General features: G+C 65.8%; 64 protein-coding genes (2 of these 64 only partly in view). 30 read left to right on the top strand and 34 right to left on the bottom strand.

Translation table 11 applies throughout. The features are described 5' to 3' along the window. The 3 genes from galE to ACXYN8_RS12290 all read left to right on the top strand — a co-directional run. Positions 1 to 514 carry the 3' portion of a UDP-glucose 4-epimerase GalE gene (galE, locus tag ACXYN8_RS12300; RefSeq protein ID WP_458889749.1) on the top strand. 512 nt of this gene lie to the left of the window's left edge, so the window shows 514 of its 1026 coding nt (coding positions 513-1026); its start codon lies off the left edge, out of view; it ends in the stop codon at positions 512 to 514. A gap of 90 nt (positions 515 to 604) precedes the next feature. Beyond that, a complete protein-coding gene (gene ykgO, locus ACXYN8_RS12295; protein ID WP_011415100.1) occupies positions 605 to 730 on the top strand; it encodes a type B 50S ribosomal protein L36 in 126 nt (41 codons plus the stop codon). A gap of 91 nt (positions 731 to 821) precedes the next feature. After that, entirely contained in the window at positions 822 to 1436 is a 615-nt protein-coding gene (locus tag ACXYN8_RS12290; RefSeq protein ID WP_458889748.1) for an HAD family hydrolase, read from the top strand. Positions 1437 to 1525: 89 nt separating this feature from the next. Here ACXYN8_RS12290 and ACXYN8_RS12285 read toward each other — a convergent pair whose 3' ends face one another. Beyond that, entirely contained in the window at positions 1526 to 1873 is a 348-nt protein-coding gene (locus tag ACXYN8_RS12285; protein ID WP_458889747.1) for a CC_3452 family protein, read from the bottom strand. A gap of 165 nt (positions 1874 to 2038) precedes the next feature. On the opposite strand from ACXYN8_RS12285, the gene ACXYN8_RS12280 reads away from it, so the two are divergent. Both ACXYN8_RS12280 and ACXYN8_RS12275 read left to right on the top strand, forming a co-directional pair. Next, positions 2039 to 2563, top strand: coding sequence for a winged helix-turn-helix transcriptional regulator (locus ACXYN8_RS12280; protein WP_458889746.1), 525 nt, complete (start codon positions 2039 to 2041; stop codon positions 2561 to 2563). 51 nt (positions 2564 to 2614) lie between these two features. Then, positions 2615 to 2902: a hypothetical protein gene (locus ACXYN8_RS12275; protein WP_458889745.1), complete on the top strand. Its 288-nt coding sequence runs from the start codon at positions 2615 to 2617 to the stop codon at positions 2900 to 2902. Here ACXYN8_RS12275 and ACXYN8_RS12270 read toward each other — a convergent pair. Together ACXYN8_RS12270 and ACXYN8_RS12265 are read right to left on the bottom strand one after the other, a co-directional pair. Next, positions 2893 to 3978 (bottom strand): helix-turn-helix transcriptional regulator, encoded by a 1086-nt coding sequence (locus ACXYN8_RS12270; RefSeq protein WP_458889949.1) that lies wholly within the window; start codon positions 3976 to 3978, stop codon positions 2893 to 2895. The genes ACXYN8_RS12275 and ACXYN8_RS12270 overlap by 10 nt on opposite strands. A gap of 173 nt (positions 3979 to 4151) precedes the next feature. Then, on the bottom strand, positions 4152 to 5660 hold the full coding sequence (locus tag ACXYN8_RS12265; RefSeq protein ID WP_458889744.1) for a YifB family Mg chelatase-like AAA ATPase: 1509 nt from the start codon (positions 5658 to 5660) through the stop codon (positions 4152 to 4154). Positions 5661 to 5798: 138 nt separating this feature from the next. On the opposite strand from ACXYN8_RS12265, the gene ACXYN8_RS12260 reads away from it, so the two are divergent. The 7 genes from ACXYN8_RS12260 to ACXYN8_RS12230 all read left to right on the top strand — a co-directional run bounded on the left by ACXYN8_RS12260 (position 5799) and on the right by ACXYN8_RS12230 (position 10937). After that, entirely contained in the window at positions 5799 to 6602 is an 804-nt protein-coding gene (locus ACXYN8_RS12260) for an alpha/beta hydrolase (protein WP_458889743.1), read from the top strand. A gap of 82 nt (positions 6603 to 6684) precedes the next feature. Beyond that, complete coding sequence (gene rpmH, locus ACXYN8_RS12255) at positions 6685 to 6819, top strand: 50S ribosomal protein L34 (RefSeq protein ID WP_379545404.1); 135 nt, start codon at positions 6685 to 6687, stop codon at positions 6817 to 6819. Positions 6820 to 7101: 282 nt separating this feature from the next. After that, on the top strand, positions 7102 to 7485 hold the full coding sequence (rnpA, locus tag ACXYN8_RS12250) for a ribonuclease P protein component (RefSeq protein ID WP_458889742.1): 384 nt from the start codon (positions 7102 to 7104) through the stop codon (positions 7483 to 7485). After that, a complete protein-coding gene (gene yidD / locus ACXYN8_RS12245; protein WP_458889741.1) occupies positions 7482 to 7691 on the top strand; it encodes a membrane protein insertion efficiency factor YidD in 210 nt (69 codons plus the stop codon). The genes rnpA and yidD overlap by 4 nt, the downstream gene beginning before the upstream one ends. A gap of 43 nt (positions 7692 to 7734) precedes the next feature. Next, positions 7735 to 9543 (top strand): membrane protein insertase YidC, encoded by a 1809-nt coding sequence (gene yidC, locus ACXYN8_RS12240; protein WP_458889740.1) that lies wholly within the window; start codon positions 7735 to 7737, stop codon positions 9541 to 9543. Between the two features lies 1 nt (position 9544). Next, the gene (yihA, locus tag ACXYN8_RS12235; protein WP_458889739.1) at positions 9545 to 10198 is read left to right on the top strand and encodes a ribosome biogenesis GTP-binding protein YihA/YsxC; all 654 of its coding nucleotides are present in this window, start codon (positions 9545 to 9547) and stop codon (positions 10196 to 10198) included. 76 nt (positions 10199 to 10274) lie between these two features. Further along, complete coding sequence (locus ACXYN8_RS12230; protein WP_458889738.1) at positions 10275 to 10937, top strand: glutathione S-transferase family protein; 663 nt, start codon at positions 10275 to 10277, stop codon at positions 10935 to 10937. Here ACXYN8_RS12230 and ACXYN8_RS12225 read toward each other — a convergent pair. Beyond that, entirely contained in the window at positions 10934 to 11401 is a 468-nt protein-coding gene (locus ACXYN8_RS12225; protein WP_458889737.1) for a cupin domain-containing protein, read from the bottom strand. The genes ACXYN8_RS12230 and ACXYN8_RS12225 overlap by 4 nt on opposite strands. A gap of 29 nt (positions 11402 to 11430) precedes the next feature. Here ACXYN8_RS12225 and dapE point away from each other — a divergent pair, with 29 nt between their 5' ends. Both dapE and ACXYN8_RS12215 read left to right on the top strand, forming a co-directional pair. After that, positions 11431 to 12579: a succinyl-diaminopimelate desuccinylase gene (gene dapE, locus ACXYN8_RS12220; RefSeq protein ID WP_458889736.1), complete on the top strand. Its 1149-nt coding sequence runs from the start codon at positions 11431 to 11433 to the stop codon at positions 12577 to 12579. Then, a complete protein-coding gene (locus ACXYN8_RS12215) occupies positions 12576 to 13811 on the top strand; it encodes a dicarboxylate/amino acid:cation symporter (RefSeq protein WP_458889735.1) in 1236 nt (411 codons plus the stop codon). The genes dapE and ACXYN8_RS12215 overlap by 4 nt, the downstream gene beginning before the upstream one ends. Positions 13812 to 13826: 15 nt before the next feature. Here ACXYN8_RS12215 and ACXYN8_RS12210 read toward each other — a convergent pair whose 3' ends face one another. From ACXYN8_RS12210 to dapB, 3 genes are read right to left on the bottom strand one after another with little or no spacing between them, the layout of a single operon-like run. Further along, entirely contained in the window at positions 13827 to 14090 is a 264-nt protein-coding gene (locus ACXYN8_RS12210) for a DksA/TraR family C4-type zinc finger protein (RefSeq protein WP_458889734.1), read from the bottom strand. Positions 14091 to 14149: 59 nt separating this feature from the next. Beyond that, positions 14150 to 14800: an endonuclease III gene (nth, locus tag ACXYN8_RS12205; protein ID WP_458889733.1), complete on the bottom strand. Its 651-nt coding sequence runs from the start codon at positions 14798 to 14800 to the stop codon at positions 14150 to 14152. 4 nt (positions 14801 to 14804) lie between these two features. Beyond that, the gene (gene dapB, locus ACXYN8_RS12200) at positions 14805 to 15533 is read right to left on the bottom strand and encodes a 4-hydroxy-tetrahydrodipicolinate reductase (RefSeq protein WP_458889732.1); all 729 of its coding nucleotides are present in this window, start codon (positions 15531 to 15533) and stop codon (positions 14805 to 14807) included. A 35-nt stretch (positions 15534 to 15568) separates the two neighbouring features. On the opposite strand from dapB, the gene ACXYN8_RS12195 reads away from it, so the two are divergent. After that, on the top strand, positions 15569 to 16276 hold the full coding sequence (locus ACXYN8_RS12195) for an NAD-dependent deacylase (RefSeq protein WP_458889932.1): 708 nt from the start codon (positions 15569 to 15571) through the stop codon (positions 16274 to 16276). A gap of 28 nt (positions 16277 to 16304) precedes the next feature. After that, positions 16305 to 16817 carry a hypothetical protein gene (locus ACXYN8_RS12190; RefSeq protein ID WP_458889731.1) on the top strand — a complete coding sequence of 171 codons (513 nt, stop codon included), beginning with the start codon at positions 16305 to 16307 and terminating at the stop codon, positions 16815 to 16817. Here the strand turns inward: ACXYN8_RS12190 and ACXYN8_RS12185 are convergent. From ACXYN8_RS12185 to mutM, 5 genes are all read right to left on the bottom strand, one after another. Further along, on the bottom strand, positions 16778 to 17578 hold the full coding sequence (locus ACXYN8_RS12185; RefSeq protein WP_458889730.1) for a HesA/MoeB/ThiF family protein: 801 nt from the start codon (positions 17576 to 17578) through the stop codon (positions 16778 to 16780). The genes ACXYN8_RS12190 and ACXYN8_RS12185 overlap by 40 nt on opposite strands. A gap of 144 nt (positions 17579 to 17722) precedes the next feature. Beyond that, complete coding sequence (dnaA, locus tag ACXYN8_RS12180; protein ID WP_458889931.1) at positions 17723 to 19183, bottom strand: chromosomal replication initiator protein DnaA; 1461 nt, start codon at positions 19181 to 19183, stop codon at positions 17723 to 17725. A 482-nt stretch (positions 19184 to 19665) separates the two neighbouring features. Then, a complete protein-coding gene (gene rpsT / locus ACXYN8_RS12175; RefSeq protein WP_458889729.1) occupies positions 19666 to 19926 on the bottom strand; it encodes a 30S ribosomal protein S20 in 261 nt (86 codons plus the stop codon). Positions 19927 to 20094: 168 nt separating this feature from the next. Continuing rightward, positions 20095 to 20742: a maleylacetoacetate isomerase gene (gene maiA / locus ACXYN8_RS12170; RefSeq protein WP_458889728.1), complete on the bottom strand. Its 648-nt coding sequence runs from the start codon at positions 20740 to 20742 to the stop codon at positions 20095 to 20097. Positions 20743 to 20762: 20 nt separating this feature from the next. Beyond that, on the bottom strand, positions 20763 to 21578 hold the full coding sequence (gene mutM, locus ACXYN8_RS12165; RefSeq protein WP_458889727.1) for a bifunctional DNA-formamidopyrimidine glycosylase/DNA-(apurinic or apyrimidinic site) lyase: 816 nt from the start codon (positions 21576 to 21578) through the stop codon (positions 20763 to 20765). Positions 21579 to 21703: 125 nt separating this feature from the next. Between mutM and ACXYN8_RS12160 the strand changes: the two genes are divergently transcribed. Beyond that, a complete protein-coding gene (locus ACXYN8_RS12160; RefSeq protein ID WP_458889726.1) occupies positions 21704 to 22447 on the top strand; it encodes a class I SAM-dependent methyltransferase in 744 nt (247 codons plus the stop codon). A 1-nt stretch (position 22448) separates the two neighbouring features. Beyond that, on the top strand, positions 22449 to 24005 hold the full coding sequence (gene ubiB / locus ACXYN8_RS12155; protein WP_458889725.1) for a 2-polyprenylphenol 6-hydroxylase: 1557 nt from the start codon (positions 22449 to 22451) through the stop codon (positions 24003 to 24005). A gap of 4 nt (positions 24006 to 24009) precedes the next feature. Here the strand turns inward: ubiB and ACXYN8_RS12150 are convergent, their stop codons facing one another. Then, the gene (locus ACXYN8_RS12150; protein WP_458889724.1) at positions 24010 to 24426 is read right to left on the bottom strand and encodes a hypothetical protein; all 417 of its coding nucleotides are present in this window, start codon (positions 24424 to 24426) and stop codon (positions 24010 to 24012) included. Between the two features lie 148 nt (positions 24427 to 24574). On the opposite strand from ACXYN8_RS12150, the gene ACXYN8_RS12145 reads away from it, so the two are divergent. Further along, positions 24575 to 26350 carry a bifunctional phosphopantothenoylcysteine decarboxylase/phosphopantothenate synthase gene (locus ACXYN8_RS12145; protein ID WP_458889723.1) on the top strand — a complete coding sequence of 592 codons (1776 nt, stop codon included), beginning with the start codon at positions 24575 to 24577 and terminating at the stop codon, positions 26348 to 26350. Next, entirely contained in the window at positions 26322 to 26801 is a 480-nt protein-coding gene (dut, locus tag ACXYN8_RS12140; RefSeq protein ID WP_458889722.1) for a dUTP diphosphatase, read from the top strand. The genes ACXYN8_RS12145 and dut overlap by 29 nt, the downstream gene beginning before the upstream one ends. Here dut and ACXYN8_RS12135 read toward each other — a convergent pair. Beyond that, entirely contained in the window at positions 26798 to 27340 is a 543-nt protein-coding gene (locus ACXYN8_RS12135; RefSeq protein ID WP_458889721.1) for a hypothetical protein, read from the bottom strand. The two genes, dut and ACXYN8_RS12135, sit on opposite strands and share 4 nt — an antisense overlap. Positions 27341 to 27467: 127 nt before the next feature. Here ACXYN8_RS12135 and ACXYN8_RS12130 point away from each other — a divergent pair, with 127 nt between their 5' ends. Continuing rightward, positions 27468 to 28439: a winged helix-turn-helix domain-containing protein gene (locus ACXYN8_RS12130; RefSeq protein WP_458889720.1), complete on the top strand. Its 972-nt coding sequence runs from the start codon at positions 27468 to 27470 to the stop codon at positions 28437 to 28439. Between the two features lie 75 nt (positions 28440 to 28514). On the opposite strand, the gene ACXYN8_RS12125 is transcribed toward ACXYN8_RS12130, so the two are convergent. The 4 genes from ACXYN8_RS12125 to secB form a co-directional block, all read right to left on the bottom strand. Continuing rightward, positions 28515 to 29228: a DUF4136 domain-containing protein gene (locus ACXYN8_RS12125; RefSeq protein WP_458889719.1), complete on the bottom strand. Its 714-nt coding sequence runs from the start codon at positions 29226 to 29228 to the stop codon at positions 28515 to 28517. A gap of 149 nt (positions 29229 to 29377) precedes the next feature. Then, positions 29378 to 30436, bottom strand: coding sequence for a tryptophan--tRNA ligase (gene trpS, locus ACXYN8_RS12120; RefSeq protein WP_458889718.1), 1059 nt, complete (start codon positions 30434 to 30436; stop codon positions 29378 to 29380). A 6-nt stretch (positions 30437 to 30442) separates the two neighbouring features. Further along, positions 30443 to 32014, bottom strand: coding sequence for a murein biosynthesis integral membrane protein MurJ (gene murJ / locus ACXYN8_RS12115; RefSeq protein WP_458889717.1), 1572 nt, complete (start codon positions 32012 to 32014; stop codon positions 30443 to 30445). A gap of 26 nt (positions 32015 to 32040) precedes the next feature. After that, positions 32041 to 32586: a protein-export chaperone SecB gene (gene secB, locus ACXYN8_RS12110; protein ID WP_458889716.1), complete on the bottom strand. Its 546-nt coding sequence runs from the start codon at positions 32584 to 32586 to the stop codon at positions 32041 to 32043. Between the two features lie 246 nt (positions 32587 to 32832). Here secB and ACXYN8_RS12105 point away from each other — a divergent pair, with 246 nt between their 5' ends. The 3 genes from ACXYN8_RS12105 to ACXYN8_RS12095 are packed head-to-tail and all read left to right on the top strand — an operon-like array spanning position 32833 to position 35238. Continuing rightward, positions 32833 to 33480 (top strand): Tim44/TimA family putative adaptor protein, encoded by a 648-nt coding sequence (locus ACXYN8_RS12105; RefSeq protein WP_458889930.1) that lies wholly within the window; start codon positions 32833 to 32835, stop codon positions 33478 to 33480. 4 nt (positions 33481 to 33484) lie between these two features. Continuing rightward, on the top strand, positions 33485 to 34678 hold the full coding sequence (mltA, locus tag ACXYN8_RS12100) for a murein transglycosylase A (RefSeq protein ID WP_458889715.1): 1194 nt from the start codon (positions 33485 to 33487) through the stop codon (positions 34676 to 34678). Then, on the top strand, positions 34675 to 35238 hold the full coding sequence (locus ACXYN8_RS12095; protein ID WP_458889714.1) for a Smr/MutS family protein: 564 nt from the start codon (positions 34675 to 34677) through the stop codon (positions 35236 to 35238). The genes mltA and ACXYN8_RS12095 overlap by 4 nt, the downstream gene beginning before the upstream one ends. Here the strand turns inward: ACXYN8_RS12095 and ACXYN8_RS12090 are convergent. From ACXYN8_RS12090 to aroC, 5 genes are all read right to left on the bottom strand, one after another. Continuing rightward, positions 35221 to 35688 carry a DUF2061 domain-containing protein gene (locus ACXYN8_RS12090; RefSeq protein WP_458889713.1) on the bottom strand — a complete coding sequence of 156 codons (468 nt, stop codon included), beginning with the start codon at positions 35686 to 35688 and terminating at the stop codon, positions 35221 to 35223. The two genes, ACXYN8_RS12095 and ACXYN8_RS12090, sit on opposite strands and share 18 nt — an antisense overlap. Before the next feature lie 129 nt (positions 35689 to 35817). Continuing rightward, positions 35818 to 36021 (bottom strand): hypothetical protein, encoded by a 204-nt coding sequence (locus tag ACXYN8_RS12085; protein ID WP_458889712.1) that lies wholly within the window; start codon positions 36019 to 36021, stop codon positions 35818 to 35820. 1 nt (position 36022) lies between these two features. After that, positions 36023 to 36223 carry a hypothetical protein gene (locus ACXYN8_RS12080; protein WP_458889711.1) on the bottom strand — a complete coding sequence of 67 codons (201 nt, stop codon included), beginning with the start codon at positions 36221 to 36223 and terminating at the stop codon, positions 36023 to 36025. Between the two features lie 74 nt (positions 36224 to 36297). Continuing rightward, positions 36298 to 36552, bottom strand: coding sequence for a cold-shock protein (locus ACXYN8_RS12075; protein WP_458889710.1), 255 nt, complete (start codon positions 36550 to 36552; stop codon positions 36298 to 36300). 178 nt (positions 36553 to 36730) lie between these two features. Further along, positions 36731 to 37804: a chorismate synthase gene (gene aroC / locus ACXYN8_RS12070; RefSeq protein WP_458889709.1), complete on the bottom strand. Its 1074-nt coding sequence runs from the start codon at positions 37802 to 37804 to the stop codon at positions 36731 to 36733. A gap of 236 nt (positions 37805 to 38040) precedes the next feature. Between aroC and ruvA the strand changes: the two genes are divergently transcribed. The 3 genes from ruvA to ruvB all read left to right on the top strand — a co-directional run bounded on the left by ruvA (position 38041) and on the right by ruvB (position 40188). Further along, positions 38041 to 38646 (top strand): Holliday junction branch migration protein RuvA, encoded by a 606-nt coding sequence (gene ruvA / locus ACXYN8_RS12065; protein WP_458889708.1) that lies wholly within the window; start codon positions 38041 to 38043, stop codon positions 38644 to 38646. Between the two features lie 176 nt (positions 38647 to 38822). Then, complete coding sequence (locus ACXYN8_RS12060; protein ID WP_458889707.1) at positions 38823 to 39155, top strand: hypothetical protein; 333 nt, start codon at positions 38823 to 38825, stop codon at positions 39153 to 39155. Beyond that, positions 39148 to 40188, top strand: a complete 1041-nt coding sequence (gene ruvB, locus ACXYN8_RS12055; protein ID WP_458889706.1) for a Holliday junction branch migration DNA helicase RuvB — start codon at positions 39148 to 39150, stop codon at positions 40186 to 40188. Before ACXYN8_RS12060 ends, ruvB begins: the two co-directional genes overlap by 8 nt. A 391-nt stretch (positions 40189 to 40579) precedes the next feature. Here the strand turns inward: ruvB and ACXYN8_RS12050 are convergent, their stop codons facing one another. The 4 genes from ACXYN8_RS12050 to acnA all read right to left on the bottom strand — a co-directional run bounded on the left by ACXYN8_RS12050 (position 40580) and on the right by acnA (position 44320). Next, positions 40580 to 40705 carry a hypothetical protein gene (locus ACXYN8_RS12050; protein WP_458889705.1) on the bottom strand — a complete coding sequence of 42 codons (126 nt, stop codon included), beginning with the start codon at positions 40703 to 40705 and terminating at the stop codon, positions 40580 to 40582. A gap of 27 nt (positions 40706 to 40732) precedes the next feature. Next, entirely contained in the window at positions 40733 to 40984 is a 252-nt protein-coding gene (locus tag ACXYN8_RS12045) for a hypothetical protein (protein ID WP_458889704.1), read from the bottom strand. A gap of 36 nt (positions 40985 to 41020) precedes the next feature. Then, a complete protein-coding gene (locus tag ACXYN8_RS12040; protein ID WP_458889703.1) occupies positions 41021 to 41443 on the bottom strand; it encodes a hypothetical protein in 423 nt (140 codons plus the stop codon). Positions 41444 to 41647: 204 nt separating this feature from the next. After that, positions 41648 to 44320 (bottom strand): aconitate hydratase AcnA, encoded by a 2673-nt coding sequence (gene acnA / locus ACXYN8_RS12035; RefSeq protein WP_458889702.1) that lies wholly within the window; start codon positions 44318 to 44320, stop codon positions 41648 to 41650. Between the two features lie 233 nt (positions 44321 to 44553). On the opposite strand from acnA, the gene ACXYN8_RS12030 reads away from it, so the two are divergent. Continuing rightward, positions 44554 to 44682: a hypothetical protein gene (locus ACXYN8_RS12030; protein WP_458889701.1), complete on the top strand. Its 129-nt coding sequence runs from the start codon at positions 44554 to 44556 to the stop codon at positions 44680 to 44682. On the opposite strand, the gene ACXYN8_RS12025 is transcribed toward ACXYN8_RS12030, so the two are convergent. After that, the gene (locus ACXYN8_RS12025) at positions 44679 to 45563 is read right to left on the bottom strand and encodes a DMT family transporter (protein ID WP_458889700.1); all 885 of its coding nucleotides are present in this window, start codon (positions 45561 to 45563) and stop codon (positions 44679 to 44681) included. The genes ACXYN8_RS12030 and ACXYN8_RS12025 overlap by 4 nt on opposite strands. 181 nt (positions 45564 to 45744) lie before the next feature. On the opposite strand from ACXYN8_RS12025, the gene ACXYN8_RS12020 reads away from it, so the two are divergent. Continuing rightward, positions 45745 to 47118 (top strand): L,D-transpeptidase family protein, encoded by a 1374-nt coding sequence (locus ACXYN8_RS12020; RefSeq protein ID WP_458889699.1) that lies wholly within the window; start codon positions 45745 to 45747, stop codon positions 47116 to 47118. Between the two features lie 40 nt (positions 47119 to 47158). On the opposite strand, the gene ACXYN8_RS12015 is transcribed toward ACXYN8_RS12020, so the two are convergent. The 6 genes from ACXYN8_RS12015 to ispG form a co-directional block, all read right to left on the bottom strand. Next, on the bottom strand, positions 47159 to 47812 hold the full coding sequence (locus ACXYN8_RS12015; protein WP_458889698.1) for a murein L,D-transpeptidase catalytic domain-containing protein: 654 nt from the start codon (positions 47810 to 47812) through the stop codon (positions 47159 to 47161). Between the two features lie 65 nt (positions 47813 to 47877). After that, a complete protein-coding gene (locus ACXYN8_RS12010; RefSeq protein ID WP_458889697.1) occupies positions 47878 to 48825 on the bottom strand; it encodes a hypothetical protein in 948 nt (315 codons plus the stop codon). Between the two features lie 76 nt (positions 48826 to 48901). After that, positions 48902 to 49501: a retropepsin-like aspartic protease family protein gene (locus tag ACXYN8_RS12005; RefSeq protein ID WP_458889696.1), complete on the bottom strand. Its 600-nt coding sequence runs from the start codon at positions 49499 to 49501 to the stop codon at positions 48902 to 48904. Between the two features lie 26 nt (positions 49502 to 49527). Further along, positions 49528 to 50454 carry a histone deacetylase family protein gene (locus ACXYN8_RS12000; protein ID WP_458889929.1) on the bottom strand — a complete coding sequence of 309 codons (927 nt, stop codon included), beginning with the start codon at positions 50452 to 50454 and terminating at the stop codon, positions 49528 to 49530. Between the two features lie 39 nt (positions 50455 to 50493). Then, on the bottom strand, positions 50494 to 51252 hold the full coding sequence (locus ACXYN8_RS11995; protein ID WP_458889695.1) for a hypothetical protein: 759 nt from the start codon (positions 51250 to 51252) through the stop codon (positions 50494 to 50496). Continuing rightward, a complete protein-coding gene (ispG, locus tag ACXYN8_RS11990) occupies positions 51249 to 52388 on the bottom strand; it encodes a flavodoxin-dependent (E)-4-hydroxy-3-methylbut-2-enyl-diphosphate synthase (protein ID WP_458889694.1) in 1140 nt (379 codons plus the stop codon). The genes ACXYN8_RS11995 and ispG overlap by 4 nt, the downstream gene beginning before the upstream one ends. A 70-nt stretch (positions 52389 to 52458) precedes the next feature. On the opposite strand from ispG, the gene ACXYN8_RS11985 reads away from it, so the two are divergent. Then, positions 52459 to 52558, top strand: the 5' end (the start) of a protein-coding gene (locus ACXYN8_RS11985) for a zinc transporter ZntB (RefSeq protein WP_458889693.1). The gene runs 902 nt beyond the window's last position; the window shows 100 of its 1002 coding nt (coding positions 1-100); the start codon lies at positions 52459 to 52461; its stop codon lies off the right edge, out of view.

The following is a 52558-nucleotide window of genomic DNA, read 5'->3' as shown; positions in this document are numbered from 1 at the left end:
GCTGCGCTACTTCAACGTGGCGGGGGCCGATCCGCAGGGACGCACCGGCCAGTCGACTGCCGGCGCGACGCATCTGATCAAGGTCGCGGTCGAGGCCGCGCTGGGCAAGCGCGAAGGCGTCAGCGTCTTCGGCACCGATTACGATACGCCGGATGGCACCGGCGTTCGCGATTACATCCACGTCAGCGACCTTGCCGCCGCTCATGTCCTGTTGCTGGAGCGGCTGATCGAAACTCCCGCCGAATCGCTCACCATGAACTGCGGTTACGGACGTGGCTTTTCGGTCATGGAAGTGCTCGACGCCGTGGACCGCGCGACCAATGCGCCCATCCGGCGCGCGCTGGCCCCGCGCCGAGCGGGCGATCCGGGCGCGCTGGTGTCCGACAATGCGCGCATCCTCGCGACGCTCGACTGGCGGCCGCAGCACGATGATCTCGACACGATCGTCGCCCATGCGCTTTCGTGGGAGCGGAAGCTCGCAGAATTGCGCGCCGACGGGGCGGGTTTGCCTTGACTTGGTCGGAGGCGCCGCCTAACCGCGCCGCTTGAATTTCCAGCACCGCTGACCATCTGTCACCGTGCCCGATTACTTGGAAGAGATACGATGAAAGTCCGTAACAGCCTCAAGTCGCTGAAGAACCGCCACCGCGATTGCCGCGTCATTCGCCGCCGTGGTCGTACTTACGTGATCAACAAGACCAACCGTCGTTTCAAGGCGCGTCAGGGCTGATGATCCACCTTTCCGCGATTCGTCGCGGAGACCGGACGAAGCGAAGCCTCCGCCAGTGCGGGGGCTTTTTGCTTGTCTGGAGAAGACAGCGATGAACTCCGTCAAGGCGATCGTGTTCGACATCGGCCGGGTGCTGATCGAATGGGACCTGCGGCTGCTTTTCGCCAAGCTGATCGACGATCCTGCGGAACTGGACTGGTTCCTCGCCAACGTGGTGACGCCCGAATGGCATTTCCGCCACGACGCGGGCGTTCCGCTGGACATCATGGTGCCCGAACGTCAGCGCGAATTTCCAGAACACGCGGCCCTGATCGAGGCCTATCGCCAGCGCTTCCTCGAGACGATTCCCGGCCCGGTGCCCGGCACTGCGGCGCTGGTCGAACGGTTGAAGTCCTGCGGGCACGAACTGTTCGCTCTCACGAATTTCGGCAGCGAGTTCTGGCGGCAATTCCGCCCCACCGCGCCGGTGCTCGACCACTTCCTCGACATCGTCGTTTCCGGAGACGAACAGCTCGCCAAGCCGGACCCCGAAATCTACGCGCTCGCGGAACGGCGCTTCGGATTTGTCGGGCAGGATGTGCTCTTCATCGACGACAACGACGCCAACATCGCGTCGGCCCGCGGATACGGCTGGCAGGTGCATCACTTCCGCGATGCCGCCACGCTGGAAGCGGATCTCGACGCACGCGGCCTGCTCTCCGCATAGCAAAGACCCCCTGCCGCTCGGCGCGGCAGAGGGTCTCCGGCAAAGGTCATGCGGCGTGAAGAGGGACGCCGCCTGACGAAACTGTCAACTCAGCGGGCGGCGGCGTTGCACTTTGCCAGTGCCTTGTCGTCCAGCGCTTCACCCTGCACGGCAAAGCTTTCCACCGCGCCGTGTCGCTTGGCGAGCCGCGCGCAGGTCTTCACAGCGCTGGAGCTGCCCTTCAGCCCTGAGCAATCGGTGCCCTTGCATTGCCAGTACGTGTCCGCCAGCGCGCCGCTGTAACCATCGGTGACGGGCTGCTGCAGCCGGGCGCTGTAATGTGCGCCGGCTGCCTGGGCTTCGACAGGGGCGGTGAGCGCGCCGAAACCGGCGACGGTGTAAAGGGCAGCGCCGACGAACAAGGCGAGCTTGCCGGAGGTGGGGAGAGGGAGAATCATCACACGATACCTTTCGCAGTCGAGGGTAAGGGTTTTCAATCGAAACCAGTTGCAATTCCGCACCTATATAATTAGGTTTTGAGTTGCAACCAAAAACTGGAAATTTTTTGAGATTGCCGCGTTTTAAGGTAATCAGGTCCGCGATGGGTCGGAGAAGGATAGCGAATGGGTGAGATCAGAGAGCCTCTGCGAGACCTGGCCTGTGGTCTGCCGGGTGCCCTCGAGGTCATGGGCGAACGCTGGAGCTTCATGATTCTGCGTGCGAGCTTCAACGGCCTGCATCACTTCGAGGAATTTCTGAGCGAGCTTGGCATAGCGCGCAACATCCTCGCCAACCGGCTCGCCAAGCTGGTCGAGCATGGCATTCTCGAACGCCAGCCCTGCCCGGAAGACCGTCGCAAGGTGGAATATCGCCTTACCGAGAAGGGCTTCGACCTGCTGCCCGCGATGATTGCACTGCGCCAATGGGGTCAGAAATACGGTGCCGAGGTGATCGAGAACCCTGTGCTCGTGGACGAGCAGGACCGATTGCCGATCGGCCCGGTTTCAATCCTCTCGCACGATGGCCGTATCCTCAATCACCACGACCTCAACCTCGTCGATCGCAACACTGTCGGCCAACGTCCCGACGGTACGCAATGCTGTGCCGCGGACAGCGCTCCATTGCAGCGCGTCGTCGGTCTGGACTGATCGCTGAGCAAAACAGAAGCTCCGCTCCACACGCCGGACGGACGCTATATCGTGGTGCGCGGCCGGTTGTGGCGCGCGAGCAACCCCGACCTCACCGAGAGCGAGCGCCAGACCCACGTGAGCCGCCTCATGGACGCGCGCCGCGCGGTGCGCGATGCGAAGCGTTCCGGGGATGCCGCTGCCATGCGCGAGGCGCGGGCAGGCGTTCAGTCCGCAAAGGAAGCCTTGGGCGAACGCGGCCCCGTCTGGTGGCGTGACGGCGCGCCCGACGAAAACCGCAAGCTGGCGAAAAACTCGACGTATGCAGCGTGGTGGAGTGCGATGACGCCTCAGGAATAGCTGTGCAACAGACGCATCAGCGCAAGGCGCGACGATACTGCCGTCTTTGCGAAAACCGCGCGCGCATGGCTGCGGACCGTTTCGTAGCCCACGCCCAATCGTTCGGCGATGACGGGCAAATCATCCGCGGTCCCCGCCAGTAGCACCGCCACCTCCGCCTCGCGCGGAGTGAGGCCGAACAGCGGGGCGAGCATATTCGCTTGCGGCAGGGCCGTGACGCTTGCCCCCGCGATGGTGACGACACAGGCGAACGCACCGCTGTCTTCGTTCAGCGCGATCAGCGGCAACGGCTCCAGCCGCAGAAGCAGCGGCGCGCCCGATTCGCGCGGAATGGCCAGCCACGATCCGGCACGACTGCTGGCCTGCGGATGGCACGCGCGACGAACCTGGCGGGCCAATTCCTGTTGCAGCGTTGCATTACCGACGCGCAGCCGGTTGCCCACGGCCCTAAGGCTGTCACCTGCCGCAACCACCGCTTCCGCCGCCGGGCTCATTTCCCGTATGCGGCACTTCGCGTCGACGACCAGCACGGGCTGATGCGCACCGGCAATGCGCGGGCGGTCGTGCGCGATGCGTGCTGCCCGTTCGAGATGGCTGTAGACGGTGGAAAGCATTTCCGACTGCGTATCGTCGAGTGCGCCTTGCTCGGCCGTGGAATGAAGCGCGAGTGCCAGTGAAAGGCTGCCGCCCGTTTCCTGTTGCAGACTGTGGTAATCGCCGCTGCCGAAATCATGGCGGATAAAGTCGCGCCACAACTGCGGCTCGTTGGTGAAAGCCGTATCGGTGTCGGCAAATCGGAACCGGCCGTCAGCCGATCGGGCGCCAGCCCAGCCCGGATCGAACGGCACCAGCTCGTTGCGATAGAGTTCCAGAGCATCGTCCATGCGCGAGGTTTCCGGCCCCGCCACCGAGCTGGCGACGAGGCTGTGCGAACTCTTGTCCGTAATGGCGAGGAAGATCGCATGGCCGCCGGAAAGATCGCGAAACCCGCGCATCGCCGATTCCCAGCGCGCAGGCTCCAGCACGCCTTCGTAGATATCGCCGATGATCTGGGCCAGCGGGTCGCCGGTCGTCATGATTTACCCCCGAAACGGATCAGCTTGATCCGGAAAACCCTCAAAATGCTCCAGACATCCCCTGATCGGGGGATGCGTTCGATCCCGCCTTCATTCTATCGAGACCCCGCGACCCGAGGGGAACCCAAGTTCCTTTCAACTTTGCGGGGGGCGGCTTCGGCTGCCCCCTTTTTTCATGCCCGCGGTGCCTGCCGCCGATAGCTGAGCGCTTCGGCCACGTGGATGCGGCCGACCTGATTCGCCCCGCCAAGGTCGGCGATGGTGCGGGCCACTCTCAGAACCCGCGTATAGCCGCGCGCGGAGAGGCGCATCGCCTCAGCCGCCTGCATCAGCAGCTTGCGACCGGGCTCGTCCGGCCCGGCGAATGTCTCCAGCGCCTCGCCGTCGAGGTCGGCATTGGTCCGCGCGCCGGTCTCCTCGCGGCGGGAGGATTGCACTTCGCGCGCGGCGGCGACTCGCGCGGCCACTTCGGCGCTGCCTTCGGCAGGCGGCGGCATGGTCAGGTCCATCGCGCTGACCGGATCCACCTCGACGTGGAGGTCGATACGGTCGAGCAGCGGGCCGGAAACCTTGCTCTGGTAATCGGCCGCGCATTTGGGCGCGCGGCTGCACGCGAGCGCCGGATCGCCGAGATGCCCGCAGCGGCACGGGTTCATCGCCGCGACCAGCTGGACATTGGCGGGATAGGTCACGTGGGCATTGGCGCGCGCGACATCGACCGTCCCGGCCTCCAGTGGCTGGCGCAGCGAATCGAGCACGGCGCGCTGGAATTCCGGCAATTCGTCGAGGAACAGCACGCCGAGATGCGCCATGCTGACTTCGCCCGGCTTGACCTTCAGCCCGCCGCCCGTCAGCGCTGCCATGCTGGCGGAATGGTGCGGCGCGCGGAACGGGCGCGCGCGGCTGATCCGCCCGCCCTCCAGCGTCCCGGCGACCGACTGCACCATGCTGACTTCCAGCGCCTCGCCGCTCGACAGCGGCGGGAGGATGCCCGGCAGGCAGCTCGCCAGCAGGGATTTGCCCGCGCCGGGCGGTCCGACCATAAGAAGATTGTGCCCGCCTGCCGCCGCGATCTCGAGCGCTCGCTTGGCGGTTTCCTGCCCCTTGACCTGCTTCAGGTCCGGGCCGTGGCTCCTGTGCTCCACTTCCCCGCGCGATGGCTCGGGCAGGACGGCGCTGCCTTTCAGGTGATTGAGCAGACTGACGAGATCCGGAGCGGCCAGCACGGGCACTTCGCTTGCCCAGCGCGCCTCGGCGCCCTGGCTGACGGGGCAGACAAGGCCCTTCTCCTGCTCGCTTGCGTGGATCGCGGCCAGCAACACGCCCGGCGAAGCGACGATCCGCCCGTCCAGCGCCAGTTCGCCCACGGCGAAGAAGTCGGAGAGTTGCTCGGCATCGGTCACGCCCATGCTGGCGAGCAGCGAGAGCGCGATCGGTAGGTCGTAATGGCTGCCTTCCTTGGGCAGGTCGGCAGGCGAGAGGTTGATGGTGATGCGCTTGGGCGGCAAGGCGAGGCCCATGGCGGAAAGCGCGGCGCGCACGCGTTCCTTGCTCTCGCCCACGGCCTTGTCCGCCAGCCCGACGATATTGAATTTTGGCAGGCCCGGTGCCAGCGAGCATTGCACTTCGACGCTGCGCGCCTCCAGCCCCAGATAGGCGACCGTCTGCACCAGCGCGACCAAGCCCTTTTCCCCTTGCGATCCCCGAACCTGCCTATTGATAGCGGCTAGCTCGCCGCTGTCGAGGCGCGAGGCGATTAACCTGCTGGTAAGCCATTCCTTTCGTCATTCGATCAGGTGCTGGCGGGCAAAGGGGAAGGCATGGTGCTCCGCCTCGCCGCTCCTCTGCTCTGCGCACTTGCGCTGATTGCCGCGCCATCATCGGCGCGTGAACTGTCGCGTTCCGTGACGAGCGAACTGCGCGCCGACGGCAGCCGCGTCACCACCACGACGATCGTCAGCGAAGTGATCGAGGAGTGGGACGTGGCGAGCGGTGGCGGCGAGCGGGCCGTCGATCTCGCCCGGCCGCACAACACAACTGGCCTCGCCCAATTCGGACCCTTTACCGTCATCGACGAACGCCGCGCGGCATTCTCCGGCATCACCGATTCGGCCAGTCCGGCAGCGTTTCGGCGGATGCTCGCGGCATATCCTGCGCTCGACACCCTGGAGTTCGGCGACTGTGCAGGCACGTTCGACGACCGCGCCAATCTGCAGGTCGCGCGGATGATTCGCGATGCCCGCCTGACGACGCATGTGCCGGCCAGCGGATCGGTGCGTTCCGGTGCGGTCGAGCTGTTTCTGGGCGGCGCCGAGCGGCGGATCGACGATGGCGCGGAATTCGCGGTGCATGCGTGGGAAGACGAGGATGGGTTGCAGGCGAGCGACTATGCGCTGGGCCATGAACAGAACGCCAAGTACCTCGCCTTCTACCGCGCCATGGGGATGAGCGAATCGGATGCACTGGCGTTCTACGCCATGACCAATTCGGTGCGGCACGAGGACGCGTTGTGGCTGGATGCGGCCGATATGCGCGGATGGCTGCACATGAGCGCGCCCGAACCCGCTCTGCCTGCGGCCGCACCTGCGATCGCCTATCTTGACTTGGGCGAGTTGCTCAACTAGGCGCGCGCTTCGTATCCCCCAGTGAATCAGGCGGTCGCCTTTCGCGGGCGGCCCTTTTTGTTTGTTATCGAGGTAATTCGCCATGAAGCGCACTTTTCAGCCGAGCAATCTCGTGCGCGCTCGTCGTCACGGTTTCTTCGCCCGCAAGGCGACTGTCGGTGGCCGCAAGGTGCTCCGTGCCCGCCGTCGTCGCGGTCGCAAGAAGCTCAGCGCGTAATTTGATTTGCGCTGGCCCATTCGGGCCAGCCTTCTCGCCTGGCGGCCAGCAGCGCTGGCCCCGCTGCGGGCGGCCGGTTGGCCTTGCGGGCCTCCGGCCCGTTTTTTTGCCTAGCCATCTGACGAAGGCCTCGGTTTGCGACTAGCAAACCGCAAGCGCAAGCGCGCGCCCGCAGCCGCCCGTACCGTAGCGTAGGGATCGGCGCCGGGGACGAACCCGCTGATGCAGGTTCTTGAAACAAATACTCTCCCCACGCACCTCGGCTTTCCCTATCTTCCTTCTATGCAACCCTCCGTCCTCACCCGTCGCGCGGATTTCCTCGCCGCCAACCGGGGGCTGCGCAATGCGCGCAAGGGGTTCGTCCTGCTGACCCGCGCGAACGATGGGCAGGGCAAGCGCTTCGGCATCACCGTGACCAAGAAGATCGGCAACGCTGTGGTCCGCAACCGCATGAAGCGCCGGTTCCGCGAGCTCCTGCGCGATGCGCTCCCCGCGGAAGGCCTGCCCGACACCGACCACGTGCTGATCGGGCGCGAAGGCGGGGTGGAGCGGGACTTCGCCGCCCTGCGCCAGGAACTCGGCGAAGCGCTCGCCCGCGCGGCGCAAGGGAAGGGCGATCCGCGCCGCCCGCCCCATCGCCAGCGCAATCGCAGCCATCGCGCATGAAGCAGATCTTCATATGGATCGCACGCGGCTGGCAGCTCGGCCCAAGCCGCATCATCCCGCCCACCTGCCGCTACGCTCCCTCATGCTCCGAATACGCCATTCAGGCGCTGGAGAAATATGGCGCGATGAAGGGTGGATGGATTGCGGCGAAGCGGCTAATGCGCTGCCACCCCTGGGGGGGTCACGGCCACGACCCGGTGCCTTGAGGCGCCGCCAGCCGACATTTTTGATGACTGACTAGGATCGCGAGTGGACAACCAGCGCAACCTCCTGATCGCCGTCGTGCTCAGCCTCGGGCTGATTCTCGGTTGGGATCTCATGATGAACCGTTTCTACCCGCAGCCGGAAGAGCCGGTGGTGGCAGAGGCCCCGGCCGCCACGGTTGACGGCGCGCCGTTGACCGCGGCCGAGCGCGAAGCTGCGGCCCGCCCGCGCCGTTCGCGCGAAAGTGGACTGTTCGATCCGGAAGACATCGCCGCGGAAGAACGCGATCTGGCTACCAACCTCGCCGCGCCGGACCGCGTGGCGCTGGAAAGCCCGAAGCTGGCCGGTTCGATCAATCCGGTCGGCGCGCGCATCGACGACGTCACGCTGACCGATCACCGCCAGTCGATCGACAAGGATTCCGGCCCCGTCCGGCTATTCTCCCCCAGCGGGACGCCCGCGCAGTATTTCGCCCAGTTCGGCTGGGTAGGGGACGGAGTCCGCACGCCGCCGATGGACGCGGCCTGGCAGGTATCCGGTGAGCGGCTGACGCCTTCCACCCCGGTGACGCTGAGCTGGAACAATGGTGCAGGCCAGCTCTTCCAGACCGTCTTCACCATGGACGAAAACTATATCGTCACGGCGGAGCAGAGCGTGTCGAACACCTCCGCCAACGCCATTGCCCTGCAGCCCTTCGCCAGCCTCAATCGCACCTCGATCACTGCCAGCCCGAGCACCTGGAACATGCACTCCGGCCCGATCGGCGCTTTCGACGGGGCGGTCGATTTCGACTATGACTACGATGATGTGGCCGAAGCGCGGGAGGTCTCGCCCGAAGGGACCGCCGACTGGCTAGGCTTCACCGACACCTACTGGCTGTCGGCGTTGATCCCGCAGGACGGCTCGCGCGCGCAGGCCGACTTCCGCAGCCTCGGCAACGACATCTACCGGGCCGACCTGATCTACGACACCGTGACGGTGCCCGCGGGAAAGAAGTTCACCCGCACCACCAGTCTGTTTACCGGCGCCAAGGAAAGCAGCGTCCTGAGCGCATACGAGGACAGCGGGCTCGCCAATTTCAGCCGCACGATCGACTGGGGCTGGTTCGAAATCATCGAGAAGCCGATCCTGTGGCTTCTCAAGCAGCTGTTCGCACTGGTCGGCAATTTCGGCGTCGCGATCATGCTGCTGACGCTGATCATTCGCACGATCCTGTTCCCCATCGCGCAGAAGCAATTCAAGAGCTTCGCCGGCATGCGGGCCGTCCAGCCCAAGGTGAAGGCGCTGCAGGAACGCTACAAGGATGACAAGCCGAAGCTGCAGCAGAAGATGATGGAGCTGTACAAGACGGAAAAGGTCAATCCGCTCGCGGGCTGCCTGCCGACGCTTTTGCAGATCCCGATCTTCTTCGCGCTCTACAAGGTGCTGATGCTCTCGATCGAGATGCGTCATCAGCCCTTCGTGCTGTGGATCAAGGACCTGTCCGCGCCCGATCCGGCGACCGTGCTCAACCTGTTCGGCCTGCTGCCGTTCCAGCCGCCCAGCTTCCTTGCTGTCGGCGTACTGGCGGTGATTCTCGGCTTCACCATGTGGCTGCAGTTCCGCCTCAACCCGACGCCGATGGACCCGGTGCAGAAGCAGGTCTTCGCGCTCATGCCGTGGATGCTGATGTTCGTGATGGCGCCCTTTGCCGCGGGCCTGCTGGTCTACTGGATCACCAACAACGTGCTGACCATGGCGCAGCAGAAGTATCTCTATTCGAAGGACCCGGCCCTGCGCGCCGCGGCCGAGAAGGAGAAGGCGGACAAGGCCAAGGCCAAGGCCCGCGAAGCTTCCCGCACGGTCGAGGGCTGACGTGGTGGAGCCGGACGCCGCAGAACAGGCCGCGCTGGAAAAGCGTGCGGCCAAGCTGTTTTCGGGGCGGGTCGAATTCCTGCTGTCGGCGCCGGACCTCAAGTTCCTGCCGCAACCGGGCGTGCCGGAAATCGCCTTTTGCGGACGCTCCAACGTCGGCAAGTCTTCGCTGCTCAACGCGCTGACTGGGCGCAAGGCGATTGCGCGCACGTCCGTGACGCCGGGTCGCACGCAGGAGCTCAACTTCTTCGAAGTGGGCGAACCGACGCAGTTCCGGCTGGTCGACATGCCCGGCTACGGCTTTGCCAAGGCTCCGGTGAAAGTGGTCGAGCGGTGGAAGTCGCTCGTGAAGACCTATCTGCGCGGACGCGCCGTGCTCAACCGCACGCTGGTGCTGGTCGATTCGCGCCACGGACTGAAGGCGGTGGACCGCGACATGCTGACCATGCTGGACGAAGCGGCGGTCGGATACCGGATCGTGCTGACCAAGGCGGACAAGATCAAGGCGAGCGCGCTTGAAGACGTCCGCGCCGCCGTGGCGGAAGAAGCGAAGAAGCACCCCGCGGCCTATCCCGTGCTGCACGTGACCAGCAGCGAGAAGGGCATGGGCATTGCCGAATTGCGCGCCGCGGTTCTGGCCGACGCCGAGTTGTAGGCGCTTCGCTCCCGTTAATTCTCGACAGCTTCTGCATGAACGCCTAGGCGCATGGCGTCTAACTGCGGGACATCACATGAAGCTGATCATCGGCAACAAGAATTATTCCAGCTGGTCGCTGCGCGGCTGGCTGGCGGCGAAGCAATCGGGCCTGTCGTTCGAGGAATTGACGGTCAATATCTCGGGCGAGGAATGGGAACAGGCCAAGGCGCAGGAAGGTGATTTCCAGCCCTCTGCCGGCAAGGTCCCCGTGCTGTGGGATGACGATGTCGTCGTGTGGGACAGCCTGGCCATTCTCGAATATCTTTCCGACAAGGTCGGGCGCGACCGTTTCTGGCCCAAGCAGGACGCCCCTCGCGCCATGGCCCGCGCCATGGTCGCCGAGATGCACTCCAGCTACCTCGCGCTGCGCCGCGAATGCCCGATGAACATTCGGCGGCAGGTCGACGGCCACGAAATCACCGAACAGTGCCGCAAGGACATCGTGCGCATCCTCGGCCTGTGGGCGGAGGCCCGCGCGCGCCACGGACAGGGCGGCCCGTTCCTGTTCGGCACCTTCAGCGCGGCGGATATCTTCTACGCCCCCATCGTCAGCCGCTTCCTGACGTATCGCGTCGGCGTGCCCGGCTTCGCGCAGGCCTACATGGAAGCGGTATGGGAGCATGACTGGATGCAGACATGGATCGCTGCATCCGAGGAAGAGCAGTGGACCATCGCCCAGTTCGAGGTGGCTGCCTAGGCGGGCCGCTGCGTATCGTAGCGTGACCCGTCACGGCGGAAGTAGCCGCCGTGCGCGAAGGTCATGTCGATATCGGGATATGTGCCCGAATCCTCAGATGCCGCGCCGCCGCTGACGGCCACGAACACGCAGTCCGTCTCGCCGCGGTTCTGCAAGTGGTGGCCGTTCTTCACGCCCGCCGGCCATGCGAGCACGTCACCGGGGCGCACCACGCATTCGCCGCTATCCTCGACCAGCACGGCTTCGCCCGACAGCATCACCAGCAATTCGTCTTGCCCGGAGTGCCAATGCCGCTGGCTGGACCATGCTCCGGGCTTCAGAACCACGTGGCTCGCGCCCAGCTTCGTCAGCCCCGCGACCGGCGCGAGGCGGCGGTACCAGCGGCCCTGCACCGGCTCGTCATGGGGCGGCGGGTAGCCTGTCGCATTGGTCTGCGGGATCGAATCGAGATCGAGCTTGGGCATCGGCGCACTCTCCTGCTAGCGCTGCGCTGATGAGCGATGTTCTGGATTATGCCAAGCGGCTGATGGAGTGCGAAAGCGTGACGCCCGCGACCGGCGCGGTGTTCGATGCGCTGGAGGAAATGCTGGCGCCGCTGGGCTTCGCAGTCACGCGGTTCAAACGCGGACAGGGCGCTGCGGGTACGGACGAAGCGCCGGTCGAAAACCTGCTCGCCGTCCGTCATGGCCCGCCGGGTTCGCGCCACTTCGCCTTTGCCGGTCACCTCGACGTCGTGCCGCCGGGCGAAGGCTGGACCAGCGCCGCCTTCGCGCCGCAAGAGCGTGGCGAACTGCTCTACGGACGCGGCGCGGTGGACATGAAGGGCGCGATCGCCTGCATGGTCAACGCGGTGCGCGATGTTCCGGCAGAGGCGGGGACGATCAGTTTCCTCATCACCGGGGACGAAGAAGGCCCGGCGCTGCATGGCACGCGCGCGTTGATCGACCGGATGCGGGATGACGGCATCGCGCCCGACCTGTGCCTCGTGGGTGAGCCCACCAGCGTCAACCGGCTCGGCGACATGATGAAGATCGGGCGGCGCGGCTCGGTCAATATCTGGCTGGAGGTCGAAGGCAGCCAGGGACACGTTGCCTACCCGCATCTGGCCGACAATCCGATCCCGAAGCTGGTCGCGATGCTGGCCGAACTCGACGCGCTGGTGCTGGACGAAGGGACCGACTGGTTTCAGCCGAGCAATCTCGAAATCACCGATATCGAAGTTGGCAATGCGGCGCACAATGTCATTCCCGGCAAGGCGAAGGCGCGGATCTCGATCCGCTTCAACGATTGCCATTCGGGTGCCTCGTTGTCGGAGATGGTCGCGGGCATCGCCGGGAAGCACGGCGGCACCGCACTCCCGATCATCAGCGGCGAACCGTTCCTGACCCCGCCCGGCGATTTCTCGCAGATCATTGCCGACGCGGTGGAGGCGGAGACGGGCTTCCTGCCCGAGGCATCGACCACCGGCGGCACATCCGATGCGCGCTTCCTGCGTGCCGTGTGCCCGGTGATCGAATTCGGCCTCTGCAACGCGACCATGCACAAGACCGACGAGGCTGTGGCCATTGCCGACCTTTCCACGCTAAGCCGCATCTACACGCGCGTCGCCAAGGCCGCGCTGGGAGGGGACGCACGAGCATGAAGACCTGGTTCGCCATTCCGCTGTGGCAGCGCGTGATCGCCGCGCTGGTGCTGGGCATCGTCGTCGGCCTCGTGTGGGGTCCGGGGGCGGAAAGCATCAAGATCATCGGCGACGTCTTCATCGCCTTCATCAAGATGCTGGTGGTGCCGCTGATCTTCTTCAGCCTCGTCTCCGGCGTGGCGGCGATCGGCGACTTGCGAAAGCTGGGCGCAGTCGGCGGGCGGGCGTTGCTGCTGTTCGTGGTGACCGGGCAGATCGCTGTCTGGCTCGGCCTGTTGCTCGGTACGCTGATCAAGCCCGGCCTGCTGGTCGATCGGGGCTCGATCGAGCTTGGCGCGGTCCCCGAACCCAACGAGACGACCTGGCGCGAAATGGTGCTCGGCGTCGTGCCGCAAAGCCCGGTGCAGGTCATGGCCGACGTCAACGTGCTGCCGCTAATCGTCTTCGCCCTGCTGATCGGCGTGGGCATCCTGATGGCTGGCAAGGAAAGCGAGCCGCTGGGCAGGATCTTCGACGCCGGGTCGGTGGTGATGCAGAAGGTCACCATGATCGTGATGGAGCTGACCCCCTTCGGCGTCTTCGCGCTGATGGCATGGGTGGCGGGCACGCTTGGCTTGTCGGCCCTGCAGGCGCTGGGGGCGCTGGTCGCGCTCAACTACCTCGGCTGCCTGCTGATCATCGGGGTGATGTATTCGGCGATGATCAAGTTTCTCGCCAAGCTGCCGGTGATGGATTTCTTCCGCGGTATCGTGGACGCAATCGCGGTCAGCTATTCCACCGCCAGCTCCAATGCGACGCTGCCGGTGACCCTGCGCTGTGCGGAGCGGAACCTCGGCGTCAGCAATTCGGTTGCCAGCTTCGTGATCGCGCTGGGCGCGACGATCAACATGAACGGCACGGCGATGTATCTGGGCCTCGCAACGCTGTTCGGCGCGCAGATCTTCGGCGTCGATCTCAGCTGGGTGGACTACGGCATGATTGCCATCACCGCGACGCTGGGCGCGATCGGCGCAGCAGGCATTCCGGGCGCGGGCCTGATCATGATGGCGCTGGTCTTCGGCACGGTCGGCGTGCCGCTCGAAACCATCGCCTTCGTCGCCGGCGTCGACCGGATCATGGACATGATGCGCACCACCACCAACGTCACGGGCGATGCCGCGGTGGCGACGACGGTGGCGGTGATGACGGGCGAAATCAATCGCGAGGAAATGATCTCGGCGGACGACGTATAGGGTCGCGCCTTCGCGTCAGCGCAGCTGGCTGTCCTTGCTGCCGCGTCGGTTGATCGCGGAATGCCGCGTGCCGGCATCGCGAACGGCCTGGCAGCTTACGCAGGTCCGGGTGGACGGCAGGGCCAGCCTCCGCCGTTCCGGAATGGGCTCACCGCAGTCGTCGCAATGGGTCGCGCCCGCACCGCCGTGCATCCGCTGGCGCGCTGCCTTTACGGCGTCGGCCACCGTGTCGTCGATCTGATCCTGAACTGCGCCGTCGCGGGTCCATCCGCCTGCCATGTCTATGCTCCTTTCCGGATCAACGCATGACGGGGATCATATTTCCTCGCGCCAGCGGATTAGCGCCCCTTGGGCTGTTCCAGCACTTTCTTCCGGTAACTGCACAGGTCCACCACCTTGCAGCGCCAGCACTCCGGCGTCCGCGCCTTGCAGACATAGCGGCCGTGCAGGATCAGCCAGTGATGTGCGCCCAGGCGGAAGGGCTGGGGAACGCGTTTCTCCAGCTTGGCCTCGACATGGTCCGGCGTCTTTCCCTTCGCCAGGCCCGTGCGGTTGCCGACCCGGAAGATATGCGTGTCGACGGCGAACGTCTCTTGCCCGAACCAGCAATTGAGCACGACATTGGCGGTCTTGCGCCCCACGCCGGGCAGGCGGACGAGATCGTCGCGCGTGTCGGGAACCTCGCCGCCGTATTCGTCGACCAGCAGCCGGCTCAATGCGATGACGTTCTTCGCCTTGGAATTGAACAGGCCGATCGTCTTGATGTGCTCGATCAGACCAGCCTCGCCCAGCGCGAGCATTTGCTGCGGCGTCTCGACCTCGGCGAAGAGCGCGCGTGTCGCCTTGTTGACGCCCACATCGGTCGCCTGTGCCGACAATGCCACCGCGACGACGAGCTGGTAGCAATTGCCATATTGCAGCTCGGTCTCCGGCTCCGGATTGTCCTCCGCGAGGCGGCGGAAGAACTCGAAAATCTGGTCCTTGGTCATCGCGTCAAAGGCCGAGCACGTCCTGCATCCCGTATCGACCTGGCTCCCGGCCGACGAGCCATTCGGCCGCACGCACGGCCCCGCGCGCGAAGATGCGGCGGTTCTCGGCGCTGTGGGAGAGGGTGATGCGCTCTTCCTCTCCGGCGAAGATCACGCTGTGTTCGCCCGCCACCGTGCCGCCGCGCAGAGCCGCGAAGCCGATGTCGCCGGGTTTGCGCGCCCCGGTCTGGCCGTCGCGGTCTGAATCGCGATGGTCGTCGAGCGAGACTTTGCGCCCGTCTGCCGCCGCTTCGCCCAGCAGGATGGCCGTGCCGCTGGGCGCGTCGACCTTCATGCGGTGGTGCATCTCGACGATCTCGATGTCCCAGTCATCGCCCAGTCGCGCCGCTGCATCGCGCACCAGGGCGGCCAGCAAGGTGACCCCGAGCGAGGTGTTGCCGGTCTGCAATACGGCGATCTCCGCCGCCGCGGCGTCGATGGCGTCGTGATGTGCGCGCTTCAGCCCCGTGGTCCCGATCAGCAGCGGAACACCGGCCCCGCGCGCGGCAACGAGACTATCGTCGAGACCGCTGGGATGGGAAAAGTCGATCAGCACATCGCTCAGATGCGCGAGCGCGGCGACATCTCCGCCCCGGTCGATCCCGCCCGCCAGTGTATGTTCCGACCCGTCGATCAGCGCGGCAATCGCTTGCCCCATGCGCCCTTCGCTGCCGATGATGCCGATGCGTGCCATTGATACTCCCTCGCAAGACGTGCTTCATGGGCGGTATGAAAGCCATTCGCAACATCGTCGTCCTGACCGGGGCGGGTATCAGTGCCGAGAGCGGGATCGACACGTTTCGTGCCGCTGCCGGGCTTTGGGAAGAACACCGGGTGGAGGACGTTGCCACGCCCGAAGGCTTCGCGCGCGACCCCGACCTCGTGCTGCGCTTCTACGACATGCGGCGCGCTGCGCTGTCGCGGGCAGAGCCCAATCCCGCACACCATGCGCTCGCCCGGCTGGAGCGCGAGTTCGATGGCGAACTGCTGATCGTCACGCAGAATGTCGACGACCTTCACGAGCGCGGTGGCGCGCGCAATGTCCTGCATATGCACGGCGAGTTGAAGAGTGCCCTCTGCACGGCGTGCGCGGCGCGAAGTGCGTGGGACACGCCCATGCTGGGCCGCCCGGCCTGCCCTGCCTGCGCGGCGACCGCCCTGCGCCCCGACGTCGTCTGGTTCGGCGAGATGCCCTATCAGATGGATCGGATCTACTCTGCATTGAGGCAGGCGGACCTGTTCGTTTCCATCGGCACCAGCGGCGCGGTCTATCCCGCGGCAGGATTCGTCCGCGATGCCAGCGAGCTTGGCGCCGCTACGCTGGAACTCAACCTGGAGCGCAGCGAAGGCTCGCACTGGTTCGACGAATCAAGGCAGGGGCCGGCAGGCGAACTGGTCCCCGCATGGGTCGAAGAGGTGCTGTCAGCCGGAACGTGAGACACCGGGCGGGCGTTTTGACTGCCTGATGAAGACGCCTGTCATTCCTTATCTCGCGGCCACCATTGCACTGGCGCTTGCCGGATGCGGAAGCGACCCCGACGCGGCTGGCCCGGCGATGACGGATGGGGAGGCGACACAGGCCACGGCTTCGCCCGCGCCAGCCACGCCGCCCGCTGCCGCCGAAGCGCGCGGGGAAACTGGGGGACCGACAATTGCGGACCTCGGGCTCAAGCCCGGCGTGTACACCCGCGGGTCGGCGGCGGGGTGCGACAGCCTCGCCAATGCCTCGGTCGCGACGTTCGACGGGTTGGGTTTCGGCGGACGCAACTCGGTGGATTGCCGCTTCGATCCCGCATCGCGCGACGGCGCTACATTCGTTGGCACGCAGACGTGCATCGATACCTACAGCCGTGAAGAACGCGCCGAGCCGCTGACCATCCGCGTCGACGGTCCGCGCGCCTTCACGCGCACCGACGCTTACGGCACGGCAAGCTACGCCTATTGCGAGGGCGAGGCGCTGTCCGACTGGGGCGGCTGAGCGCAACCGCGACATTCCGGGTCCTTGGCGATGGCGAGCGTGCGCATCGCCGGTTTCATGCCATCGAGTATGTGCAGTTTCCCGAACTGCGGATCGCCCAGCGCCGCCCTGCCGCTCAGCAGCACGCGCAGTCCCTGCATGGCGGCGAAGGTCCCGACCCAGCCCGCCATGGCGCCGAGCATCCCGTCCTCGGCACAAGTGTCGCAATCCTCCGCATCGAAAGCGTCGCCCACGAAGCAGCGGTAGCAGGGCTGGTCGGCATGGTGGCCGGCAAAGGCGCCGACCTGCCCCTGGAAACGTCCCACCGCTGCGCTGAGCAAAGGGACACCAAGCGCCACGCAGGCGTCCGACACGGCGAGGCGCGTGGCAAAATTGTCCGTGCCGTCGAGTACCAGCTGCGAACCTTCGAGCAGACCCGCGACGTTGTCACCGCTCACCCGGTCGTCGCGCACATCCACTGCAATCGCGCTGTCGAAGTTCGCCAGCCAGCGCCGCGCGGCAACGGCCTTGGCGTGCCCGATGTCGCGCTGGGTATAGATGGTCTGGCGCTGGAGATTGGAAAGTTCGACATCGCCATCGTCGATCAGCCGGATTTGCCCGACGCCCGCACCGGCAAGATATTGCAGCACCGGCGCGCCAATGCCGCCAAGGCCCACCAGCGTTACCTGCGCCTCCGCCAGCGCCACCTGCCCCGCTCCGCCGATCTCGGGCAGCACGATGTGGCGCGCGAAGCGGTCAAGGCGGTCGGGGGGTAAAGCCATGGACAGGCTGTTTAGAAGCTGTGGGTGTCTTGTCGAGAAGTGATCGCAAGCCGTGTCCCCGCGCAGGCGGGAGCCTCATGCAAGTCAGGTCGAAACTGCGGGAGACTCAGGGCTGCGCCGGGAATCGGTTCGGTCAGGAACCTCTCAGCTCTCCAGCTGACGCAGCAGGCTCCGCACGTCGCCGTCCATGTCGGCGTCGCGCTTGCGCAGGTCCTCGATCAGCCGCACCGCGTGGATCACGGTGGAGTGATCGCGTCCGCCGAACTTGCGGCCGATTTCCGGGTAGCTGCGCGGGGTCAGCACCTTGGAAAGGTACATCGCCACCTGCCGCGGACGAACCACAGCGCGCGCGCGGCGCTTGGAGCTCATCTCGCTGCGGTCGACGCGGTAGAACTGGCACACGGTGCGCTGGATCTCGTCGATGGTGATGCGCTTGCGATTGGCCGAGAGGATGTCGGTCAGCTGTTCCTCGGCCAACTGGAGCGAGACTTCCTGCCCCGTCAGCTGGGCATAGGCGATCAGCTTGTTGAGGCCGCCGACCAGCTCCCGCACGTTGCGGGTGATGGTCCGGGCGAGGAAATCGATCACGTCTTCCGGCACGTCCAGCGGAGCGAAGCGGGTAAGCTTCGATTCGAGGATCGACTTGCGCAGCTCGATATCGGCGGAGGTGATATCGGCGACGAGGCCCATCGACAGGCGGCTGAGCAGGCGCGGCTCGACCCCGTCGAGCGCCTGCGGCGCGCGGTCGGCGGCGAAGACCAGCCGCTTGCCCTCGGCCAGCAGCGCGTCGATCGTGTAGAGCAGTTCTTCCTGCGCGCTGGCCTTGCCGATGATGAACTGGATGTCGTCCACCAGCAGCAGGTCGAAACCGCGCAGCCGCGCCTTGAATTCGATCATCTCGTTCTGGCGCAGCGCCTGGACGAATTCGACCATGAAGCGCTCGGCCGAACAGTAGAAGATGCGCGCCCGCGGATGGGCGGCGAGGAAGGCGTGGCCGATCGCGTGCAGCAGGTGCGTCTTTCCCTGGCCGGTGCCGGCCTTGAGGTACAGCGGGCTGAACTGCGGCGGCTCGGGCGCGGCCATACGCTGCGCGGCATTGCAGGCGAGGATATTGGTGCTGCCGGTGACGAAGGCGGCGAAGGTCAGCGAGGCGTCGAGCCCGACGGAGCTGGTGAAGCCCTGCGCACCCATGCTGCCGCCACCAAGCGCGATGACGCCGCTCTCGCCCACGTCGTTGGCGGCGATACCGTCGCCGCCCAGCTTGATGTCGGCCATCTGCCGGCGACCGGGATGAACGGAGATCCGCACGTGGCGAATCTCGCTGCGGGCGATCTTCCACGCCAGGCTCAGCCGGTCGTGGAAACGATCGTTGACCCAGTTGGCGGAGAATTCGGTCGGCAGGTAGAGATCGAGCGTGCCGGTATCCTTGGCGACGCTCCCGACGCGGATCGGCTTGATCCACTGGCTGTGGAGCTGGTGCCCCAGATCCTTTCGCAAGCCCAGGCTGATGTCGGCCCAGTCTGCTGCCAGGTCTACGGCTTCCTGCTCTTCCAAGATCTTCTCCTCCTGCGCCACACCGGCGCGCACAGTCTTGTGACCGTGCATTCCCGAATTCGTCATTCTGGTCCCGCCCCAATCCTGAGCAACGGCCTGAGGCAGGGTTGGCCGGGCGCAGGCAAAGCTGCGCCGCTGGCGCGGCACCCCCCGGAACCGCTACCCCTAATTCAGGCTATCGATTTTTCAGACACCCATTCCGGAAGACCCGGCGGGCAGGAGCTTTGTGAAAGTCTGGGGGGTCGCAGGCAAGTGGCCGGATGCAAAAAAACTGAAATAATCCGGCTTGACACTCCGCAGTCCCGCAGGCCTCCGTTCAAGTGGCTGTTAGCTAATGGAAAACCACTGTTTCACGGTGCGAATCGTGGATTTCCCTAGCTTTGTGCAATGCGTCATCGCTCACACGTTACGGGCCACCGGCGGACATCATGCGGACACGAAAAAGGCCGGCGCTGAAAGCACCGGCCCGATAGTTCGATGTTCGAAATTCGTTCCGCATCGGCACCATCAAGATGCCGAATCGAAGCGCCGAATCAGAGAGCGGCGATTCGCTTCGACAAGCGCGACATGCGGCGAGCGACGGTGTTCTTGTGCATCACGCCGCGAGCGACGCCACGGGCCATTTCCGGCTGAGCGGCACGAAGCGCGTCCTGCGCAGCCTTCTGGTCGCCGGTTTCGATCGCCTGCTCGACCTTCTTCACGAAGCCGCGAATACGGCTCTTGCGCGCGGTGTTGATGTCTTCGCGGCGCTGGTTGCGGCGAATGCGCTTCTTGGCTTGCGGCGTGTTGGCCATAAGATAACTGTCCTGTCGTCCTGTCCGTCGGGCCGCACACGTCGGTGGGCGGCGAAAAGCTTTGTGTTGCGTGTACGGGAGGCGGGCCGAACCCGCCGGAAAGCGCGCCACATAAGGGCGGGCTGCCGAATCGTCAAGGCAAATGCCATGTGCGCGCGGGTGCGCGCTTCAGGCTGGCGGGGCGTCGGGCTGACGGTCGGGATGCGCGGCAACGAAGGCAGGGTGCTGCTGGCAGTCAGCGATGACCTTCGCAAGCTGCGGAAACGCGCCCATGTCGACGCCGAAGCGCACGGCGTTGGCTTCCTGCGGAACCAGAAAGCACTCGGCATAACCGGGCGCGTCGCCGAACAGGTACGTGCTGGTCCGCTGCCCCGCGATGTCTTCCAGCGCTGTAAAGCCGAGCGCGATCCAGTGCCGCGCCCAGGCGTTCACGCCATCCTGGTCCTGCCCGTAATTGGCGCGCACGTATTTGAGCACGCGCAGGTTCTGGATCGGGTGAATATCCGCCGCGATGGATAGGGCGAAAGCGCGTGCCTGCGCGGCGCGAATCGGGTCATCGGGCAGCAACGGCACCTGCGCGCGCGTCGCTTCGAGATAATCGATGATCGCCATCGACTGGTGCAGCCGGGCGCCGTCGATCTCCAGCACGGGGACTTGCGCCTGCGGATTGACCGCGCGAAACGCATCGCCCAGCTGCTCCGCGTCGAGCAGGTTTACCGGCACGTAATCGTAGTCGATGCCTTTCAACCGCAGTGCGATGCGCACGCGATAGGAGGCGGTGGAGCGCCAGTAGCTGTAGAGTCGCGGCAGTCCCATGGGCTCGGTTTCCTCTCCGGTCATTTCTGGCAGCGGGGGCAGAACCACGTGCTGCGCCCGCCCTGCACGATGCGGCGGATCGTGCCGCCATCGTCGCGATGGCAATCGGCACCCTCCCGCCCGTAGACATCGAAACGCGTCGCGAAATAGCCCAGTTCCCCGTCAGGTCGAGCATAGTCGCGCAGGGACGAGCCGCCGTCGGCGATGGACTGCTCCAGCACCTCGCGGATCGCGGGCACCAGCGCGCGCAGTTGCGGGCCTGTCACGCGTCCACCCGCGCGGCGCGGCGAAATCTGCGCCCGATAAAGCGCCTCGCACACGTAGATATTGCCCAGCCCGGCAACGATCCGCTGGTCGAGCAGGCATAGCTTGATCGCCTGTTTGCGCCCCTTGAGCGCGGCGCGCAGATACTCGGGCGAAAGCAGCGCGCCAAGCGGCTCCGGACCCATGGCGGCAAACTGCGGCCAGGCTTCCAGCGCTTCGGTATCGACGAGGTCGACGGAGCCGAAGCGCCGCGGATCGTTGAGCGCGAGGCGGGCCGCGGCCGTTTCCAGCACCAGATGGTCGTGCGCGCCCAGTTCCTCCGGATCGATCCGCCAGCGACCGCTCATGCCGAGATGAAAGACCAGCGTATGCCCGCGATCGGTGTGGATGAGGCCGTATTTCGCCCGGCGCGAGAGGCCGGTGATGACCGCCCCCGTCATCGCCTGGACCAGATCGGGCGGGAAGGGACGCCTGAGGTCCGGGCGCGCCAGCGTGATCCTTTCCACCCGTGCACCATCGAGCACGCGGGCCAGCCCGCGCACGGTGGTTTCGACTTCGGGAAGTTCGGGCATTCTCGTATTCCGGCGGGTGACAGGGTGTCGCGCGCGGCAAATGGCAGATCGCCGGAAGCGGCGCCAGCCCCGACCCCACTTCAACACCCTTTGCCGACAGGGCAATTCACTCTAAGGCGCTGGCCATGACTGATGCCACCAACGACACGGTTTCCTTCGGCTACGAAGACGTCGATCCGGAAGAGAAGACCCGCCGCGTGGGCGCGGTGTTCTCCAGCGTCGCAGCCAAGTACGACGTCATGAACGATGCGATGTCGGGCGGAATGCACCGCCTGTGGAAGGACCGCTTCGTCAAGCGCGTGAAGCCGCAGCCGGGCGAAGCGGTGCTCGACATGGCGGGCGGCACCGGCGACATCGCCTTCCGCATGGCCGCACGCGGCGCCGAAGTGACGGTCGCGGACATCAACCAGGACATGCTCGACGTGGGGATTGAGCGCGCGATGGAGCGCGGCATCACCGGCCTTTCCTGGTCGTGCCAGAATGCGGAGGCGCTGACCTATCCGAGCCGCCAGTTCGATGCCTACACCATCGTCTTCGGTATCCGGAACGTCACGCACATCGACAAGGCGCTGGCGGAGGCGCACCGTGTGCTGAAGCGCGGCGGCCGGTTCTACTGCATGGAATTCAACAGCACCCAGTGGCCCGGCTTTCGCGAGATCTACGACATCTATTCGCACAGGATCATGCCGCAGATGGGCAAGATGATCGCGGGCGACGAGGACAGCTATCGCTACCTCGCGGAATCGATCCGCCGCTTCCCGAAGATGGAAGTCTTCGAAGGCATGATTCGCGACGCGGGCTTCGCCAACACGAGGGTCGAACCGATCCTGGGCGGGGCGGTCGCCATCCATTCCGGGTGGAAAATATAGGGTGACTCGCCCGGCGACGCATATCCTGCGGCTCCTGAAATGGGGCCGGACCCTCGCACGGCACGGCGCGCTGCGGGGGATCGAACGTGATCCGAACACGCCGGCTCCGGTGAAGCGGCTGGCGCGGATCGCGCGCTTCGGCACGGTGCAGCCGCGCGAGCCGGACTATGCCGCCGCCTTCCGCGCCATCGGTCCGGCGGCGATCAAGCTGGGCCAGACGCTCGCGACAAGGCCCGACCTCGTCGGAGAGGACGCCGCACAGAACCTGCTCAGTCTGCAGGACGACCTGCCGCCGGTGCCCTTTGCCGCCATCCGCGCGCAGATCGAGGCGACTTTCGACCAGCCGCTCGAGGCGCTCTATTCCTCGGTCGACGAACATCCGGTCGGTGCGGCCAGCATCGCGCAGGTCCACCGTGCTGTCACCACCGATGGCCGCGACGTCGCGATCAAGGTGCTGCGCCCCGGCATCCGCGAACGCTTTGCGCAGGATCTTTCGACCTACGAGTGGGCCGCCGCGCATCTGGAGGCGATGGGCGGGGAAGCCGCGCGCCTGCGCCCCGCGCTGACCATCGCCAATTTCAAGCGCTGGACCAATCGCGAGCTCGACCTGCGGCGCGAAGCCGCGTCGGCCAGCGAACTTGCCGAGGCCATGCACGGCTTCGAGGGCTATTGCGTCCCGTCCATCGACTGGGACCGGACCAATGGCCGCGTGATGACCGTCGAATGGATCGACGGGATCAAGATCAGCAAGGTCGACGAACTGCGCGCCGCCGGTCACGACCTTCCCGATCTCGCCAACCGGCTGGTGCTCGCTTTCCTGACGCAGGCGATCAGCGCGGGTTTCTTCCATGCGGACATGCACCAGGGCAATCTGTTCGTGCGTTCCGACGGAACGATCGCCGCGATCGATTTCGGCATCATGGGCCGCATCGACCGCCGTGCCCGGCAATGGCTGGCGGAAATCCTCTACGGCCTCACCACCGGCAATTACCGCCGCGTCGCGGAAATCCATTTCGAGGCGCAATATGTGCCCAGCTATCATTCGGTCGACGAATTCGCGACTGCGCTGCGCGCCGTGGGAGAGCCCATGCGCGGCAAGCCGGTGAGCGAGCTCTCGGTCGGGCAGATGCTCGACGGCCTGTTCGCCATCACCCGCGATTTCGACATGCAGACCCAGCCGCACCTGCTGCTGCTGCAAAAGACCATGGTGATGGTGGAAGGCGTGGCGACCCAGCTGAATCCGCAGATCAACATGTGGGATACCAGCGCGCCATTCGTGCGCGGCTGGATTCGCGACGAACTGGGGCCGGAAGCCGCGCTCGCCGATCGTATCCGCACCGATACCGAGACGCTGCTGCGGATACCCGAACTGGTCCGCCGAATAGAAGACAGCTTCCCGGCGAAGGGTGGCGCGCCCGAGCCGCCGCCGCTGCCGGAAGTCGAACTTCTGTGGGAACGTCGCGCTCACCCGGAACGGCGCTGGCCGGGCTATGTCGCGGCCGCGCTGGCGGGCGGGGCTGCGGTATTTGCCGGAACGCTGCTCGGCTGGATCGCCTGACGGCCTAGCTCAGGGTGGAGCCTGCCTCCGCCTCCGCCAGCGAATGATGGTGCGGAAGGAACTTCGCGCCCAGCAGCATCAGCACAACCGAGAGCGCCTCCACCGCCATCGGCTGCCAGAAGTCAGCGCCCGTCCCGTCGCCGAAGATGCTCACCAGCCGTCCGAAGAACGCAACGCCGAACAGTGCGGCCGGGACGAGCAGGATGTCGCCATTATATCGCCAGGCACCCGTTATCGCGGCCACTGCGCTGACCAGGAAGAAGGCTGTCATGTCCGCGCGCAAGGTGGCGAGGCCGGTTGAACCGTCTGCCATCAGGCCGAAACCCGCCGCCGCGCTGCCCGGATTGACCAGGAAATTCAGCCCGAGCAGCCCGAAGAACAGCCCCCAGACGAACAGACTTGCCCGCAGAAACAGTCGCATAGCGGTGGCTCCCCTCTTTCGTTATCGCGAAATTTACCACGCCTTGCGCGGCTTTGCTTAACCAAACCGCTGCAAGACTGGCATAAGGGGAACAGCAAGGCTAGGCTGGAAAATGCACCAAATGGCCGCGGAGGGCTTCGGCAAAAGCATGTCTCACCCACGGATCCTGCTCGTCGTGGGCGGCGGAATCGCGGCTTACAAGTCGTGCGAACTCGTGCGCCTGATCCGCAAGGCTGGCGGCGAGGTGACCTGCGTGCTGACCGATGGCGGGCAGCAGTTCGTCACCCCGATGACGCTGGCCGCGCTGAGCGAGAACCCGGTCTATACGACGCTGTGGGATCTCAAGAACGAGGCCGAGATGGGCCACATCCAGCTCAGCCGCGAGGCCGATCTGGTGGTCGTCTGCCCGGCGACCGCAGATCTGATGGCGAAGATGGCGGCGGGCGTGGCGGACGATCTTGCCACCACGCTGCTGCTCGCGACCGACAAGCCGGTGATGTGCGTGCCGGCCATGAACGTGAAGATGTGGCAGCACGAAACCACGCAGCGCAATGTCGACTTCCTGCGGCGCGCGGGCGTGCGGGTGATGGAGCCGGACGAAGGCCCGATGGCCTGCGGCGAATTCGGACCGGGCCGCCTGCCCGAACCCGAAATGGCGTGGCTGGAAATAGCCGACGCGCTGCAGCTCGATCCGGGCGATGCCGGGGCGGGCGAGATCGAAGCCTATCTCGAAGCGCTCGAGCCGGAGGATGCGGACGAATCCGACGCCCTGCTACCCGATGTCGAAGAGGAGGCTTACGAGCAAGCGGAGGAGCCTGCACCGCGTCAGGGTGGTCTCTCCGGCCTGCTGGCCTCGATCATCCCGCGCAGCACCAGGCGCCGCAATCAGGAAGAAATCGAAGAGGCCTATTACGCCGAACCCGAAATCGACGATGCACCGCAGGTCGAGGAAGATGTCTCCGGGGAACTTTCCGGCGAACCCGAACCCGAATCCGCGCCGCTGACCGGCCTGCTCGCCTCCAAGGGCGGGGCCGCGCGCACCGATCTGCGCGGCGAAGTGGCCGCCGCCGGAGCCTCGCTACTGGCTGGCAAGGGTGCCGCGCGCGCCGCGCCGCCGACCGATGCGCAGGCGATCAATCACACGGTATCCCTGCACGGCGATGCCGCCGCACCGCAATCCGCTGCTGTGCTCGGCGGTTACTCGCTCGACGATCCGCTGGAAGGTCAGCCCGCCTTCGACATCGATCCGGAACACCGACCGCTGTTCGGCAAGCACGTGCTCGTCACCGCAGGGCCGACGCATGAGCGGATCGATCCGGTGCGCTACATCGCCAACCGCTCCAGCGGGAAGCAGGGTTTTGCCATCGCCGCCGCCGCCGCAACGCTGGGCGCCCGCGTGACGCTGGTGGCAGGGCCGGTGCATCTTGCCACGCCGCCGGGGGTCGACCGCGTCGACGTGGAAACGGCGCTCGAAATGGCGCAGGCGGTCAAGTCAGCGCTGCCCGCCGATGCCGCGGTGATGGTCGCCGCGGTGGCCGACTGGCGCCTGCGCGACACGGCGGAGGAGAAAATCAAGAAGCGCGGCTCCGCCCCGCCCGCGCTCATCCTCGAGGAAAATCCCGACATTCTCGCCACGGTCGCCAGCGGCACGATGCGCCCGCGCCTGCTGGTGGGCTTCGCCGCGGAGACCAACGACGTTCTCGAAAACGCGCGCAAGAAGCGCCGCAGCAAGGGTGCCGACTGGATCGTCGCCAACGACGTCAGCTTCGGCGAACGCGGCAGCGTGATGGGTGGCGCGTCCAACACTGTCCACATCGTTCAGAGCGGCGATGTTGAAACATGGGACGAGATGCCGAAAGAAGTCGTGGCGATGAAGCTGGTGGAGAAGATCGCCGATGCCCTCAACAACCCGGCCGACGACTGAGCGGATCGCTATCCAGGTCAAGCGCCTGCCGCATGGGCAGGGACTGGACCTGCCCGCCTATGCCACCCAGGGCGCTGCCGGAATGGACGTGGTTTCCGCCGAAGACGTATCGATCCCGCCGGGGGAGCGGCACGCGGTCGCCACCGGGCTATCGGTCGCAATTCCCGCAGGCTACGAAATTCAGGTGCGACCGCGCAGCGGCCTCGCGCTGAAGCACGGCATCACCGTGCCTAACACCCCCGGTACGATCGACAGCGATTATCGCGGCGAATTGAAGGTCATCCTGATCAACCACTCCCGCGACGACTTCAACGTCATGCGCGGCGACCGCGTGGCCCAGCTGGTCGTGGCGCCGGTGACGCAAGGATCATGGGACGAGGTCGATGAGCTGGACGCCACAGCGCGCGGCACCGGCGGCTTCGGTTCGACCGGCGGGCACGAGAAGCTCTAGTTCGCTTGAGATTGGCCGGGGCGCGCTAACAGCGCCGCTGATATTACCCACAGCGCGGCAAAGAAGGCGAGGAGCCCCCACTCGACCGCGTGTCCGGGCATCAGGCGGGTCGCCGCGATGCCGATTGCAAATTGCAGCACCGACAGCGCGGCTGAAATCACGGCCATCGGCCTCGCCCGAAAGCGCAGCATCGCGCCAAGCGACACGGCACCGATGACGGCGAGAAAGAACGCGGGGTTTACCGGCGAGTCCTCGTCACCGATGATGCCCACGGCGGCGTTGCTCCAGACAGTGAAGAAGCTCGCGAGCCCGAACAGCGCCAGCCCCGCCTTTCTGCTTAAGACTCGCTGCCGCGCGGCGAATTCGATCATCGCGCCGAGCAGGCCCAGCATGATGGCTGCGAACAGGAAATCGCCCGCGCTCCAGTCGACGTCTGCACCCAGCGTCATGGCTATCGCAGGCAATGCAAGGAGCGCAGCGGCAGAACCCCAACCGGCGATACGCCAGCCGCTGAAATGCCGGAGAGTGGTGATCGTCATGGTCATGGCCTTTCGTTTCGTCCGGAACGCCGTGCCTTCGCACCGCACCCGTCTGAGCGGCATGAGGAATATCTGAGCAATCGCTGAAAAGCTTCCGCCCGGTCGCCTGCTCGCCTAGGCCGGAGAGGTGGAAACGGCACCCGGCCCCTACCGCTTCGGCAGCTTCACGCTCGATACGACGCAGCGCGAATTGCGGCGCGATGGCGCGCCGGTCGAACTCGGCAGTCGGTATTTCGACGCGCTCGTGTTGCTGGTGGCAAACGCCGGGGAGCTGGTGGGCAAGGACCGCTTCATGGACGATGTCTGGCGCGGCGTGCCGGTAACCGACGAGGCGCTGACCCAAGCCATCCGTACCTTGCGCCGCGCACTGGGCGACGATGCCGTCGCGCCGCAATTCATCGCGACCGTTCCCAAGCACGGCTACCGCTTCGTCGCGACGGTCACTTGCGGCGCGTCGCCCGTCGTGACGCGCGTCCGGGGCGGGCGCATCGCCGGGGCTGCGACTTTGGGCGGTGTTGTGTCGGGTGCGTTGGCCGGACTGGCCTATGGCCTGACCGGGACAAGCGGCGGTGCCAGTGCGGTGCTGGTGCTTATCGCGCTTGCCGCTGCGCTCGGTCTGCTGGCGGGTGCGGGCGTGGGGCTTGGCATGGCGCTGGGAATGGAACGGGGCGGTGGCTGGCGATTGCCGCTCGGCGGCGCGATGGGCGGGTTGGCGGTCGGTGCGCTCGGGCACGTACTCGGACGCGACGGGATCGCGGCGCTGACCGGCGCGGTGCTCGGCCCGACGACGGGCGTGTTCGAGGGGCTGATCCTGGGATTGGCGAGCGGGCTGGCCGGCGGCCATGCGCTCTCTGCCGGCCGCTGGAGATCCGCCTTTGCCGGAGCTGTTTCGGGTTCGCTTGCCGGGGCGCTGATTGCCTTGTCGGGTGGTCGGTTGTTGGGAACCAGCCTGCGCGAGCTGGAAGCGCGCTTTCCCGGCTCGAACCTCGATGTGGACCGCGCCATTCACGCCATCGGCCATGTGCCCGCGACCATGCTGGAAGGCGCGGCTTTCGTCGCGGCGCTTGCCCTGTCGATAAGCATCGCCCGTCGCACCTGACAAAAAGGGCAGGCCTTGCGACCTGCCCCTTGTGTGTTCTGGATGCGGGCGCCGGAGTGGCGCTGCAGGTTGCGGTCAGCGCGCGGTACGCCGGGCCGCCATGTCTTCCGGCTTGATCGAGATACGCATCGTTTCGCCCGAATTGCCGGGGAAATCGGTGAACATCGCCTCGACGAGATTGGGCACGAGATACTGCAGGCGGTTGCTGGTCGACATGGCCTGCGCCTTGCCTTCGAACAAACGCTGCCCGTCCGAAGCGCGGTCGATCTTCATGTCGATGCCGCTCGTATAGACGGTGTAGCTGCTGACTTCCGGGCCGCCGAACCACGGGTCGTAGAAGCCGTAGCCCCAGGCGCTGGTCGGACGATAACGGTAGTAGCCGTTGCGGGTGCGATAGTAGCGCGACGGACCGTAGAAGGAACGGTAACGGAACCACGGATCGTAGAACGGGTCGTTGTAGAACCCGGTGCTGCGGACCCGTTCCCGCCCGCTGTCTACGCCGTAGTCGAAGCGGACCAGCAGAGTTGCATTCTCCGGCGCGGCCTCGGTGTATCCGAGCCGAGCCATCTGCGCTTCGACGTGATCGGCGTATTGCGAGAATTCCAGCCCGCCTGCCAGCGCCGGATCGTCCGCCACAACGGCGAAGGTCTGGCCCGAAGGCGCGGGAAGCTGGGTTGCGAAACGCGATACGTCGGCATTGAAACCGGATGCGCAGGCCGAAAGGCTGGCCAGTACCAGGGGCACCGATGCCAGCTTCAGCGCGCGGGCGAGCTTGTTGGGATTTGGCATGTGACGAACTCCGAAGGTCATGCGAAGGCGACGCACCGGCCCGGGCGGATAGTTGGAGGCCGGACGCGCGACTTCGCGCATCGTTGAACCGTGCTCTACCGAGGATACGCTGAACAGGTTTTGAATGCGCGACTTAACGCATGTTGAGTTCAGCGCCGCCCGTGGACCAGCCCAAGCGCGCTGTACGCCGCGTTCAGCGTGGGCCGCGCCATGTCCCGCGCGACCGATGCGCCCTTGGCGAGAATCGCGTCGAGTTCCTCGCGATCGTGCACCAGTTCGCGGAAACGCTGCGAAATGGGGTTGAGCGTTTCGACCAGCGCCTCGCCCAGCACCGGCTTGAATGCGCCGAAGCCCTGTCCGCCGTATTCGGCCAGCGCCCCCTCCACCGTGCCGCCGGTCAGCGCGGCGTATATGGTGACGAGGTTCAGCGCCTCGGGCCGGTCGGCAAGGCCCGCTTCCTCGCTTGGCAGGGGTTCTGGGTCGGTCTTGGCCTTCTTGATCTTCTTCATCACCGTATCGGCATCGTCGACCAGTTCGATCCGACTCATGTCCGAAGGGTCCGACTTGCTCATTTTCCTGGACCCGTCACGCAGCGACATGATGCGCGCCGCGGCGGGCGGGATGTAAGGGTCGGGCAGGGTGAAGACCGGCGCATCCTCGGCACCGAAATCATTGTTGAACTTCTGCGCGATGTCGCGCGCCAGTTCCAGATGCTGCTTCTGGTCTTCGCCCACCGGCACGTGGGTCGCCTGATACAGCAGCACGTCGGCCGCCTGAAGCACGGGATAGGTGAACAGCGCGACGCTGGCGCCTTCGCGGTTCTTGCCCGCCTTGTCCTTCCACTGCGTCATGCGGTTCAGCCAGCCCATCCGCGCGGTGCCGTTGAGCAGCCATTGCAGCTCTGCGTGTTGCGGGACCTGTGCCTGGTTGAACAGAACCGAGCGATTGGGGTCGATCCCGCAGGCCACCAGCGCCGCTGTCATCTCCAGCGTGGCGGAGGCGAGTTGCCGCGGATCGTGCGGCATGGATATCGCGTGGAGATCGGCCAGGAAGAACAGGCACTGCGCGTTTTCTTCTGCGCTACCGCTGGTCGCTGCTTGAGCGCGGGCGTCCATCTCGTCCTGCATCCGCACCCAGTTGCGGATCGCGCCGAGATAATTGCCGAGATGCAGGTTGCCCGTGGGCTGGATTCCGGAAACGACGCGCATGGGGACTTAAGGCTCTCTCTTCTTGGTCAGGGTGGCGATCCGCTGCCGGTCGATCGCCCCGATGGCGAAAGCGATACCGAAGTAGACGGCGGCCGAACAGGCCACCAGCGCCAGCAGGGCGCCTGCACGGGCGAACATGCCGGCGGCATACCAGCCGGTAAGCAGGTCGCGCGCGAACCACAAGGCCAGGCCCATGACCGCCGCCGCGACCAGCTGGCGCGCGATCCGACCCACCAGCGCCAGCGGCGCGCGGTAATATCCGCGCTTCACCAGCACGACGTAGAGATAAGCCACGTTGATCCACGCGCCGATGACGCTGGCGAAGGCGATTCCGACGACGCCGTAGTCGCGCACCACGGCAAAGTTCAGCACGGTGAATACCGCCAGCGAGATGAAGGCGGCCCACACCGGCGTGCGCGTGTCCGACCGGGCGTAGAAATTCGGCACCAGCACCTTGACCAGCACATAGGCGGGCAGGCCCATCACCAGCGCGGCGAGCACGTTGCCTGTCATCACGGCCTGCTCGATCGAAAAGCGCCCGCCCTGGAAGATCATGGTGATGAACGGCACCGCGCAGACGGCCAGCGCCACGGCAGCCGGGATCGTCAGCAGCATCGACAGCTCGATCGCGTCGGATTGCACGCGGTCCGTGCCTTCCTTGTTCTTCGCCCCGACGAAGCGCGACAGGGTCGGCAGGATCGCGGTGGACAGCGCGATCCCGATGATACCGAGCGGCAGCTGGTTCAGCCGGTCGGCGTAGTTCATGTAGCTGATCGAACCGCTGTCGAGCTGGTTGAGGAAATAGAGCTGCACCAGCGTGTTGAGCTGATACGCCCCGCCGCCGATCGCCGCGGGTAGGGCGATGATCGATAGGCGCTTCACCTCAGGCGTGATGCGCGGCCACAGCAGGCGGGGGCGGAACCCCTCTACCCGCAGCCAGTAATAGACCCACACCAGCTGCACTAGGCCGCCAACGGTCACCGCCCACGCCTGGTTGTAGCCGACATCCTCGACCGTCCAGCCGAGGTGGCCAATGGCGTAGTCGCCGAACAGCAGCGCGCCGATCAGCACGAGGTTGAGGAGTATGGGGAAGCTGGCCCCCGGCGCGAACCGGCTGACCGAATTGAGCATCCCGGTGAACAGCGTCACCATGCTTACCAGCAGGATATAGGGGAACATGATCCGTGCGAAATCGACTTCCATGGGGAAGTTCGCCGGATCACGCTCTGCATCGCCCAGCAGGGTGATGATCAGCGGCATCGCCAGCATCATCAGGGCGCAGACCACGATCAGCACGGGCAAGAAGACGCTCAGCACGTCGTCGGAGAAGCTGCGCGCGTCCTCCAGCCCGCCCTCGCCGTGCAACCGTTTCGAAAACATCGGCACGAAGGCGGCGGAAAACGCGCCTTCCGCGAACAGGCGGCGGAAGACGTTGGGCAGGATGAAGGCCTGGAACCACGCGTCGGTCACCGCATTGGCGCCGAGTACGCGGCTGAAGATCATTTCGCGCGCAAGACCGGCGACGCGGCTGACAAGCGTCAGCCCGCCGATGGTCCCGACATTCTTGAGCAGGCTCACGCGGCTGTTCCGCGCTCAGGCAAGGCTCAGGCGTTGCCTTCTGGGTTGCCTTCGAAGCCGGTCGGTACCCCGCCCCCCTGCGGCTGGCGCTGGGCGAGCTGCTGCATGTAGAGGCCCTGGAAGTCGATCGGGTCGAGCATCAGCGGCGGGTAGCCTGCGTCACGCACGGCATCGCATACGACGCGGCGGGCGAACGGGAATGCGAGGCGCGGGGCTTCGGCATAAAGGAAGGCGTGGGCCTGATCTTCGGGCAGGTTGCGCATCCCGATCAGCGCACAATAGGCCAGTTCGACGATGTAGGCGGTGCCGCCTTCGCATTTGCTGGTCACGCCGATCTTCAGTTCGACTTCGTGGATCTCGTCGCTGATCTTCTGCGCGCCGATGTTGAACTGCACGTCCAGCTTCGGCGAATCTGCCCATTGCAGGCTCTGCGGCGCATTGGGGTTCTCGACCGAGAGATCCTTCACATATTGCGAGATCAGACCGGCGCTCGGCTGATTGTCGGCGCCATTCGCGCCCGCATTGCCCTGAGCGTTGTCGAGATCGACCAGGATGTCGCCTTCTTCGGCCATGGTATTTCTTTCCGTGTGATAGCTGTGGCTTGGTTGGCCGCGCGCCTAGCACCGCGCGAGCCCCTCCGCAACGCATGACGCCCGAAGGTGCGGCGTTTGCGCCAATCGCGGTCCACAGACGTTGTTCATTTGTAAATCGTCACTATTTCGGGCACGATTGTTAATCGCGCCGCGTTATCGCCTTCGCCGCGCACAAATTGCTCAAGGACCGGGACCGAACACGTGACCGAAATCGTCATCCTCGCCATGATCGCAGCCTTCCTCGGCCTGCGCCTCTACTCGGTGCTGGGGAAGCGTGCGGAACACGATGAACAGCCGATCCCGACCCGCTTCGAACAGCCCAAGCGTGCCGAGCTGGAGGACGAACAGCGCCCCGCTTCGCAGCAGCAGGGGCAAGCGCAGACGGGCGCGCTGGCCGAACGCCAGTATCCCGGCTTCCCGCCGCAGATCGACCGAGGCCTGCGAGAAATCGCCGCGGCCGACCGCGGCTTCGAACTGCTGACCTTCCTGGAAGGGGCACGAAGCGCTTACGAGATGGTGCTGGAAGCCTTCTGGAAGGGCGACCGCGAAGAACTGCGCGAACTGTGCGACGACGATGTCTACGAAGGCTTCGTCAGCGCGATCGACGCGCGCGAAGCGGCAGGCGAAACGCTTGAGAACCGCCTCATCCGGATCGAGGAAACCAAGGTCGAAGGCGCGGAAATGGACGGCCGCACCGCGCGCATCACCCTGCGCTTCGTGTCGGACATTGCCGCGGTGACGCGCGATGCCGAAGGACAGGTTGTTGCCGGATCGCTCGACGATGCGGTCGAAAGCCGCGACATCTGGACCTTCTCGCGCGATACCCGCTCGGCCAGCCCGGCCTGGGTGCTCGACGAAACCGACGAAGGCTGATTCCATGCCGCTGACGCTGCGCGGTGCCGCATCGCTCGCCGCGCTGGCGATGGTCGCCGGTTGCACCGTGATTCCCAAGGGAACCGGCGGGGCACCCGGGCTTCCGCCGGAACCCGTCACCCCGACCAGTGCCGTAACCGCCAGTCTTGCCGCCGGGCCGCGCGTCACCGCGCTGGGCATCGGTCAGGCGGATGCTGCCGCCGCACTGCGATCCTTCATCGAGAGCTGCCCCCGTGTGATGGCGCGCGATGATGCCAGCGGGCTGACCACCGGTTCCATGTGGGAAGCGTCGTGCCGCGCCGCAGGCACATGGTCCGCCGCCGATCCGGTCGCCTTCTTCGATACCTATTTCGAGACGGTCCGCGTCGGCCAGGGAGAGGCTTTCGCCACCGGCTATTTCGAGCCGGAGATAGAAGGCAGCCGCACTTATCGCCCCGGCTACGCGCCGGTCTATGCCATGCCGAAGGATCTCGTGCGCGACTGGCCTGCAGAAACGCCGCAGTCCGAACGCACCGGTCGCGCGCCGCTGGGGCGCTATGACGAGAACCTGCAATTTGTCCCCTATTACACCCGCGCAGAGATAGAGGACGGCGCACTCAATGGGCGCGGGCTGGAGCTGGCCTGGGCGAAAGATCCGGTGGAGCTGTTCTTCTTGCAGATCCAGGGATCGGGCCGCCTGAGGCTGGACGACGGCAGCGTCCTGCGGATCGGCTATGCCGGGCAGAACGGGCACGGCTACACCGGCATCGGCGGAGTGATGCGCGAACGCGGCCTGCTCGGCGACGGTCCGGGGCAATATGCCGGATCGATGCAGGGCATCATGCAATATATCCGCGAAAACCCGGCGGAGGGGCGCGAATTGATGCGTCTCAACGAAAGCTGGGTCTTCTTTCAGGAACTGACCGGCGATGGCCCGCTTGGTGCGCTGAACGTTCCGGTGCGGCGCGAAAGCTCGGTTGCGGCGGACCCGGCCTTCACCCCGCTCGGCGCGCCGGTGTGGCTCGACCTCGACCGCAACGAGGCGGACGGGCTGTGGATCGCACAGGACACCGGCGGCGCGATCAAGGGTGCCAACCGCTTCGACACGTTCTGGGGCGCGGGTGAGAATGCGCGCGTCATCGCCGGCGGCATGAGCGGGCGCGGGCGTGCCTATCTGCTGCTGCCCAAGGGCACGCTGGCGCGCCACGGCGGGCAATGACCGCCCGCGCCGGGATACCGCGCGGCCTCAGCGAAGAAGAACAGGCGGCCTGGGCCCGGCTGGCCCATACGGTAACGCCAATGGCTGGCCGCAAAGCGCCCGTTCTCCCGCGCGAGAAAGCCGAGGAGGCGACGCAGCTCGCGGCCCCGCCGAAACCGGCAAAATCCGCATCGCCCGTCCGCCGTCCTGTTCCATCGCCAGCGCCGCAAGCTGCCAGCACGCTCGATTCGCACTGGGACAGGCGGCTGAAGAAGGGTGAGATCGCGCCAGACTTCACGCTCGACCTGCACGGCCATTCCCTCGATGCGGCATATCAGCGGCTGATGCGTGGGCTGGCGCAGGCGAAGGCAATGCAGGCGCGGCTGGTGCTGGTCGTCACTGGGAAGCCCCGCCCGGTCGATGCCGCTGACCGCGGGCACGCGCGCGGCGCGATCCGTGCCAAGATCCTCGACTGGCTGGCCGCCAGCGACCATCACGCCGACATCGCCGCCATCAGAGGGGCCCACCGCAGGCATGGCGAGGCAGGCGCGCTGTATATCGTGCTAAAGCGGCGGCGCTGACGAAGTCTCGGCCAGCTGCGGGCGATCTTCCAGGCCGAAACGCAGTCGCGCCCAGATCCGTTCGTGAAAGAAGTAGAGCGCCAGCTTGGTGAACGCTTCCAGCCCGCCGATCGAAACCGCCGTCGCGACGCTGCCGGTAAAGAACCATGCGAGCGCGAAGGTATCGACCGAAGCGATGAAGCGCCACAGGCCGGTCTTCACCGTCGTCCGCCGCAAGGTCTCTCGGTGGCGGGCATCGCGGAACACGATGCCCCACCCGGTCAGCGACCAGGCGCGTTCGTGGATGAAATACAGGACGAACTTGGTCGCGACTTCGGTGATCGCGATGTAGCTCGCCGTTTCCAGAGCGTCTTCCTGCGCCACCGGGGCACCGAACATGGGGCCCAGATAGGTGATCAGCAGGTAGGACAGGATCAGCGTGTCGATGGTCCCGACAGTGCGCCATGACACGGCCTTGGCGATGGAGCGCCAAGGCTTGATATTGGGCCGTTCTGGCGGATCGAGCCGCGGCAGCTCCGGCCCGAAGATCGGCTTTTGGGGGGGTCCTTCATCGCGGCAAGAACGGCAGGCGGCGCGGCCTCATGGACCGTGCTGGCGCCGATATTCGGCCATGGCGTCATCGAGCCGCGAATAGACATACGGGCCCACGCGGTACTGTGTTGCGGTCTCCGCGATTATGCCGTCCGGCAAGGGGGTGGCAGGAATGACGGAGCCGCCTTCGCTTTCCCAGGCAGCAGTGCCCGGCTGGCCGGATGTGGGGGTTGCGGGCTGTTCGGCGCTCATTTCAGGCCTCCTCGTCTTCGTCGCTACGCTCGTCGCGGGGCCAGCCTTCTTCGGACAGGCCGTTGACCTTGCGCCACTCAGCGATGCGCTTCGCCCGGCCGCCCAATTGCTCGGCGGCTTCCTTGCGTTCTTCCGATGTGCCGGAGCGGTCGGCCTTCATCGCGGCAAGCTGGTGGTCGAACAGGAACTGGTTCATCGGCATCGCGAGGCATCTTTCGTTAGATGGGGGCAAGCGCGGGCCGCAGGCATTCCGCCCGCGGCCCGGCCTATGGGAAATCAGCCCTGCTGGTTGCGGGCCTGTTCCTTCTGCCTGTCGCCGTCGCCCTGCTGCAGGTTTACGGCGCGTTTCTTGCCGCCGTCGACTTCGCTGGTTTCGAAACCATAACGCTGGTCGACTTCGGGTTCCTGCGCCTGCTGCTGCAGGTCTTTCTTGCGGAAGGGCAGGGCATCGCCGCCCTTTTCAGGGCTGATCGTGCCTGCGCCCTTGTGGAATCGTAGCTCTTGATGGTGCCGAAATGCGTCATCTTTCATTCCTTCGAACGAGTGTGCAGCGCGCCAGAATAGACCCGGCTGCGACTAAGAGGCGGAATGGAAGGAAAGGGCTTCCCGTCGTGGGGAGCGGTGACCGTCGATCGCGACTGGTAGCTGATACTTAGATGGGTAGGCCGCCCTGCGAATACAACCGCTTGGCAGCAGACCGCAGCGAGAGTTAGCGCGGGCCCACTTGTGCCCGGTGCAGCAGCTTGTGGTCCGCCAGCACCAGCGCCATCATTGCTTCGACCACGGGGGTGCCGCGGATGCCGACGCAGGGGTCGTGGCGGCCCTTGGTGACGATCTGGGTATCCGCTCCCTCCCGCGTCACCGTGTCGACGGGGGTGAGGATGGAGCTGGTCGGCTTGAAGGCCACGCGGCACACGATCGGCTGGCCGGTGCTGATCCCGCCCGCGATGCCGCCCGCATGGTTCGCCTCGAAGCGCGGGCCGTCATTGCCCCCCCGCATCGGGTCGGCGTTCTGCTCTCCGGTCAGGCGCGCGGCGCCGAAGCCGTCGCCGATCTCCACGCCCTTGGTCGCGTTGATGCCCATCATCGCGGCGGCGAGGTCGGCGTCGAGCTTGGCATAGACCGGCGCGCCCCAGCCTGCCGGGACGCCTTGTGCCACGCATTGTACCACCGCGCCGAGCGAGGAGCCTGCCTTTCGCGCATCATCTACCAAAGTCTCCCACCGCTTCGCCGCCGCCGCATCGGGGCAGAAGAAGGGATTGTTGCCGATCTCGCCCGCGTCGAAGCTGGCTAGGTCGATGGCATCGCCGCCGATCTCCGCCACATAGGCCGTCAGTGTCACTTCGGGGATCACCAGCCGCGCCACTGCGCCCGCCGCGACCCGCGCTGCCGTTTCGCGCGCGCTGCTTCGCCCACCGCCGCGATAGTCGCGGAAACCGTATTTTGCGTCGTAGGCGTAGTCGGCGTGGCCGGGGCGATAGGCCTTGGCGACCTCCGAATAATCCTTCGATCGCTGGTCGGTGTTCTCGATCATCAGGCTGATCGGCGTGCCCGTCGTCTTGCCTTCGAACACGCCGGAGAGGATGCGCACCGCATCGGGCTCCCGCCGTTGGGTGGTGAACTTGTTCTGCCCCGGCTTGCGCGCATCGAGGAAGGGCTGGATCCCGGCTTCGGTCAGGGCAAGGCCCGGCGGGCACCCGTCGACCACGGCGCCCAGCGCCAGGCCATGGCTCTCGCCCCAGGTGGTGAAGCGCAGCACGCGTCCGAATGTGTTCCAGCTCATGCGCCCAAGTCCTAGCCGCTGGCGCCTGCCTGTCGAGAGCGTTTCCTACTTGGCGCGGGCATGGCGCAGCTTTGCTCGGCGATCAGGCAGCGAGGCAAACCGCCTCCGCGCGCGGGCAGACAACGCCGACATTCTCCCGAAGACGATAATCCGGTTTGCAGTCTGGCAATTGCGGGCGAGAACGGGCAGGAACAAAACGCGCTCAAGGTGCGCGTAGGGAGCGCGGAAACAGTTCGATGATTGCGAAGTTGACGGGGACGCTGGACGATTTCGGGGCCGACTGGGCGGTGATCGACGTCGCGGGCGTGGGCTATCTCGTTCACTGTTCGGCCAAGACGCTGGCGGCCATGGGTGCGCGGGGCGATGGCGTGACCATCTTCACCGACCTCCAGGTGAGCGAGAACGACATGCGCCTGCTGGGCTTCGCCGACGGGGCGGAACGCGACTGGTTCCGTTTGCTGACGCAGGTTCAGGGCGTGGGCAGCAAGGTCGCGCTGGCGATCCTCTCCGCGCTTTCGACGGCGGAATTGCAGGCCGCCTGCGCCGCGGGCGACGCTGCCACCGTGGCCCGCGCGCAAGGCGTCGGCCCGAAACTGGCGGGACGCATCGTCAACGAATTGAAGGATAAGGCGGGCGGCCTGGCCGTATCCGGCGGGCTCGGCGCAGCGGCGCTTGTCACTCATGCCGGCAGTGCCAGCGCCGATGCGGTCAGCGCGCTGGAAAACCTCGGCTTCAAACCGGCGGTCGCCGCGCAGGCGGTGGCGAAGGCGCAGGCCGAACTGGGCGAAGATGCCGCGGAGGGCGATCTCATCCGCGTGGCGCTGAAGCGGGCCGCGGGCTGATGGGGGGCATTCCCGACACACGCAATTCACGCGGCACGCTGGAACGGGCACCGACGGGGCGGGCCGATACGCGGTTCGAGCGTGGGAAGCCGCCCCGTCCGCCTCGGCCCGAGAGCGGCTGGCGGCGGAATCTGCGTTCACCGCATGGGTTCTGGACCTTTGCGCTGGCGGTTGCGGTGCTGGCAGGCCTCGGCCTGGTCTTTTTCGTGGTATCAATCGTCGGATTTCTCCCGGTGATCTTTCTCGCGATAAGCCTCACATGGGTGCTGATCGGGCATGCCACCGAGCTTGAGGATGAGCTGCCGACCGAAAAAATCAAAGCCCAGCTGGCCGACATCGTCCAGCATCTTGGCGAGCGCTTCGTGAAACCCGAGTGCCCCAATTGCGGCACCTCTGTTTTCGCGGTCGAGCACGCCGAATACGGCGCAGGGAAATTCGGAGAAGGTATCATCCCCGCGAAGGAATGCACGCAATGCGGTGCCGATCTGACGGAGCCGGTCGATGACTGATCCCGTGCCACTCCATTCGCCCGAGCGTCAGCCGGAAGACCCGGACGCGGCGCTGCGGCCCAAGTCGCTGGCGGAATTCGTCGGACAGGAAGCGGCGCGCGAGAACCTGCGCGTTTTCATCCAGTCTGCCAAAGCGCGCGGGGAGGCGATGGATCACACGCTGTTCTTCGGCCCGCCCGGCCTCGGCAAGACCACGCTGGCGCAGATCGTTGCCAGGGAACTCGGGGTGGGATTTCGCGCGACGAGCGGCCCGGTCATCGCGAAGGCAGGCGACCTCGCCGCTCTGCTGACCAATCTCGAAAGCGGCGACGTGCTGTTCATCGACGAGATCCACCGGCTGAATCCCGTGGTGGAGGAAATCCTCTACCCCGCGATGGAGGATCGCGCGCTCGACATCATCATCGGCGAAGGACCGTCGGCGCGCAGCGTGCGGATCGACCTGCCGCCCTTCACGCTGGTCGGCGCGACCACGCGGCAGGGGCTGCTGACCACGCCGCTGCGCGATCGCTTCGGCATTCCGGTGCGGCTCAATTTCTACACGGTGGACGAGCTGGAGAAGGTGGTCACGCGCGGGGCGAACCTGCTCGGCATGGCAATCGATTCCGCCGGCGCGCGCGAGGTGGCTCGCCGTTCGCGTGGCACGCCGCGCGTCGCCGGGCGGCTGCTGCGGCGGGTGCGGGACTTCGCGCAGGTCGCGGGCGATACGACGATCACCGCAAGGGTCGCGGACAACGCGCTCACCCGGCTGGAAGTCGATGCTCTAGGCCTCGACGCGATGGACCGCCGCTACCTCACCATGATAGCCGACATCTACAAGGGCGGGCCGGTGGGCGTGGAAACGCTGGCCGCCGGCTTGTCGGAGCCGCGCGACACGGTGGAAGAGGTGATCGAACCCTATCTCATCCAGCTCGGCCTGGTGGCGCGCACCGCGCGCGGACGATGCCTCAATGATGCAGGCTGGCAGCATCTCGGTATCGTGCCCCCCGTGAGTCGACCCGATTCGCCGCAGGGCCGCCTGTTCGGCGAGAAATGACGGTCTGGAGCCGACCGCCGACGAAGCTTTTTGCGCCAAACGGTTCCACATTGGGACAATGCGGCTCGTCGGGGCACGAAACCCTGTAAAAATGCGACTTTTACGCGGCTTTTGTTAGTTAACCGGGCTGTCGGAATCCCCGGTTCGCGTGTTTCCTGCCTACTGAGCCAATCGCCATAGCGCCAACTTCGCGGCGCAGGGGCGACGGTTCGCAACAGGAAAAGCGAGAACTGCCCATGTCCGTCCGTATGGCCCTAGCCAAGCTTTCCGCAATCGCTGCGGGGGGTGCGCTTGTCGGAGGGGGCGCCGTCCACGTCGCGGAAGCGCCCGTGACAGGCAGCCCGACCTACAAGTCTGCGAAGGGCGAAACCTACGTGAAGGGGCAGCCGCGCTACGTGAAGAGCCAGCCCAAGCGGGTGGCCGATCGCTCGATCCCGAAGAAGACCAAGCGCATTCGCCGCGTCATCACCAAGGAAGAGACGATCTGCGAAACGCCGCCGCAGATGGCGATGGCCATGCCGCTCCCGGCCCTGCCGCCCTTGCCTCAGCAGCCGATTTCCGGCGGCGGCGGTGGCGGCGTGACGGTGGTCGGCGGCGGACCGGGCTTCGGTGGCGGTTTCGGCGGAGGTTTCTTCGGCGGCTTCTTCGGCGGTGGCGGTGGCGGCGGCAGCGTTGTCATCAGCTCGACCACGGGCGAGGGTGTGCGCGACATCATCATCGACAACAACAACCAGAACAGCACGACGACCAGTTCGGGCGGAAGTTCTTCCTCGACCTCGTCGGGCGGCAGCTCCACATCGACAAGTTCGGGCGAGATCAGCTCGTCGACCGGTCAGGTGTCGACCAGCACCGGCGGCGTCAGCACCACCACCTCGACCACTTCGGGCAACGTCTCGACGAGTTCGGGGAATGTCTCGACCAGCTCGGGCAACGTCTCGACCAGTTCTGGCAACGTGACGTCGAGCTCGGGCAACAACGCTTCCAGTTCGACTTCGACCAGTTCCGGCACGATCACCAGCACGACCAGTTCGGGCACGGTGACCAGCACGTCGTCCACGTCGACGTCGGGTGATGTGACATCCAGCACCTCGACTTCGAGTTCGACATCGTCCTCGACGTCGAGTTCCACGTCGTCGTCGACGTCATCATCGACCTCATCCTCGACTTCGTCGTCCAGTTCGACGTCGACGTCGAGCGGCGGCACGACCACGAGCAGCGGCACCACCGGGACGCAGGTGCCCGCGCCGCCGATCACCTTGCTGTTCGGGGCCGCGGCGGTCGCGATGTTCGGCCGGCGTCGTTTCGCCCGATCGAACGGCGCAGAGGCCGCACAGATTGGCTGATCCGTCAGCGCCGCCGGGGGGGGGCTGTCGCAGGGAAAAAGAGGGCGGCCGCGAGCCGCCCTTTTTCATGGTGCGCAGCGACCTCACCAGCTCAGCTGCGCATCACGAAACCAAGATCAGGCTGCGAGCTTGCGCAACACGTACTGGAGGATGCCGCCGTTGCGGTAGTATTCCATTTCGTTGGCGGTATCGATCCGGCACAGCGCGGTGAATGCGAAGGTCGAACCGTCTTCGCGGGTCACCTCGACCTCGATATCCTGTCCCGGCGTCAGGTCGGCCAGACCCTTCACCGTGAAGCTGTCGGTCGCCGCGAGGCCGAGCGTTTCGCGCGTGGCGCCATCCTTGAACTGCAGGGGCAGCACGCCCATGCCCACGAGGTTGGAGCGGTGGATACGCTCGAAGCTTTCGACGATCACGGCGCGGACGCCGAGCAGGATGGTCCCCTTCGCCGCCCAGTCGCGGCTGGAGCCGGTGCCGTATTCCTTGCCGCCCACGACGACCAGCGGCGTTCCGTCCGCCTTGTGCTTCATCGCGGCGTCGTAGATCGCCATCTGCTCGCCCTTGTAGGTGGTGTAGCCACCTTCCACACCGGGGACCATTTCGTTCTTGATGCGAATGTTGGCGAAGGTGCCGCGCATCATGACGTCGTGGTTGCCGCGGCGGCTGCCGTAGGAATTGAAGTCCGGCTTCGCGACCTGGTTTTCCATCAGGTATTTGCCCGCGGGCGAATCTTCCTTGATCGATCCGGCGGGGCTGATGTGGTCGGTCGTCACGCTGTCGCCGAGGATGGCGAGCGGCTTGGCCTCAATGATGTCCGTGACCGGCGCCGGGGTCATTTCCATACCCTCAAAATAGGGCGGGTTGGCGACGTAGGTGGAGCCGGGACGCCACTGGTACGTGTCGGAACCCACGACATTGATCGCCTGCCAATGCTCGTCGCCCTTGTAGACGTCGGCATAGCGGGTGAGGAACATGTCGCGGTCGATATTGGCCGCGCGGTGATCGGCGATTTCCTGATTGCTGGGCCACAGGTCGGCGAGCATCACGTCCTTGCCGTCCTGGTCCTGCCCGATCGGGGTCTCGGTTATATCCTCGGTCACCGTGCCCTTGAGCGCGAAGGCGACGACGAGCGGCGGGCTGGCGAGGAAGTTGGCGCGCACATCGGGCGAAACGCGGCCTTCGAAGTTGCGGTTGCCGGAAAGCACGGAGGCGGCGACGATGTCATTGCCGTTGATCGCCTTGCTGATCGGCGGGGCGAGCGGGCCGGAATTGCCGATGCAGGTCGTGCAGCCATAGCCGACGAGGTCGAAGCCGATGGCATCGAGATCGTCCTGCAAGCCCGATTTCACGAGGTAGTCGGTGACCACCTGCGATCCCGGTGCGAGGCTGGTCTTCACCCACGGCTTGGGCTTCATGCCCCTGGCGTTCGCGTTGCGCGCGACCAGTCCGGCGGCAATGAGTACGTCCGGGTTGGACGTGTTGGTGCAGCTCGTGATCGCGGCAATCACGACGTCGCCGTCGCCGATATCGTGATCCTTGCCTTCCACCGCGACGCGGGCCGGGCCATCCTTCTTGTAGGTCGTCTTGAGGTCCGTATTGAACAGCTCGTCGAGGTCGGGCAGCGCGACCTTGTCCTGCGGACGCTTCGGCCCGGCGAGGCTGGGGACGACCTTGCTCATGTCGAGCGAGAGCGTGTTGGTGAACACCGGTTCGTTGTCCGGATCGAACCACATGCCCTGTTCACGGCAGTAAGCCTCCACCAGCGCAATGCGGTCCTCGCTGCGTCCGGTCAGTCGCATGTAGTCGAGCGTCTTGTCGTCGATGCCGAAGAAGCCGCAGGTCGCGCCGTATTCGGGCGCCATGTTCGCGATGGTCGCGCGGTCTGCGAGGCTCAGCGTCGCGACGCCCGGCCCGTAGAATTCCACGAAGCGACCGACGACGCCGACTTCGCGCAGCATCTGCACGCAAGTCAGCACGAGATCGGTGGCGGTGATGCCTTCTGCCATCGCGCCGGTCAGCTTGAAGCCGACCACTTCGGGGATCAGCATCGAGACCGGCTGGCCGAGCATGGCCGCTTCCGCCTCGATCCCGCCGACGCCCCAGCCCAGCACGCCGAGGCCGTTGATCATCGTGGTGTGGCTGTCGGTGCCCACGCAGGTGTCGGGGTAGGCGATCGCCGCACCGCTTTCATCGTCGCTCGACCAAACGCCCTGCGCGATGTGTTCGAGGTTGACCTGGTGGCAGATGCCGGTGCCCGGAGGAACGGCGGAGAAGTTCTCGAAGCTCTTGGAGCCCCACTTGAGGAAGTCGTAGCGTTCGGCGTTGCGGGCATATTCCAGCTCCACGTTCTTCTCGAACGCCTTGGGGTGGCCGAACTCGTCGACCATGACCGAGTGGTCGATGACCAGATTGACCGGCACCTGCGGATTGATCTTCGCCGTGTCGCCGCCAAGCTTGGCGATGGCATCGCGCATGGCGGCAAGGTCGACCACGCAGGGGACGCCGGTGAAGTCCTGCAACAGCACGCGCGCGGGGCGGTACTGGATTTCCTTGCCGGTCTTGGGATTGTTCTGCCAGTCCGCGATCGCCTTCGCATCGTCGACCGAGACGGTGAAGCCGTCATCCTCGAACCGCAGCATATTTTCCAGCAGCACCTTCAGGCTGAACGGCAGGCGCGACACGTCACCGATTTTCTCCGCGGCCTTCTTGAAGGAATAATAGGCGTATTCCTTGCCATTGACCGAGAGGGTTGAGCGGGTTCCGAGCGTGTCCTTGCCGACCTGGGTCATGCGTGCTGTGTCCTTTCGTGAATGCCGATGCGCCGCGCCGAGTGAGAACGCGGGTTTCCGGCGCAGAATTTGCCCGTGCACTGGTCAATGGAAGGCGTCAGGTCAAGGGGGACCAAGGGCGAACACCGCTCTGGCAGCGGCCTTCAGGCGCAGCTATGCGGGGCAGCGATGAAAGCAGGACACCTTTGATGGCGGCGCAAGGCGGCTCACGGCAGCGGATCGGCGTGGCAATAATGGCATTGGCGCTCGTCGTCGCGGCGTTCCTCGGCGCGATGCTCGGCTTCGTCGTCGATTTCGGGACGGGCGAGGACAAGGATACAGAGGCCGCCGCGGCGGAGGGCGCTGCAGCCGGCGAAGGCTAGAGCGCGGTCTGCTCGGTCCGCCGGGGGCGGGTGACGATCAGGCACCCGGTCACGATCAGGGCGGTTCCCGCCAGCGTGGTTCCGGTAACGCCCTCGGCAAAGAACAGCCAGCCGAACAGGACAGCCCAGAGAAATCCCGAATATTCGAGCGGGATCAGCACCTGCGTCTCCTCGCGGGCATAGGCCCATGCGATGGTCATCGCGCCCCCCACCGTAAGCAGGCTGGCAATGGCGACCTGGCCCAGCACCGGGCCGCTTGGCATAACGAGCAGCCACGGCGCCGCGACGCAGAATATCAGCGCTGCAACGCCGCTGTGGAAGGTCGCGATCTCCAGCGGTCCGGCGAGTTGCGACTGCTTGCGCATCACGATGAAATTGTAGGCATACAGCATTGCGCTGACGAGGATGGAACCGATGCCGAGCGCGGCATCGGGGTCCAGCGTGTCGCGCCCGATTCGCCCGCCCACGATCACCAGCGTGCCTATAAATCCCAGTACGGACGCGACGATTGCGCGGCGGTGGATCTTCTCGCCCAGCAGCACGCGCGCCAGATACAACGCGACCAGCGGCGCGACGAAGCTGATCGCGATGGTCTCCGCGATCGGCAGCTTGGTCAGCGCATAGAAGAATGTCAGCGCCATGAAGGCGGAAACGAAGCCGCGTTCGATATGCAGCTTCATCGCCCGGTGTGCCGGCCAGTGCTTGCGCCGCGCCAGCCAGACCGGCGCGACCATCAACGTCGCCAGGGTGGAGCGCAACAGAGCCGCGCTATAAGCTCCGACGGCCAGCGAAGCGCCTTTCATGTACGCGTCCATCAGCGACAGGAAGGCAACGCCGATCAGCGTGGACAGGATCGGCAGGAAGGCGACGTGGCGCTGCATGGTTTGCGCCCATACCCGCACTGCTTCGCCGCGGCATCTGCAAACGCACGATTCAGCGTGGGTAAACTTCGCGGGTCACACAGTTGACCAGACCGGGGGCTTGGGCGAAAATATCCAGCACAATCCCGGCCATGTCGCGGCAATCTCGCCGTGCAGACCGAACAACTGCAAACGGAACATCATGCGCCTCTCGATCCGAAATTCGCTTGCCCTTCGCACCGTTGGCCTCGTCGCGGCAGCCGTAGCCATGACCGGAACGGCCGCCGCTCAGCAGGTCACCGCCGAGCCTGTCGATCCCGATCCGGGCTACGAATCGGTCGAGGAAGCTTTTGCCGCAGAGGCCCAGTCCGCACCGATGGTGCAGCCGATTCCGGAAAAGATCCTCGTTCGGGACTGGTCGATCGCCAATGCCCAGGCACTGCTCGGCATCGTCGAATCGATCGGCACCGAGGGATTGATCCCCGCCGATTACAAGCCTGCCGAACTGCGCTCCGCGATCGCTGCCGGCACCAGTCCGCAGCTGAACGACATCGCCAGCCGCACCTTCATCTGGCTGGTCGAGGACTTGCGCGACGGGCGCACACCGATGGATGCGCGCAAGCAGTGGTTCGTCTTCGACCCCGATGCCGACCGTATGCCGAGCGAGGATCTGCTCAGGCAGGCGACGGCGAACGGCGACGTTGCCGGCGTGCTCGCATCGCTCGCGCCGCAGGTGCCCGAATATGAGGCGCTGAAGGCCGAACTGGCAAAGACGCCGGCCGCGCAGACGAAGAAGCGCGCGCTGATCCAGGCCAATATGGACCGCTGGCGCTGGCTCGCCCGTGACCTGGGGCGGCAGTACCTCATCACCAACGTCCCGGAATATCAGCTGCGCCTGACGGTCAATGACAAGATCATCCGCACCTACAAGACCATCGTCGGCAAGCCGGGCAGCACCGCAACGCCGCAGCTGGCCGAAAATGTCGAAGGCGTGATCTTCAACCCGACGTGGACCGTGCCGCAGTCGATCGTGAAGGGCGAAGGTCTGGGCGCGAAGGTGCTGGGCAATCCTGCCTGGGCTCAGCGCGCCGGCTATAAGGCGACAAAGGGCGCCAACGGCTTTGTCACCGTGGTGCAGCAGCCCGGACCGACCAATTCGCTCGGCATGATGAAGCTCGATATGCCGAATGCCCATGCCATCTTCCTCCACGACACGCCGAGCCGCGGCCTGTTCGGGCAGGACAGCCGGGCTCTGAGCCACGGCTGCATTCGCACGGAACGCGCGGTGGAACTGGCGATGACGCTGGCGATCCTGCAAGCAAAGATGCCCGCCGCCGAAGCGGTCGAAATCTCCAAGAGCGGTGAATACACCCGCGTGGGATTCGAGCGGAAGATGCCCGTCTATATCACCTATTTCACCATGGGCAGCGACATCGACGGCACCATGCGCAGCTTCGCCGATATCTACGGACGCGATGCGCCGGTGCTCGAATCCTTCCAGGCTCCGCGCAAGCCGAACCGCTCGCGCGTGACGGACGAGGAAGTGGTCGAGATCATCGACGACCTGCGCACCTGACGAATGAATGGGTGGCTGGGGGCGTGACGCCTCCGGCCATTCAGAAGTCGACGATCACCGCGTCGAGATCGAGCCTGTCCGCATAGAGCAGGCGCCCGCCGGAAAGCTGCGTAAGCGCCAGCTTGAAATTGTCCGGCCCCATGGCAAAGCAGCCGTTCGAGCGGCCAAGCCGCCCCCAGCGATCGACATGATCCTGCGTTGCGTAGCCTGCCGAATGCATCACGATATAGCGGCTGAGAGCATTGTTGTTGGTCGGGTCGAGCCCGCCCAGCCGGATCGATGTGCCGTAGCGCCCGGTGTACCATTCCCACGTCACATAGGCCCCGCGACTGGTCGCGTTGGAGCCTTCGATGTTGGAGAAATTGTTGAGCCAGCCGTCATGTTCCGGATCGGAACCGGTGCCATGGCTGACGAGGTAGCTGTTCACCTCGCCCCGGTCGAGATTGACGAAATGAAAGCGCGGGCGGGAGGAATGGGCGGCGAAATCCGCAATCCCCACGATGTCGCGCCGCCAGATCGCCGCGCCGGCCTTGTCCAGTTCGCGGCGGGCGATGGCGAACAATTTCTGGTCGCGGGCCGACAGCGTGCTTGCCTGCGCGGGCCGCGTCAGCGGCGACACGCCTGCAGCGGCGGCAAGGCCGCTGGCGATACTGCCTGCCAGAACGCTTCTGCGCGAAAGGTGGATCATGCTCATGTCTTAGCGCGACCTATATGGCAGCGCGCTGAATGGCGGCAAGCGGTCTTGAAGCCGGCGGGCGTTCACGCCGCCCGTTCCGCCTCTTCGCGCAGCATGGCAATGGCCTGGCGGCTGGCGTCGACATAGGCCGTGCCCTCGTGCCGCTTGGTGCCGATGAAGTGCAGGAAGGCGGTGTCGGCGGGCCAGGGCTCCCCGAAGTGATTGATGTAACGCGCGCTCGGCAGGAGCACTGGTTCCGGCTCGTTGGCGAGCTGGAAATTGGATGCGACCTGCTCGGTCCCCCATTCGTGCGTGGCGTCCTTGCCGATCATCCGCTCCATCTCGACCAGGAAGGCGGCGGCCAGCGGGCGACCCTGGCCCATCGCGGCAAAGCCTGCAAAGCCGGAGCAGCCACGCAGATATTTCCACTCGCGTTCCGCCGGGATCGTGTCGAGGCGCGATTCGATGCGTGCCTGCACGTGATCGTCGCGTCGGCCATCGGGATAGAGTTCGCGCGCGATCTGCCCTGCCGGCAACGCCCCGATCTCGCCCTCCGGCCCTCCGAGCAGGGCGAAGCTGCGGTTGCGCGCGATGGCACTTTCGACCTCCGGTACGGGGCCGAGCGTCACCGTGTCGCTGTCGAGCTGGATCCAGTATTCGCTGCTGCGCCGGTCGAGGATCGTCAGCAGCCGTTCCCATGTCCCGCCCTTCGGAAAGGGGCCGCGTTCCACGCTGGCGATGTCGATGATTTCCGGGTCGCCGCAATGCCGCGCCAGTTGTGCGCGATCTTCCGCCGTCAGCGTGCCGTCGTCCAGCAAGGCGATGCGCCCGCGCCCCAGCTGGTGCCATAGCGATTTCACCGCGACGAGATAGGGCGCGACCACCTTAGTCCCGATCATGGAGAACAGCACCAGCCCATCGTTGCGCGGCACGATCGGCGCGGTGTCGAAGATGTCATCGACCGCCCGCGCGTGAATCGCCGCCTCGATGCGGTTGCGCAGCCGGTAGGGGAGGTAACGCTGGATCATCATGCGACGGCCGTCTTTTCCTTTGCCGACCGCATTAGCCGAACAGCGTTAACGATCCGTTGGTTGCGAGCGCGTCCGGTCAGTCGTGCAGCACCATGGAATCGCCCGCGATTTCGACCCGTTCGACCTGCGAGAGGAAGCTCTGGCCAAGCAGCGTCACGTCCAACCCTTCCGGGATGATCACGGCGGAAACGTTGCTGGCGCGAATGCCATCGAGTTCCACGCTGTCGAGCGTTACCGGAACGCCGTAGACGTCGCCGCTCGCGCCGCGTCCGATCGGCGCGATCTCGCTCGAACTCCAATCCAGGCCGAGGCTGCGCGCATCGTCCCCGGTCAGTGCGACGATGCTTGCGCCGGTGTCCACGAGGACGTTCAAGTCCTGCGAATCGACCGTGATGCTGGCGTAGAAGTGGCCATCCGACTGACGGCTCAGCTTCACGATGCCGCCACTCGCCGGGTCTGACCCAGAGGCAGGGCGGCTGGTTCCGGGGCGCGGGAAACCGGATGTGCCGACCGCGACCTTGTTGCCGCTGGGCGTGCCGGGCGCATCGATGCTCCACGGGCTGGGGCGCGAATTGCCGACCGCTTCGCCAGCGGCAATTTCGCCGGGCTGCTCCGGCGCGCCGCCACAGGCGCAAAGCGTCAGGGCGAGCAGGATCGAGGCGCGGGTGCGGATCATCGCCGTGCGGCATACGACGGTGCCGCTTAAGGGGTGGTAAAACCTGCCAGCGCTTCATGGCTTGGAGCGGGAAAGCAGGCATTCTCCTGCGCCATGGCGATCATCGATGCGGCGTGCCGTTCCGCCACCGCACGGTCGTCGGTGCCGTATCCCCCGCCAAGCGCGCTTGCGACCGGAAGCCGGCGCCGCCGCGCCTCGCCAACCACGTAGCGATCGCGCGCCGCCAGCCCCGCGTCGCTCAGGGCCAGCCGCCCCAGGCGGTCGTCGCGATGGGGATCGACGCCCGCCTGATAGAGCACGATGTCCGGCGCGAAACCGTCAATCACGCCGGGAAGATGGGTGGTGAGGACATCCATGTAACCGTCGTCGTCCAGCCCGTCTGGCAGGGCAAGATCGAGGCTGGATCGGGCCTTGCGCGTCGGGAAGTTCTTCTCCGCGTGCAGCGACAGCGTGAAGACATCGTCGCGCCCTGCCATCAGGCTGGCCGTGCCGTCGCCCTGATGGACGTCGCAGTCCACGATCAGAACGCGGCGCGCATCGCCTTCCCCGATCAGGCGCGTCGAAACCACCGCAAGGTCGTTGAATACGCAATAGCCAGCGCCGGTGTCGTGCAGGGCGTGGTGGCTCCCCGCCGCGCTGTTGGCGGCATAGCCATGCTCCATCGCCAGCCGCGCGGCGAGCCATGTGCCGCCATTGGTATGTCGCACGCGCGACGCGATGCGCGGGGTGACGGGAAAGCCGATGCGCCTTTCCTTGGCGCGCGGGACGGACGCGGTGAAGACCTGCTCGACATATTCGGGATCGTGCACCGCCTCCAGCCAGCGGCGCGGGATCGGCGCGGGTGCGTGTTCGACCAGCGCGAACCCCTCGCGCGCAGCCCGTACGCGCAGCGCGACCATGACCAGCATGTACTTGTCGAACCGGAACGTCCCGCGTTCCGGCGGGGGAGCCATGTAGTCGACGTGGTGAACGACGTGGAGCACGCGCCGCGCCTATGCGGCAAAGGCAGCGTTCGGGCTTTCGCGCTGTTCGCCCGACTTAGGCGGCCGTCCCAGCCAGTAGCCTGCCGCCAGCGCTGCGCCCATCCAGCATGCCATCACCCCGACCAGCAAGGTGTCCCAGACCATCAGCGCCCAGACGATGGGGTAGGGTCGTCCCATGGCAAGCGTGTGGTTCGTACCGTGCACCCACTGCGCCGGCGCAAAGGCGAGCATCACCAGCAGCCCGATCAGCAAGGCTGCCAGCCAGCCGACCGTGTAACTCCGCCGCAGCGTCATGGTGCGGTCGCCGAACAGCGGTCCGAGCAGGTACACAAGCAGCGGCAGAAGCACGATCTGGACGACGAAGGTGATCGCCAGCGGCAAGTCCTGGGCGGACGATCCCGCGAGGACTTCGAACAGCATCGTAGCCGCCACGTTCACGGCGAGCGCGATCAGGAACGGCCTCCACGCGATCGTGCGCAGGTCCCACCAGCGTGTCCCAGCTCCGCCGATAAAACGCGCTGCGGCGAAGATGGCGAGGACTAAGCCAGCGATCTTGGCATAGCCGAACAGCCAGCGCGTGTCCGACATCGCCTCGGCGTTGAAAGCCGCCTTGCTGACGAACATCCCGGACTGGATCTCGTAAACGTGCTGGACGAACTCGGGCACCATGACGAGCAGCGGGATGATGGGTGCGAGCCTGAAGATCGACAGCCCGCCGAGGAACGTGACCTTCAGGGCATCCCCGATGCGGGCGAAGGCTTCCCTCATTCAGCCGCCACCGCGTGCGGATCGAAGGCCGCGGTCTCGCCGGCGTCGATCTTGGCCGCCTTTTCCTCGACCAGTCGCACGATGTGATCGAGCATCGCTTCGTTCTCGATGTGGTGGTCCTTCACCCCGGAAAGATAGACCATGTGCTTGCCGTTGCCACCGCCGGTCAGGCCGATGTCGGTTTCGCGGGCCTCGCCCGGCCCGTTGACCACGCATCCGAGGACCGAAAGGCTCATCGGCGTCTTGATGTGCTCCAGCCGCTTCTCCAGCGCCTCGACCGTGCGGATGACGTCGAAGCCCTGCCGCGAACAGCTGGGGCAGGACACGACGCGGACGCCGCGCGTCCTCAGACCCAGCGCCTTGAGCATTTCGAAGCCGACCTTCACTTCCTGCTCCGGCTCGGCGGACAGGCTGACGCGGATGGTGTCGCCGATGCCCGCCCACAGCAGGCTGCCGATGCCGATGGACGACTTGACCGTTCCGCCGATCAGGCCGCCAGCCTCGGTGATGCCGAGGTGGAGCGGGCAGTCCACCGTCTCCGCCAGCGCGTGGTAGGCTGCGACGGCGAGGAACACGTCGCTCGCCTTCACTGCCACCTTGTATTCGTGGAAGTCGTGATCCTGCAGCAGCTTGATGTGGTCGAGCGCGCTTTCGACCAGCGCTTCGGGGCAGGGCTCGCCGTATTTCTCCAGCAAGTCCTTCTCGAGGCTGCCCGCGTTCACGCCGATGCGGATCGCGCAGCCATTGGCCTTCGCCGCGCGGACGACTTCTGCCACCCGCTCTCCACTGCCGATATTGCCGGGATTGATCCGCAGGCAGGCCGCGCCCTTGTCCGCAGCTTCCAGCGCGCGCTTGTAGTGGAAGTGGATGTCCGCGACGATCGGGACATTCGCGGCGCGCGTGATTTCGTCGAAGCGTGCCGTCGATTCCTCGGTCGGGCAGGATACGCGGATGATATCGGCCCCAACCTCCTCGCACCGGCGGATCTGGTCGATCGTCGCGCCGACATCTTCCGTCGGCGTGTTGGTCATGGTCTGGACGCTGATCGGCGCATCGCCACCGACGGGGACATTGCCGACCATGATCTGGCGGGACTGGCGGCGCATGATGTCGCGCCAAGGGCGTACGGAAGACATGGTCGGCAATATAGGCCGGGCAGCATGAAGGAGCAATGACAGCCGCATGCGCTTGCGGCATGAGGGGTGGATGAGCGAAGTCCCAGGCAAAACCGGTTCCGACACCCCGCTGCTATTCGGACGCGTCCTCGACGGAAGGGGCGGCGGACGCGCGATCGCATGGGAAGAGG

Source organism: Altererythrobacter sp. CAU 1778, assembly GCF_054482795.1.
This window is presented reverse-complemented; position numbering and strand designations above follow the sequence as displayed.

Bases quoted from the DNA above. Each gene is read 5' to 3' on its own strand.
- rpmH (WP_379545404.1), top strand. From the start codon at position 6,685: ATGAAGCGCACTTTTCAGCCGAGCAATCTCGTGCGCGCTCGTCGTCAC.
- ACXYN8_RS12135 (WP_458889721.1), bottom strand. From the start codon at position 27,340: ATGACGATCACCACTCTCCGGCATTTCAGCGGCTGGCGTATCGCCGGT.
- aroC (WP_458889709.1), bottom strand. From the start codon at position 37,804: ATGAGCTGGAACACATTCGGACGCGTGCTGCGCTTCACCACCTGGGGC.
- ACXYN8_RS12000 (WP_458889929.1), bottom strand. From the start codon at position 50,454: ATGGCTCCCCCGCCGGAACGCGGGACGTTCCGGTTCGACAAGTACATG.
- ispG (WP_458889694.1), bottom strand. From the start codon at position 52,388: ATGTCTTCCGTACGCCCTTGGCGCGACATCATGCGCCGCCAGTCCCGC.
- ACXYN8_RS12025 (WP_458889700.1), bottom strand. From the start codon at position 45,563: ATGCAGCGCCACGTCGCCTTCCTGCCGATCCTGTCCACGCTGATCGGC.
- ACXYN8_RS12215 (WP_458889735.1), top strand. From the start codon at position 12,576: ATGAAGACCTGGTTCGCCATTCCGCTGTGGCAGCGCGTGATCGCCGCG.
- ruvB (WP_458889706.1), top strand. From the start codon at position 39,148: ATGACTGATCCCGTGCCACTCCATTCGCCCGAGCGTCAGCCGGAAGAC.
- ruvA (WP_458889708.1), top strand. From the start codon at position 38,041: ATGATTGCGAAGTTGACGGGGACGCTGGACGATTTCGGGGCCGACTGG.
- ACXYN8_RS12190 (WP_458889731.1), top strand. From the start codon at position 16,305: ATGAAGACGCCTGTCATTCCTTATCTCGCGGCCACCATTGCACTGGCG.
- ACXYN8_RS12160 (WP_458889726.1), top strand. From the start codon at position 21,704: ATGACTGATGCCACCAACGACACGGTTTCCTTCGGCTACGAAGACGTC.
- ACXYN8_RS12010 (WP_458889697.1), bottom strand. From the start codon at position 48,825: ATGATGATCCAGCGTTACCTCCCCTACCGGCTGCGCAACCGCATCGAG.
- dnaA (WP_458889931.1), bottom strand. From the start codon at position 19,183: ATGCACGGTCACAAGACTGTGCGCGCCGGTGTGGCGCAGGAGGAGAAG.
- ACXYN8_RS12270 (WP_458889949.1), bottom strand. From the start codon at position 3,978: ATGACGACCGGCGACCCGCTGGCCCAGATCATCGGCGATATCTACGAA.
- dapB (WP_458889732.1), bottom strand. From the start codon at position 15,533: ATGGCACGCATCGGCATCATCGGCAGCGAAGGGCGCATGGGGCAAGCG.
- ACXYN8_RS12210 (WP_458889734.1), bottom strand. From the start codon at position 14,090: ATGGCAGGCGGATGGACCCGCGACGGCGCAGTTCAGGATCAGATCGAC.
- ACXYN8_RS12080 (WP_458889711.1), bottom strand. From the start codon at position 36,223: ATGCCGATGAACCAGTTCCTGTTCGACCACCAGCTTGCCGCGATGAAG.
- ykgO (WP_011415100.1), top strand. From the start codon at position 605: ATGAAAGTCCGTAACAGCCTCAAGTCGCTGAAGAACCGCCACCGCGAT.
- rnpA (WP_458889742.1), top strand. From the start codon at position 7,102: ATGCAACCCTCCGTCCTCACCCGTCGCGCGGATTTCCTCGCCGCCAAC.
- rpsT (WP_458889729.1), bottom strand. From the start codon at position 19,926: ATGGCCAACACGCCGCAAGCCAAGAAGCGCATTCGCCGCAACCAGCGC.
- ACXYN8_RS12150 (WP_458889724.1), bottom strand. From the start codon at position 24,426: ATGCGACTGTTTCTGCGGGCAAGTCTGTTCGTCTGGGGGCTGTTCTTC.
- ACXYN8_RS12225 (WP_458889737.1), bottom strand. From the start codon at position 11,401: ATGCCCAAGCTCGATCTCGATTCGATCCCGCAGACCAATGCGACAGGC.
- ACXYN8_RS12285 (WP_458889747.1), bottom strand. From the start codon at position 1,873: ATGATTCTCCCTCTCCCCACCTCCGGCAAGCTCGCCTTGTTCGTCGGC.
- ACXYN8_RS12195 (WP_458889932.1), top strand. From the start codon at position 15,569: ATGAAAGCCATTCGCAACATCGTCGTCCTGACCGGGGCGGGTATCAGT.
- ACXYN8_RS12015 (WP_458889698.1), bottom strand. From the start codon at position 47,812: ATGAGCATGATCCACCTTTCGCGCAGAAGCGTTCTGGCAGGCAGTATC.
- ACXYN8_RS12030 (WP_458889701.1), top strand. From the start codon at position 44,554: ATGGCATTGGCGCTCGTCGTCGCGGCGTTCCTCGGCGCGATGCTCGGC.
- ACXYN8_RS12145 (WP_458889723.1), top strand. From the start codon at position 24,575: ATGTCTCACCCACGGATCCTGCTCGTCGTGGGCGGCGGAATCGCGGCT.
- ACXYN8_RS12280 (WP_458889746.1), top strand. From the start codon at position 2,039: ATGGGTGAGATCAGAGAGCCTCTGCGAGACCTGGCCTGTGGTCTGCCG.
- ACXYN8_RS12290 (WP_458889748.1), top strand. From the start codon at position 822: ATGAACTCCGTCAAGGCGATCGTGTTCGACATCGGCCGGGTGCTGATC.
- maiA (WP_458889728.1), bottom strand. From the start codon at position 20,742: ATGGGACTGCCGCGACTCTACAGCTACTGGCGCTCCACCGCCTCCTAT.
- mutM (WP_458889727.1), bottom strand. From the start codon at position 21,578: ATGCCCGAACTTCCCGAAGTCGAAACCACCGTGCGCGGGCTGGCCCGC.
- yidD (WP_458889741.1), top strand. From the start codon at position 7,482: ATGAAGCAGATCTTCATATGGATCGCACGCGGCTGGCAGCTCGGCCCA.
- ACXYN8_RS11995 (WP_458889695.1), bottom strand. From the start codon at position 51,252: ATGAGGGAAGCCTTCGCCCGCATCGGGGATGCCCTGAAGGTCACGTTC.
- ACXYN8_RS12260 (WP_458889743.1), top strand. From the start codon at position 5,799: ATGGTGCTCCGCCTCGCCGCTCCTCTGCTCTGCGCACTTGCGCTGATT.
- nth (WP_458889733.1), bottom strand. From the start codon at position 14,800: ATGACCAAGGACCAGATTTTCGAGTTCTTCCGCCGCCTCGCGGAGGAC.
- ACXYN8_RS12020 (WP_458889699.1), top strand. From the start codon at position 45,745: ATGCGCCTCTCGATCCGAAATTCGCTTGCCCTTCGCACCGTTGGCCTC.
- dapE (WP_458889736.1), top strand. From the start codon at position 11,431: ATGAGCGATGTTCTGGATTATGCCAAGCGGCTGATGGAGTGCGAAAGC.
- ACXYN8_RS12230 (WP_458889738.1), top strand. From the start codon at position 10,275: ATGAAGCTGATCATCGGCAACAAGAATTATTCCAGCTGGTCGCTGCGC.
- trpS (WP_458889718.1), bottom strand. From the start codon at position 30,436: ATGCGCGTCGTTTCCGGAATCCAGCCCACGGGCAACCTGCATCTCGGC.
- ACXYN8_RS12095 (WP_458889714.1), top strand. From the start codon at position 34,675: ATGACCGCCCGCGCCGGGATACCGCGCGGCCTCAGCGAAGAAGAACAG.
- dut (WP_458889722.1), top strand. From the start codon at position 26,322: ATGCCCTCAACAACCCGGCCGACGACTGAGCGGATCGCTATCCAGGTC.
- ACXYN8_RS12125 (WP_458889719.1), bottom strand. From the start codon at position 29,228: ATGCCAAATCCCAACAAGCTCGCCCGCGCGCTGAAGCTGGCATCGGTG.
- ACXYN8_RS12085 (WP_458889712.1), bottom strand. From the start codon at position 36,021: ATGAGCGCCGAACAGCCCGCAACCCCCACATCCGGCCAGCCGGGCACT.
- mltA (WP_458889715.1), top strand. From the start codon at position 33,485: ATGCCGCTGACGCTGCGCGGTGCCGCATCGCTCGCCGCGCTGGCGATG.
- ACXYN8_RS12185 (WP_458889730.1), bottom strand. From the start codon at position 17,578: ATGGCTTTACCCCCCGACCGCCTTGACCGCTTCGCGCGCCACATCGTG.
- ACXYN8_RS12005 (WP_458889696.1), bottom strand. From the start codon at position 49,501: ATGATCCGCACCCGCGCCTCGATCCTGCTCGCCCTGACGCTTTGCGCC.
- ACXYN8_RS12075 (WP_458889710.1), bottom strand. From the start codon at position 36,552: ATGAAAGATGACGCATTTCGGCACCATCAAGAGCTACGATTCCACAAG.
- acnA (WP_458889702.1), bottom strand. From the start codon at position 44,320: ATGACCCAGGTCGGCAAGGACACGCTCGGAACCCGCTCAACCCTCTCG.
- ACXYN8_RS12105 (WP_458889930.1), top strand. From the start codon at position 32,833: ATGATCGCAGCCTTCCTCGGCCTGCGCCTCTACTCGGTGCTGGGGAAG.
- ACXYN8_RS12050 (WP_458889705.1), bottom strand. From the start codon at position 40,705: ATGGCCATCGCCATCTGCGGCGGCGTTTCGCAGATCGTCTCTTCCTTG.
- secB (WP_458889716.1), bottom strand. From the start codon at position 32,586: ATGGCCGAAGAAGGCGACATCCTGGTCGATCTCGACAACGCTCAGGGC.